At 71.7% G+C, this 56548-nt stretch carries 53 protein-coding genes and 1 tRNA gene (1 of these 54 cut by a window edge); 28 read left to right on the forward strand and 26 right to left on the reverse strand.

Translation table 11 applies throughout. The features are described 5' to 3' along the window. The 3 genes from MQP27_RS04960 to MQP27_RS04970 form a co-directional block, all read right to left on the reverse strand. Positions 1-739, reverse strand: a 739-nt coding sequence (locus tag MQP27_RS04960) for a dioxygenase family protein (RefSeq protein ID WP_242761446.1), incomplete at its 3' end; no start/stop codon positions are given. Positions 740-764: 25 nt separating this feature from the next. Beyond that, a complete protein-coding gene (locus MQP27_RS04965; RefSeq protein WP_242761453.1) occupies positions 765-1358 on the reverse strand; it encodes a hypothetical protein in 594 nt (197 codons plus the stop codon). A gap of 41 nt (positions 1359-1399) precedes the next feature. Then, complete coding sequence (locus MQP27_RS04970; RefSeq protein ID WP_242761492.1) at positions 1400-1912, reverse strand: hypothetical protein; 513 nt, start codon at positions 1910-1912, stop codon at positions 1400-1402. Positions 1913-2034: 122 nt separating this feature from the next. Between MQP27_RS04970 and MQP27_RS04975 the strand changes: the two genes are divergently transcribed. Then, positions 2035-2379: a cupin domain-containing protein gene (locus tag MQP27_RS04975; protein ID WP_242761495.1), complete on the forward strand. Its 345-nt coding sequence runs from the start codon at positions 2035-2037 to the stop codon at positions 2377-2379. Here the strand turns inward: MQP27_RS04975 and MQP27_RS04980 are convergent. Together MQP27_RS04980 and MQP27_RS04985 are read right to left on the reverse strand one after the other, a co-directional pair. Continuing rightward, on the reverse strand, positions 2369-2968 hold the full coding sequence (locus MQP27_RS04980; RefSeq protein ID WP_242761509.1) for a poly-gamma-glutamate hydrolase family protein: 600 nt from the start codon (positions 2966-2968) through the stop codon (positions 2369-2371). The genes MQP27_RS04975 and MQP27_RS04980 overlap by 11 nt on opposite strands. Next, entirely contained in the window at positions 2965-4011 is a 1047-nt protein-coding gene (locus tag MQP27_RS04985) for a LacI family DNA-binding transcriptional regulator (RefSeq protein ID WP_242761522.1), read from the reverse strand. The genes MQP27_RS04980 and MQP27_RS04985 overlap by 4 nt, the downstream gene beginning before the upstream one ends. Positions 4012-4139: 128 nt before the next feature. Here MQP27_RS04985 and MQP27_RS04990 point away from each other — a divergent pair, with 128 nt between their 5' ends. The 5 genes from MQP27_RS04990 (at position 4140) to MQP27_RS05010 (ending at position 9650) form a co-directional block, all read left to right on the forward strand. Continuing rightward, positions 4140-5303, forward strand: coding sequence for a phytanoyl-CoA dioxygenase family protein (locus tag MQP27_RS04990; RefSeq protein WP_242761525.1), 1164 nt, complete (start codon positions 4140-4142; stop codon positions 5301-5303). Positions 5304-5319: 16 nt separating this feature from the next. Beyond that, positions 5320-6096 (forward strand): SDR family oxidoreductase, encoded by a 777-nt coding sequence (locus MQP27_RS04995; protein ID WP_242761528.1) that lies wholly within the window; start codon positions 5320-5322, stop codon positions 6094-6096. 49 nt (positions 6097-6145) lie between these two features. Further along, positions 6146-7150, forward strand: a complete 1005-nt coding sequence (locus MQP27_RS05000; protein ID WP_242761531.1) for a Gfo/Idh/MocA family protein — start codon at positions 6146-6148, stop codon at positions 7148-7150. Positions 7151-7308: 158 nt separating this feature from the next. Beyond that, positions 7309-8604: a protoporphyrinogen/coproporphyrinogen oxidase gene (locus MQP27_RS05005; protein ID WP_242761534.1), complete on the forward strand. Its 1296-nt coding sequence runs from the start codon at positions 7309-7311 to the stop codon at positions 8602-8604. 23 nt (positions 8605-8627) lie between these two features. Then, positions 8628-9650, forward strand: a complete 1023-nt coding sequence (locus MQP27_RS05010) for a Gfo/Idh/MocA family protein (protein WP_242761537.1) — start codon at positions 8628-8630, stop codon at positions 9648-9650. Here MQP27_RS05010 and MQP27_RS05015 read toward each other — a convergent pair. The 6 genes from MQP27_RS05015 to MQP27_RS05040 form a co-directional block, all read right to left on the reverse strand. Next, the gene (locus tag MQP27_RS05015; RefSeq protein WP_242761539.1) at positions 9640-12060 is read right to left on the reverse strand and encodes a hypothetical protein; all 2421 of its coding nucleotides are present in this window, start codon (positions 12058-12060) and stop codon (positions 9640-9642) included. The two genes, MQP27_RS05010 and MQP27_RS05015, sit on opposite strands and share 11 nt — an antisense overlap. A gap of 72 nt (positions 12061-12132) precedes the next feature. Beyond that, positions 12133-13152: a Gfo/Idh/MocA family protein gene (locus MQP27_RS05020; RefSeq protein WP_242761542.1), complete on the reverse strand. Its 1020-nt coding sequence runs from the start codon at positions 13150-13152 to the stop codon at positions 12133-12135. A 19-nt stretch (positions 13153-13171) separates the two neighbouring features. Next, the gene (locus MQP27_RS05025; RefSeq protein ID WP_242761545.1) at positions 13172-14074 is read right to left on the reverse strand and encodes a sugar phosphate isomerase/epimerase family protein; all 903 of its coding nucleotides are present in this window, start codon (positions 14072-14074) and stop codon (positions 13172-13174) included. 1 nt (position 14075) lies between these two features. Further along, the gene (locus tag MQP27_RS05030; RefSeq protein WP_242761548.1) at positions 14076-14987 is read right to left on the reverse strand and encodes an ATP-binding cassette domain-containing protein; all 912 of its coding nucleotides are present in this window, start codon (positions 14985-14987) and stop codon (positions 14076-14078) included. A 4-nt stretch (positions 14988-14991) separates the two neighbouring features. Beyond that, a complete protein-coding gene (locus MQP27_RS05035; protein ID WP_242763560.1) occupies positions 14992-16068 on the reverse strand; it encodes an ABC transporter permease in 1077 nt (358 codons plus the stop codon). Continuing rightward, a complete protein-coding gene (locus tag MQP27_RS05040; protein WP_242761551.1) occupies positions 16068-17087 on the reverse strand; it encodes a sugar ABC transporter substrate-binding protein in 1020 nt (339 codons plus the stop codon). The genes MQP27_RS05035 and MQP27_RS05040 overlap by 1 nt, the downstream gene beginning before the upstream one ends. 241 nt (positions 17088-17328) lie before the next feature. Here MQP27_RS05040 and iolC point away from each other — a divergent pair, with 241 nt between their 5' ends. From iolC to galE, 6 genes are all read left to right on the forward strand, one after another. Further along, positions 17329-18291, forward strand: coding sequence for a 5-dehydro-2-deoxygluconokinase (iolC, locus tag MQP27_RS05045; protein WP_242761554.1), 963 nt, complete (start codon positions 17329-17331; stop codon positions 18289-18291). A gap of 14 nt (positions 18292-18305) precedes the next feature. Beyond that, the gene (locus tag MQP27_RS05050; RefSeq protein ID WP_242761558.1) at positions 18306-19184 is read left to right on the forward strand and encodes a Cgl0159 family (beta/alpha)8-fold protein; all 879 of its coding nucleotides are present in this window, start codon (positions 18306-18308) and stop codon (positions 19182-19184) included. A gap of 33 nt (positions 19185-19217) precedes the next feature. Next, positions 19218-20108 carry a 5-deoxy-glucuronate isomerase gene (gene iolB / locus MQP27_RS05055; protein ID WP_242761581.1) on the forward strand — a complete coding sequence of 297 codons (891 nt, stop codon included), beginning with the start codon at positions 19218-19220 and terminating at the stop codon, positions 20106-20108. Beyond that, positions 20108-21988: a 3D-(3,5/4)-trihydroxycyclohexane-1,2-dione acylhydrolase (decyclizing) gene (iolD, locus tag MQP27_RS05060; RefSeq protein WP_242761590.1), complete on the forward strand. Its 1881-nt coding sequence runs from the start codon at positions 20108-20110 to the stop codon at positions 21986-21988. The genes iolB and iolD overlap by 1 nt, the downstream gene beginning before the upstream one ends. Before the next feature lie 41 nt (positions 21989-22029). After that, entirely contained in the window at positions 22030-22815 is a 786-nt protein-coding gene (locus MQP27_RS05065; RefSeq protein WP_242761592.1) for a GntR family transcriptional regulator, read from the forward strand. Positions 22816-23046: 231 nt separating this feature from the next. Continuing rightward, positions 23047-24045: a UDP-glucose 4-epimerase GalE gene (gene galE, locus MQP27_RS05070; protein WP_242763561.1), complete on the forward strand. Its 999-nt coding sequence runs from the start codon at positions 23047-23049 to the stop codon at positions 24043-24045. Here galE and MQP27_RS05075 read toward each other — a convergent pair. Beyond that, positions 23987-25792, reverse strand: a complete 1806-nt coding sequence (locus tag MQP27_RS05075) for a glycoside hydrolase family 15 protein (RefSeq protein WP_242761594.1) — start codon at positions 25790-25792, stop codon at positions 23987-23989. The genes galE and MQP27_RS05075 overlap by 59 nt on opposite strands. A 211-nt stretch (positions 25793-26003) precedes the next feature. After that, on the reverse strand, positions 26004-27014 hold the full coding sequence (locus MQP27_RS05080) for an LCP family protein (RefSeq protein WP_242761596.1): 1011 nt from the start codon (positions 27012-27014) through the stop codon (positions 26004-26006). Between the two features lie 126 nt (positions 27015-27140). Here MQP27_RS05080 and MQP27_RS05085 point away from each other — a divergent pair, with 126 nt between their 5' ends. The 5 genes from MQP27_RS05085 to MQP27_RS05105 are packed head-to-tail and all read left to right on the forward strand — an operon-like array spanning position 27141 to position 34933. Then, positions 27141-28316: a cellulase family glycosylhydrolase gene (locus MQP27_RS05085; protein ID WP_242763562.1), complete on the forward strand. Its 1176-nt coding sequence runs from the start codon at positions 27141-27143 to the stop codon at positions 28314-28316. Then, a complete protein-coding gene (locus tag MQP27_RS05090) occupies positions 28313-29929 on the forward strand; it encodes a flippase (protein WP_242761598.1) in 1617 nt (538 codons plus the stop codon). Before MQP27_RS05085 ends, MQP27_RS05090 begins: the two co-directional genes overlap by 4 nt. Further along, positions 29926-32085, forward strand: a complete 2160-nt coding sequence (locus tag MQP27_RS05095) for a glycosyltransferase (protein ID WP_242761600.1) — start codon at positions 29926-29928, stop codon at positions 32083-32085. The genes MQP27_RS05090 and MQP27_RS05095 overlap by 4 nt, the downstream gene beginning before the upstream one ends. Beyond that, a complete protein-coding gene (locus MQP27_RS05100) occupies positions 32082-34178 on the forward strand; it encodes an O-antigen ligase family protein (protein ID WP_242761602.1) in 2097 nt (698 codons plus the stop codon). Before MQP27_RS05095 ends, MQP27_RS05100 begins: the two co-directional genes overlap by 4 nt. Continuing rightward, positions 34178-34933: a polysaccharide deacetylase family protein gene (locus MQP27_RS05105; protein WP_242761604.1), complete on the forward strand. Its 756-nt coding sequence runs from the start codon at positions 34178-34180 to the stop codon at positions 34931-34933. The genes MQP27_RS05100 and MQP27_RS05105 overlap by 1 nt, the downstream gene beginning before the upstream one ends. Here MQP27_RS05105 and MQP27_RS05110 read toward each other — a convergent pair. Continuing rightward, the gene (locus tag MQP27_RS05110; RefSeq protein ID WP_242761606.1) at positions 34904-36064 is read right to left on the reverse strand and encodes a glycosyltransferase; all 1161 of its coding nucleotides are present in this window, start codon (positions 36062-36064) and stop codon (positions 34904-34906) included. The two genes, MQP27_RS05105 and MQP27_RS05110, sit on opposite strands and share 30 nt — an antisense overlap. A gap of 141 nt (positions 36065-36205) precedes the next feature. On the opposite strand from MQP27_RS05110, the gene MQP27_RS05115 reads away from it, so the two are divergent. Both MQP27_RS05115 and MQP27_RS05120 read left to right on the forward strand, forming a co-directional pair. Continuing rightward, entirely contained in the window at positions 36206-37597 is a 1392-nt protein-coding gene (locus MQP27_RS05115; protein WP_242761614.1) for an exopolysaccharide biosynthesis polyprenyl glycosylphosphotransferase, read from the forward strand. A 19-nt stretch (positions 37598-37616) separates the two neighbouring features. Next, positions 37617-38828, forward strand: coding sequence for a carboxylate--amine ligase (locus MQP27_RS05120; RefSeq protein ID WP_242761616.1), 1212 nt, complete (start codon positions 37617-37619; stop codon positions 38826-38828). On the opposite strand, the gene MQP27_RS05125 is transcribed toward MQP27_RS05120, so the two are convergent. Then, a complete protein-coding gene (locus MQP27_RS05125; RefSeq protein ID WP_242761618.1) occupies positions 38794-40062 on the reverse strand; it encodes an NAD(P)-binding domain-containing protein in 1269 nt (422 codons plus the stop codon). The two genes, MQP27_RS05120 and MQP27_RS05125, sit on opposite strands and share 35 nt — an antisense overlap. 150 nt (positions 40063-40212) lie before the next feature. Here MQP27_RS05125 and MQP27_RS05130 point away from each other — a divergent pair, with 150 nt between their 5' ends. Next, positions 40213-40944, forward strand: coding sequence for a TetR/AcrR family transcriptional regulator (locus tag MQP27_RS05130; protein ID WP_242761626.1), 732 nt, complete (start codon positions 40213-40215; stop codon positions 40942-40944). A gap of 3 nt (positions 40945-40947) precedes the next feature. Here the strand turns inward: MQP27_RS05130 and MQP27_RS05135 are convergent, their stop codons facing one another. The 5 genes from MQP27_RS05135 to MQP27_RS05155 form a co-directional block, all read right to left on the reverse strand. Then, positions 40948-41439: an SHOCT domain-containing protein gene (locus MQP27_RS05135; protein WP_242761628.1), complete on the reverse strand. Its 492-nt coding sequence runs from the start codon at positions 41437-41439 to the stop codon at positions 40948-40950. Positions 41440-41518: 79 nt separating this feature from the next. Further along, positions 41519-42151: an HdeD family acid-resistance protein gene (locus MQP27_RS05140; protein ID WP_242761630.1), complete on the reverse strand. Its 633-nt coding sequence runs from the start codon at positions 42149-42151 to the stop codon at positions 41519-41521. A 65-nt stretch (positions 42152-42216) separates the two neighbouring features. Then, positions 42217-42747 (reverse strand): hypothetical protein, encoded by a 531-nt coding sequence (locus MQP27_RS05145; RefSeq protein ID WP_242761632.1) that lies wholly within the window; start codon positions 42745-42747, stop codon positions 42217-42219. Next, positions 42744-44564 (reverse strand): glycoside hydrolase family 15 protein, encoded by a 1821-nt coding sequence (locus tag MQP27_RS05150; RefSeq protein ID WP_242761634.1) that lies wholly within the window; start codon positions 44562-44564, stop codon positions 42744-42746. Before MQP27_RS05150 ends, MQP27_RS05145 begins: the two co-directional genes overlap by 4 nt. 593 nt (positions 44565-45157) lie before the next feature. Then, a tRNA-Pro gene (locus tag MQP27_RS05155) sits at positions 45158-45231 on the reverse strand. A gap of 384 nt (positions 45232-45615) precedes the next feature. Between MQP27_RS05155 and MQP27_RS05160 the strand changes: the two genes are divergently transcribed. From MQP27_RS05160 to MQP27_RS05170, 3 genes are all read left to right on the forward strand, one after another. Further along, complete coding sequence (locus MQP27_RS05160) at positions 45616-46161, forward strand: DUF309 domain-containing protein (RefSeq protein ID WP_242763564.1); 546 nt, start codon at positions 45616-45618, stop codon at positions 46159-46161. 351 nt (positions 46162-46512) lie between these two features. Continuing rightward, positions 46513-47295, forward strand: coding sequence for a precorrin-6A synthase (deacetylating) (gene cobF / locus MQP27_RS05165; protein ID WP_242761636.1), 783 nt, complete (start codon positions 46513-46515; stop codon positions 47293-47295). Positions 47296-47433: 138 nt separating this feature from the next. Continuing rightward, entirely contained in the window at positions 47434-49524 is a 2091-nt protein-coding gene (locus MQP27_RS05170; RefSeq protein WP_242761638.1) for an MDR family MFS transporter, read from the forward strand. On the opposite strand, the gene MQP27_RS05175 is transcribed toward MQP27_RS05170, so the two are convergent. Together MQP27_RS05175 and MQP27_RS05180 are read right to left on the reverse strand one after the other, a co-directional pair. After that, on the reverse strand, positions 49513-50226 hold the full coding sequence (locus MQP27_RS05175) for an Lsr2 family DNA-binding protein (RefSeq protein ID WP_242761640.1): 714 nt from the start codon (positions 50224-50226) through the stop codon (positions 49513-49515). The genes MQP27_RS05170 and MQP27_RS05175 overlap by 12 nt on opposite strands. 86 nt (positions 50227-50312) lie before the next feature. Then, positions 50313-51059 carry a cobalt-precorrin-6A reductase gene (locus tag MQP27_RS05180; protein ID WP_242761642.1) on the reverse strand — a complete coding sequence of 249 codons (747 nt, stop codon included), beginning with the start codon at positions 51057-51059 and terminating at the stop codon, positions 50313-50315. Between the two features lie 201 nt (positions 51060-51260). Between MQP27_RS05180 and MQP27_RS05185 the strand changes: the two genes are divergently transcribed. Further along, positions 51261-52727 (forward strand): hypothetical protein, encoded by a 1467-nt coding sequence (locus tag MQP27_RS05185; protein WP_372511133.1) that lies wholly within the window; start codon positions 51261-51263, stop codon positions 52725-52727. Between the two features lie 61 nt (positions 52728-52788). Here MQP27_RS05185 and ykgO read toward each other — a convergent pair whose 3' ends face one another. The 4 genes from ykgO to MQP27_RS05205 form a co-directional block, all read right to left on the reverse strand. Then, a complete protein-coding gene (ykgO, locus tag MQP27_RS05190) occupies positions 52789-52911 on the reverse strand; it encodes a type B 50S ribosomal protein L36 (protein WP_240858519.1) in 123 nt (40 codons plus the stop codon). A gap of 12 nt (positions 52912-52923) precedes the next feature. Further along, positions 52924-53181 carry a type B 50S ribosomal protein L31 gene (locus MQP27_RS05195; protein ID WP_242761657.1) on the reverse strand — a complete coding sequence of 86 codons (258 nt, stop codon included), beginning with the start codon at positions 53179-53181 and terminating at the stop codon, positions 52924-52926. Positions 53182-53220: 39 nt separating this feature from the next. Next, complete coding sequence (rpmG, locus tag MQP27_RS05200) at positions 53221-53385, reverse strand: 50S ribosomal protein L33 (RefSeq protein WP_242761659.1); 165 nt, start codon at positions 53383-53385, stop codon at positions 53221-53223. Positions 53386-53485: 100 nt separating this feature from the next. After that, positions 53486-54259 (reverse strand): sulfite exporter TauE/SafE family protein, encoded by a 774-nt coding sequence (locus tag MQP27_RS05205; protein ID WP_242761661.1) that lies wholly within the window; start codon positions 54257-54259, stop codon positions 53486-53488. A gap of 159 nt (positions 54260-54418) precedes the next feature. Here MQP27_RS05205 and MQP27_RS05210 point away from each other — a divergent pair, with 159 nt between their 5' ends. The 4 genes from MQP27_RS05210 to MQP27_RS05225 form a co-directional block, all read left to right on the forward strand. Then, positions 54419-55228: an alpha/beta hydrolase gene (locus tag MQP27_RS05210; protein ID WP_242761663.1), complete on the forward strand. Its 810-nt coding sequence runs from the start codon at positions 54419-54421 to the stop codon at positions 55226-55228. 88 nt (positions 55229-55316) lie between these two features. After that, positions 55317-55799, forward strand: a complete 483-nt coding sequence (locus MQP27_RS05215; RefSeq protein ID WP_242761665.1) for a Dps family protein — start codon at positions 55317-55319, stop codon at positions 55797-55799. A 74-nt stretch (positions 55800-55873) separates the two neighbouring features. Next, positions 55874-56206: a DUF3140 domain-containing protein gene (locus tag MQP27_RS05220; protein WP_242761674.1), complete on the forward strand. Its 333-nt coding sequence runs from the start codon at positions 55874-55876 to the stop codon at positions 56204-56206. After that, a protein-coding gene (locus MQP27_RS05225; protein WP_242761676.1) for an endonuclease crosses the window boundary here: on the forward strand, positions 56203-56548 show its 5' portion. 302 nt of this gene lie beyond the right edge of the window; the window shows 346 of its 648 coding nt (coding positions 1-346); it begins with the start codon at positions 56203-56205; its stop codon lies off the right edge, out of view. The genes MQP27_RS05220 and MQP27_RS05225 overlap by 4 nt, the downstream gene beginning before the upstream one ends.

Genomic DNA, 56548 nt, shown 5'->3' on the forward strand with positions numbered 1-56548 from the left:
AGTCGCTGCCCGCGACGAAGATGTGCGTGGTGACCGGGGCGTGTCCCTCGGCCGAGGCGATGAAGTGGATGTGGGCCGGGCGGTAGGGGTGACGACCGGTGGCCTTGAGCAGGTCGCCGACCGGGCCGTCCGTCGGGATGGGATACGGGCTCGGCACACAGGTCCGGAACCAGAAGCGGCCCTCCGCGTCGGCCGTGAACAGTCCGCGCCCGTTGCCCGGGGGCTGTACGTCGGGGCGCTGGACGTCGTAGAAGCCGTTGCCGTCGGCCTGCCAGACGTCGACCTCCGCGCCCGGCAAGGGAGTTCCGTCCCTGGAGAGGACCCGGCCGCTGACCACGCAGGGTTCGCCTCCGCCCACCAGGTCGATGTCCGCGCCGAGTTCCCGGACCGGGGACTCGGTCATGTGGAAGGGGCCGAGGACCGTCGACTCGGTGGCGCCGGGGGCCCGGTCGCCGTTGATCGTCTCGACGAGCATCGACAGGCCGAGCACGTCCGACAGGAGGATGAACTCCTGGCGGGTGTCCGTGCAGGTCTGCCCGGTCGCGGTGAGGAAGCCGACCGCCCGCTCCCACTCCCGCTGGGTGAGCCGGGTCTCGCGGGCGAAGGCGTGCAGATGGCGGATCAGGCCGGTGAGCAGCTCGCGCAGACGCGGGTCGGTGGTGCCGGCCAGGCTGCTCACGGCCTCGTCGGTGACCGTCGTGTCCATGGCGTCCATGGCGTCCGTGGCGTCCGTGGTCATGTCGGCTCCTTCCCGGGTTCGTCGGTCAACCGAACCAGACGAGGAGCCGTACGTGCTCGTCGCCGTGCCTGGCCGCCAGCTCCCGCATGGTTCGCCACACCTGTGCCCAGCATCCCTCGTCGGGCGGTGCGAGGAGCCGCGCCGTGGGCACCACGGGCCGGTAGACGGCGCCGTCCAGGTGGACCTCGCCGCCGGGTGGCCATTCGGGCGGGGCGAGCAGGAGGTCCCCGCCGAAGGTGGCGGCGGCGGCCTCGCGCAGGCCCGGTGTCACCCGTACGAGATCCTCGCCTTCCCGGTCTCTGCGCAGCGCGCGGTTCCAGGCGGGACCGGCGGCGAGCGGCTCGTCCCAGTCGACCGCGGCGACCTCGGGCCAGGTCGCGTACGTATGGCTGTGCTGCCAGTCGCCGACAGCCGCCTCCCGCGTCGCCTCCGAGATGTCCTGCGGCAGCCCGCGGGCGGCGAACAGCGGGCGCTGGACGTCGCCCGTTCCGCGCACGCCGAAGAGGCACTCCCAGGCGTCGTAGTCCCGCGGCGGCCGGAAGTCCAGCAGATCGGCCTCCAACTGCCAGTGTCCGTCGGCCGATCGGCACTCGATGACACCGTCGATGTCCGTCCCCACGGCGCATGACCCTACGGCAAGTCGGGCCGTCTCGGGACCGATCACTTGATGACCGCGTTCGCGACGACCACGACCACGCCGAGCAAGGCGTCCACCGCGCCGATGAGCAGGGCGGCCGGCCAGGGGCGGTGCGACCGGCGGGCGGTCACCAGGCCCAGTGCGAACAGCAGGACGATGTTCAGGACGAACGCCGCGTACTCCACGCCGTTGGGCGGCCACCAGCCCCAGCCCGCCCCCGCGAGCAGCAGCACGGTCGGCAGCACCGCCGTGACCAGGGGCCACTCGTCGACGAGGGTGTGCAGGGCGTCCCAGCGGCGGTGCGGCTCGCGCTCGGCGATGTAGTGGGCGTAGCCGTGCGCGAGGGCGGAGGCCAGAGCGGTCACCAGCAGCCACAGGGCGTCGTAGCGGCGGCTGGCCCGGGAGGTGTGGCCGTACTGGGTGAGCGCGGCGACCATGGAGCAGGCGAGTACGGAGCCGTAGACCCCGCCGAAGAGCACGGCCTCACGCGTGTCGTGCTGCCGTGGCTCGCGGGCGGCCGTGGTGGTCTGCGCCATGCCTTCCACGATCACCCGGCACCGGCCGGGCCGCCAGTCGCGACGGAGTGTCCTCCCACCTGCGCCGATACCGCACACAGTGTCGACGGCCGATCGCCTGTCGGGCTCGTTAGGGTCGGCGCATGACCCACAGCTTCGTAGTGCACATCCCCGACGCCGAGCTCGAACCCGAGCCGCTCGCCCCCGAGCAGATCGTCTCCGGCACGCCGGAGGTGACCGGGAAGGTCGTCTGGGAGTCGGCGGACGGGAAGCAGATCCGCGGCGTCTGGCAGATCACGCCGGGCGTCGTCACCGACACCGAGGCGGACGAGCTGTTCGTGGTGATCAGCGGGTCGGCGACGATCGAGGTCGAGGGCGGGCCGACCCTGACGGTCGGCCCCGGGGACATGGCGGTGCTGCGCGAGGGCGACCGTACGACGTGGACGGTGCACGAGACGCTGCGGAAGGCGTACGCCATCAATCTGTGAGCAGCCCGATGCCCTTGGTCAGGGCGTCGACGACGGACTGCGGCGGCTCGTCGGGGACGCCCGGTCGCCATCCTTGACGCCGGGTGCGGGCGGTGAGCGGGAGTTCCACCTGGACGCCGCCTCCGCGGGTCAGGTTCACCGGGTTCCTGGAGTGCAGGCCGCGCAGGTTGACGGGGATCTCCTCCAGGTCCGTGACCGTGTGGAACTCGGGGTGCAGGGCGGTCATGCCGGAGGCCAGCAGGTGCGCGGCGGGCCGGTTGGCGCCGCCGAGGAAGATGGCCCGGGGTGTCGCCCGGCGCATGTGGCCGTGCAGGGAGACCGTGACCGCCACGTGGGACAGGAAGACCCGCAGCAGTTCGCAGTGGGCCACGGCCATGCGCGGCGACGGGATGTGCACCGGCGCCGGCTTGCCCGGCTGGGTGAAGACCAGGCTGGTGGCGCCGCACCGCTCGGCCACGGAGCGCGCGAGTTCGGCCGTACCGCCCTCGTTGCTGCCGTGCAGGGCCAGCAGTCCGACCTCGCCGCCCGTGGTCAGGGTGGCGAGCAGGCGCACCCCCTCGATCTCCACCTCTTCGGTTCTCGTCGTCACTCGCCGTCCCATCGACTCGTCGCCTGCGGTGGCATGTTGTACGGCGTGACCACCTGGATCGCGGACGGCAGGGTGGGTCCGGCGGGCGGCAGGGCGCCGTGTGCGCGCATGACGATGTGGCAGGCCTCGCGCATGTCCTGGCGCAGGTCGTGGTGGAGGACGGCGGAGAGGCGGTGCTCGCGCAGCAGGCGGGTGTTGTCGTGGTCGAGGTCGTGCGCGACGAACACGGCGCACTCGCGGCCGAGTTCCTCGAAGGCGCGCAGGGTGGCGATGTTGCCGCCGCCGATCGAGTACACGGCCCGGATGGCGGGGTCGCGCCGCAGAGCGGCCCGGACGAGCTCGTACTGGGTGGCGTCCAGGCCCTGGCCCTCGGCTATCTCGACCAGGGTGCGCTCCGGGTGGAGGTGGCGCATGGCACTGCGGAAGCCCATCTCGCGCTCCTCCTCGTTGCGGAAGAAGCCGCTGCTGAGGCTGGTCAGCACGTTGCCGGGACGGTCGCCGAGCCACTGGCCCATGAGGTACGCGGCGGTCGCGCCGGCGGCCCGGTTGTCGATGCCGACATAGCCGAGCCGCGGGGTCGCGGGCAGGTCGGTGACGAGGGTGACGACCGGGATGCCCGCGTCGGTGAGGCGGCCGACGGCGGCCGCGACCTCGGGCACGTCCGGGGCCTTGAGGATCACGCCCTGGGAGCCGCGCCGCGCGATCCGGTCGAGCGTCCGGGTCAGCTCCGGCACCGGGCCAGTCTCCCGGAAGTGGAAGCGCGAGCGCACGACGGCCGGGTGCAGGGCCGGCAGCTCGGCCTCCAGGGCCGCCCGTACGGCGGTGGAGAACCGGTCGGGCGTCTGCATCACGATGTCGATCATGAACGTACGGCCCACCAGCCGGACCTGGGTGCGCTGCCGGTCGAGGTCGGCGATCGCCTGCTGGACCTCCCGCGCGGTGCTCTCGCGGACCCCGCCCCTGCCGTTGAGCACCCGGTCGACGGTCGCCTCGCTCAGACCTGCCTGACGTGCGATCTCCCGGATCGGGAAGGGGTGCCCCATGGGCCGGCTCCTTGAGGGGTTTTTGATGGCCGCCTGCTGGTTGTTCGACGGGTTTGTACTGACAAGAATGGCAGCGCGGCCCCGACCTGTCACCGGTGCCGCCGGTACCTCCCCCAGAAGGGACGACGATGTCCTCCACCTCCGTACGACGCCGTGCGTGGCTGTCCGAGCGGGACTGTGACCTCGCCGACTTCCGTGAACTCGTCGAGCGGACCACCGACCTCGCCGACTACCCGTACGCCTCCGCGGTGGAGGGCAACGCCCTGGTCTACGACAGCGAGCGGCTGCGCAAGGCGGAGCCGCGGGCGGTGCAGGCCGAGCTGGTGCAGGCCCTCGCGGACGGGCCCGGCATCGTGGTCTTCCGGGGCGCCTTCCCCGACCACCCGGTCGTCGACCGGCTCAGCGCCGTCTTCGACGCCCTGATCGCCGAGCAGCGGGCCTCGGGCGCCACCGCCGGTGACCACTTCGCCAGGCCGGGCGCCAACGACCGGGTGTGGAACGCGCTGGAGAAGGCCGCCCTGTACGACCCCGAGGCGTTCGCCGACTACTACGCCAACGACATCCTGGCGCTGGTCTCGGCGGCCTGGCTCGGCCCCGGCTACCAGGTCACCTCGCAGGTCAACGTGGTCAACCCGGGCGGACAGGCGCAGACCGTGCACCGCGACTACCACCTGGGCTTCCTCACCAACCCGGTCGCCGCCGCCTACCCGGCCCACGTCCACCTGCTCTCCCCCGTGCTCACCCTCCAGGGCGCGGTCGCCCACTGCGACATGCCCGTCGAGACGGGGCCGACGATGTACCTCCCGCACTCCCAGAAGTACGAGCCCGGCTATCTCGCCTGGCGACTGCCCGAATTCCAGGCCTACTTCGACGCCCACCACGTCCAGCTCCCCCTCGCCAAGGGTGACGCGGCCTTCTTCAACCCGGCGCTGTTCCACGCGGCCGGCACCAACCGCTCAGCGGACGTCCGGCGCATGGCCAACCTGCTCCAGGTGTCCTCCGCCTTCGGGCGGGCCATGGAGACGGTGGACCGCGAGGCCGTCGCCAACGCCGTCTTCCCCGCGCTCCTCAAGCGCAGGTCCGAGGGCGTCGGCGAGGACTGGCTGGAGCGTGTGATCGCCGCGAGCGCCGAGGGCTACCCCTTCCCCACCAATCTCGACAGCGACCCGCCGGTCGACGGACTCGCCCCGCCCTCCCAGGCGGACACGGTCCGGCGCGCGCTCGGCGAGAACTGGACTCCCGCGGCCCTCCGGGCCGAGTTGCGGGCCGGCGCCGAACGCCGGGAAAGCTGAAAGGACCCTCCACGTCATGGGACTTCTCGACGACAAGGTCGTGCTCGTCAACGGCGGCAGTCAGGGCGTCGGTGCCGCCATCGCGCGGGCCGCGGTCCGCGAGGGCGCGGTCGTGGCCGTGACCGGCCGGCGTCCGGGGCCGGGCGAGGACCTGGTGGCCGAGCTGACGGCGTCCGGCGGCAAGGCGATGTTCATCCGCGCCGACCTCGCCGACGCCGAGCAGGCGCGGACCGCCGTGGGTGACGTCGTCGCCGCGTACGGGCGGATCGACTGCCTGGTCAACTCCGCCGGGCTCACCTCGCGCGGCACGCTGCTCGACACCACGCCCGAGCTGTTCGACCAGCACATCGCGATCAACCTGAAGGCGCCGTTCTTCGCCATGCAGGCCGCGGTCGCGGACATGGTCTCCCGCAGATCGCCCGGCACGGTCGTCAACATCATCACCTCCTCGGCGCACGGCGGGCAGCCCTTCCTCGCCCCGTATGTCGCCGCGAAGGCCGGCCTGATGGGCCTGACCCGCAACGCCGCGCACGCCCACCGCTGGGACCGGGTGCGGATCAACGGCCTCAACATCGGCTGGACCGACACCGAGGGCGAGGACTCGACCCAGAAGACCTTCCACGACGCCGACGACGACTGGCGCGAGGAGGCCGCCGCGAAGCTGCCGATGGGCAAGCTCGGCCAGCCGGACGAGATCGCCGACTTCGTGGTCCTCCTGCTGTCGGAGCGCTCGGGCGTGGTGACGGGTTCGGTGATCGACTGGGACCAGAACGTACTCGGCGGACTCGACTAGGACAGGCCCTAGCCCCGCCGCTGCAACAACATCAAGGAGCTGCACCCTCATGCGTATCGGAATCCTCGGCCTCGGCCGCATCGGCGCCTTCCACGCCGAGACCCTCTCCGGACTCGACGCGGTCGAGTCGCTGGTGCTCACCGACCCGTTCGCGGACGCCGCCAAGTCGGCCGCGGAGCGGTTCGGCGGCGAGGTCGTGGACTCGCCCCAGGCCCTGCTGGCGGCCGGTGTCGACGGCATCGTGATCGCCGCCGCGACGGACGCCCACCCCGGCCTCATCCTGGCCGGCGTGGAGGCCGGCATCCCCGTCTTCTGCGAGAAGCCCGTCGCGAGGACGATGGCCGAGGGCGTGCAGGTGCTCAAGGCGGTCCAGGGCACGGACGTACCGATCCAGATCGGCTACAACCGCCGCTTCGACACCGGTTTCGTCAACGCCCGCGCGGCTGTGCAGAGCGGTGAGCTGGGCAAGCTGCACACCGTGCGCTCGACCACCCTGGACCCGGCTCCCCCGCCGGCCGCGTACATCGCCGCCTCCGGCGGCATCTTCCGCGACTGCTCCGTCCACGACTTCGACATCATCCGCTGGGTGACCCGCCGCGAGGTCGTCGAGGTGTACGCCGTCGGCGGCAACCGCGGCGCCGAGTACATCAAGGACGCGGGTGACGCCGACACCACCGGCGCGATCCTCACCCTCGACGACGGCACCATCGCCGTGGTCTCCAACTCCCGCCACAACGCCCGGGGTTACGACGTCCGCATGGAGATCCACGGCTTCGAGGACTCCATCGCCGTCGGCCTGGAGGACAAGCTCCCGCTGCGCTCGGTCGAGCCCGGCGTGACCTTCCCGGCCGGCACCCCGCACGACTTCTTCATGGACCGGTTCACCGCGGCCTACCGCGCCGAACTCACCGCGTTCACCGAGGTCGTGGCCGGGAGGAGCCCCTCGCCGTGCACGGTCGAGGACGCGCTGGAGGCCGGCTGGATCGCCGACGCGTGCACGCTGTCGCTGCACGAGCACCGGCCGGTGACCATCGCCGAGGTCCGCACCGCCTGACGGGTGCCCACAGTCCTCGTGTTCCGGGCACGGACCGGCCTCCGGTGCCCGGAACACGAGTGTGCGAACCATCACGTTGCTCTGGTCGGCCACGCCGACGGGATCTCCGGGTACGAGCATGGGACCCCGCCGACCGGATCTGCCGAGGAGCAACGCGCATGACCGAACAGCCCTTCACAGCAAGGGAGTCGAGCCCCCGCACGGTCGTCGTCATCGGCGCCGGCCCGAGCGGTCTGGCCGCCGCCCGGGAGCTGGAGCGGGCCGGACACCGGGTGACCGTCCTGGAAGAGCGGGACACGGTGGCCGGCAAGTGCGCGAGCGTGGACGTCGACGGGCGCGCCTACGACCTCGGCGGGCATATCTGCACCACCCGGTACGAACGGATCGCGGAGCTGCTGACCGAACTGGACGTGGAGACGGAGCGCACCAGCCGCTACCGCGTCCTCGACGTCGAGGGCCGCGCGGCGACCCGGCAGGCGATGTCGTTCCTGCGCGAGGAGTCCTTCCCGCGCTACCGGGCGCTGCGCGAACGGGAGTTCCCGCACATCGCCGAACCGGGCCTCGCCCACTCCGCGCGGGCACTGGCCGCCCCGGTCATCCAGTGGCTCGCCGAGCACGATCTCCGGTCCATGGCCGACTCCTTCGGCACCGGCTACACGGCGGCCGGATACGGCTACCTCGACGACGACGTGCCGGCGCTGTACTTCGTCAAGTACGCCGAGATGACCGGCCTGTTGGCCGGTCCTCCCGAACTGCTGGGCCACGCGGGCGCGTTCACCGTGGTGGGCGGGTTCGGCGCGCTGTGGCGGCGGGTCTCGGAGGAGCTGAAGGACGTGCGCTGCGGAGTGCGGGTGGCGTCGGTCGAGCGCCGCGCGGAAGGGGTACGGGTGCACACGGACGCCGGGCCGGTGGAGGCGGACGACGTCGTCCTCGCCGTCGCTCTCGACCGTGTCCTGCCGGCCCTGGACGCGGGCGCGGAGGAGCGCGACCTCGCCGCCCAGGTCCGCGCCAACGCCTACCACACCACCCTCGCCACCGCGTCCGGCCTCCCGGAGGATGCCTTCTACTTCCTCGGCGCCCACACCGCGAGCCGTGCGTCGAAGGGCCACTGCGTCTCGTACCACCACCGCTACCCGGGCAGCGACGTGCGGACCTTCTACTCCTACGGCCGCCCCGAGGAGGTCGGCGCGCTGCTGCGGGAGGACGTCGCCGGGCTCGGCGGGCGTCTGGAGCAGGTGCATCTGGAGCGCGCGTGGGCGTTCATGCCGCACTTCGGGAGCGCCGACCTCGCGGACGGCGCCCTGGACCGGCTGGAGGCCCTGCAGGGCCGTGACCGCACCTACTACGTGGGCGGGCTGCCCGCCTTCGAGCTGATCGAGTGCGCCGTCGCCCACGCCCAGGACCTCGTCCGCCGCCACTTCCCGCCGACGGGCGGCACACTGACACTGCCGTAACGGATCAAGGAGGGACCGACGTCATGAGCGAGACGAGCCGGGAACCACTGCGCATCGGAGTACTGGGCGCCGCGCGGATCACCGAGCGTGCCCTTATCGACCCGGCGCGGACCACCGGGCACCGCGTCGTCGCGGTGGCCGCCCGCGACCGGTCCCGCGCGGAGGCCTTCGCCGCCGAGCACGGCGTGGAGCGGGTCGCCGGTTCGTACGCCGAACTGCTCGCCGATCCCGAGGTCGAGGTCGTCTACAACCCCCTGGCGAACGGCCTGCACGGCCCGTGGAACCTCGCCGCGCTCGCGGCCGGCAAGCACGTCCTGTCGGAGAAGCCGTCGGCGAGCAACGCCGAGGAGGCGGCCGAGGTACGGGAGGCGGTGGCCAAGGCCGGCACGGTCTTCATGGAGGGCTTCCACTACCTCTTCCACCCCGTCACCCGGCGTCTGCACGAGATCCTCGCCGACGGCGAACTGGGCGACCTGCGAAGGGTGGAGACGACGGTCGCGATCCCGCCGCCCGCGGACACCGACCCGCGCTGGTCCCTGCCGCTCGCCGGCGGCTCCATGATGGACCTGGGCTGTTACGGCCTGCACGCCATGCGGATGCTGGCTCCTTGGGCGGGCGGCGCACCGCGGCTGCAGTCCGCGGAGGGCGAGGACAGGGAAGGAGCGCCGGGGGTCGACGAGTGGCTGGAGGCCGTCCTGTCCTTCCCCGACGGCGCCCAGGGTTCCGCCTGTTGCCACATGTCGTACGACAAGCTGGAGATGAGCTGCCTCATCGTGGGCACGAGAGGCGAGGCCCTCGCCCCGAACTTCGTCCTCCCCCACCTCGACGACCGGCTCGTGGTCCGTACGGCGGAGGGCGAGCGGACGGAACGGCTCGGCACCCGGTCCTCGTACACCTACCAGCTGGAGGCGTTCGCGGCGCGGGTCCGCGAGGGCGCGCCGCTTTCCCTGGACGCGGACGACGCGCTGGCGACGATGAGGCTGATCGACGAGTGCTACCGGGCCGCGGGCTTCGAGCCGCGGCCCCGGACGACGATCAGGCGTTGAACGGCTGGATCTTCGCGGCGAGTCGGCGAACGAGGGCGTCGAAGGCCGGGTCCGCGTAGTAGGCGCTGTGGCCGAGCATCGGGGTGGCGGGGGCGTTGTCGGAGGGTACGACGGTTCGTGGGTCGCGGAGTTGGTGTTCGGGGCCCAGTTGGCGCCACCAAGGCTCCGCCTCCGGGGTCGGATTGGGATCGGCTTCGACCGGATGTCCGTCGATCGTCCGCCAAGCGGTGACGGGCAGCACGGGGTCGACCTTTCCCGAGGCGGGATACGCGAGGGCCGGCCCGCCGATGGGGTCGGTCCAGCGGTGCAGGTTGTACCAGCGGTCCTTGAGCTTGTCCGCGTACAGGTCTTTGAGGGTGTCGTGGCCGACGTAGGCCGGGAACAACCTGGAGTACGCCCACATGAGTTGGGAGCCGTAGGTGAGCAGCGCGAGCCGCTTGCGGGCCTCGTCCGGTGTGGCGAGGACCGCCGCCGCGCAGATCAGGCTGCCCTGGCTGTGTCCGGAGAGCACGACCGTGTCTCCGGCCGCGGTCCTGTCCTCCACTCGCTTGACGAGCCCCAGCACCGCGCGGCCTCCGTACGGCGGTGGCACGATCGGGTGGGTCAAGCGGGGCCAGAACGCGAGCAGGTCCCAGATGATGCCGACGGTGCGCCGCCAGGTGGGGTTGCGGAAGGCGCGCATGCCGAGGAAGGCGAGGCCGGCGGCGAGGGCGGTGAGGGTCCAGGTGCCGAGGACCTCGTCGACGAAGGTGAAGAAGAGGCGGGGGTTGCGTCCGGTGTAGACGTGGTCCTTCAGCCACCCGGGCACGGGGTCCGGTCCGGGCGGCACCGCCAGGGCGCCGAGCACTCCTTGCGCGACGGCGGCGACCCATCCGGCAACTCCGATGGCACACAGCCAGGTCGGCAGCCGGTACTTGAGACGGGCCCGTTGCCATGCCTTGCGGATGAGGGTGACGGTGCGGTCCTCCGGCTGTGCCTTGTTCGGGTACTCCTGCACGATCCGATCCGGGAAGGTCACGCCGTTCGGCCACCGCGGGTGGATCGCACGCCAGAAGAGGCAGCCGGCGGCGACGGCTACGAGGGGCACGATGAGCAACCCCCACAGCAGGGTCGTCACATGGAACAGGTCCGGCAGGTCCAGGGGCTGCCGGATGTCCCTGAGCCGGTCGCGGTGGCCGAACAGACGCGCCGTCTGGAGGATGAGGCCCGAGGTGAAGCCGGTCGCCAGCAGTACGGCGAAGCCGGTCAGGACGGTGCAGGTCATGCCCCGCCACAGCCGCCGGTACGGCTCCGGCACATCGGCGGGCTCGTATCCGCGGACCAGGAACAGGTTCGCCAGCGCGAGCGCCACCAACAGCAGGGCCGCACAGGCGTAGTACACCTGGAAGGCCCAGTCGAAGCCGGTCAGCCACACGGGTAGCCGCCCCCGGCTGCCACCGGCGTGCCCGCCACCGACCAGGGCGGCGGCCGCGAAGACCGCCCAGGCCACGCCGTAGACCACACGGTAGAAGCTCGGCACGGCATTGGGGTCGGTCACCGCGTCCACCTTGTCCAGACCCGGCGTCCGTCCGGCCGCGGTGACCACCAGGCACAGGACGGCGATCGCGCAGGCGATCCAGAACAGGACCCACAGCACGGGCCGGGGCCAGCCCCGCGCGGCCTGGAGACCGGACACGTAGTGCGTGGAGAGATGGGCGACGAGCATCGTCACCACGGCCAGGGAGGCGGTCAGGTGCAGTCGGCGCAGCAGCGCGGTGCGCGGCTTCGGCATCCAGAAGTCCCTGTCCCCCAGTCGGGGGCGGGTCTCGCCGGACTGCTCCCGCTTGGACAGGACGGGAGGGTACAGGTACACCTTCGAGCTGATGCGGTCGAGGACCAGCACCATCGCCGCGGGCACCAGCGCCGCACACGCCAGCCGAAAGTGCCAGCCGTAGTGCTGATCGGTCAGGAACAGCAGCTTCTTCGAGCAGTTCGGATCCGCGCCGCACTGCCACGCGGCCTGATCGACCGCCACGAAGGTCACGGCGGTGACCAGCAGCAGAGTCATGACCAGGCCCAGCAGCCGCAACAATGCCTCGGCCACCCCGAGGACACGGTCCTGCGCCTTCTTCCCGGCAGGGTCGGGCAGCGTGAACCCGGCCAGGTTGATCACCCCGAGCGGAGCCATCAGCAGCCATACGGCCTTGGACACCGAGCCCGAGGTCATGGCGCCCCAGCGGAACGCCTCGCAGCGGACGTCCGACTCGGGCCGGGTGTCGGGAAGTCGGTAGAACCCCGCCAGGTCGTCACCGTCGACCTGGCGGACGTCGCTGATCTCCAGCAGGCTCTCCACGGGCGTCCCGCTGACGCCGTGCACGCGGATCTCCACGGTCTCCGCGGATACCGCCGCGGCCGGAGCGGTTTCGGTCACGGCGACAGCGTGACGCGGCGAAGGAGGCCGGTCCATCACGCAATCGGGCGATATTTCAACGCCGTTGGGCCGTCAGCGGTACAGCGCCGGCCGCTCCGCCAGCTCCACCTCCACCCGGCCGCCCTCCGTCAGCGCCCGCACCCCCGCCTCGCACACCGCGGCCACCGCGTAGCCGTCCCACACGCTCGGGCCGGTGACCTCGCCCCGGCGGGTGGCGTCGACCCAGGCCTGCACCTCGCGGTCGTAGGCGTCGGCGAAGCGTTCCACGAAGTCCTGGGCGATGGTGCCGCCCCACCGCCCGGCCATGTTGGTGACCATTGCGTGCCCGTCGCCGATGCGGGCGGTGCCGCGTTCGCAGACCACCTCCGCCTGGACCTGGTAGCCGAAGCCGCAGTTGACGAAGATCTCGACGTCGACGACCGCGCCGCCGTCGGTCTCGAAGACGACGAACTGAGGGTCCTGCACCCCGTCCGGGGCGTTCGCGGACGGCGTCGGGCGCAGCACCGTGACCGCGGTGATCTCCTGCCCGAGCAGCCACCGGGTCACGTCCATCTCGTGCACCACGGAGTCGTTGATCAGCATCTCGCTGTGCCAGCCGGGCGGCGAGGCGACGTTGCGGTGCCGGTTGTGCAGCATGAGCGGCCGGCCCAACTGCCCTGTCTCCAAGAGGGCCTTGAGCCTCATGTACTCGGCGTCGTAGCGCCGCATGAAGCCGACCTGGACCCGGCGCCGGCCGAGCCGCTGCTCGGCCTCCATGACGCGCAGGGCGGACGCCGCGTCCGGGGTGAGCGGCTTCTCGCACAGCACGGGCAGGTCGTGCTCGAACGCCGCCAGCAGGGCCGCCTCGTGGGCGGGCCCCGGGGAGGCGATCAGCACGGCGTCGACGTCGGCCGCCGCCATCGCGGCGGTCGGGTCGGTGTAGGCGGTGCAGCCGTCGACGCGGTCCGCGACGGCCTTGGCGCGTTCCGCGTCGACGTCCACGACAGCGGTCACCGTGGCCCCGCTGACGACTTCCTGGATACGGCGGACATGGTCGGCGCCCATCTTTCCGGTGCCGACGACGGCGACTTGCAGCGTTCCCGGCTGAGCCATGGTCGTCCCCCTCGCTTCGTCAGGCGCCGCAGGACCTCAGGAACTTGCGGGTGCGCACCGCGATCGGCAGCGGCTTGTCCGGCTCGCAGGGGTACATGTCCTGCTCGACGATGGCGAACAGCTCCACGCCGAGCCGCTGCGCCGCCTCCAGGACCGGCCCCAACTCCGGTACGCCCGCGGGCGGTTCGCACATGACGCCCCGCGCCACGGCGGGCCCGAACGGTGTGCCCTTGGCCTGTACGTCGGCCAGGATCGCCGGGTCCACCTGCTTGAGGTGCAGATAGCCGATCCGTTCGCCGTACGCCTCGATCAGCTTGACGCTGTCGCCGCCGCAGTAGGCGTAGTGGCCGGTGTCCAGGCACAGGTTGACGAGCTCGGTGTCGGTCGAGTCCAGGAAGCGCTCGACGTGGTCCTCGGTGTCGATGTGCGTGTCCGCGTGCGGGTGCACGACGAGTTCGAGGCCGTACGTCTCCTTCACCTCGTGCCCGAGGCGTTCCATGCCCTTGGTGAGGTGGGCCCACTGCTCGCCGGTCAGCTCGGCCGGCTCCAGGATCTCGGCCGTCTTGTCGTCCCGCCAGAAGGACGGGATGACGACGAGGTGCCGCGCGCCCATCGCCTGGGTGAGCGCGGCCACCTGGCTGACGTGCTCCCAGGTGGACTCCCAGACCGACGGACCGCGGTGCAGGCCGGTGAAGACCGTGCCGGCCGACACCTTCAGATCGCGCTTGGCGATCTCGTCGGTCAACCGAGCGGGGTCGGTGGGCAGATAGCCGTACGGACCCAACTCGATCCACGAGTAGCCGGCCTCGGAGACCTCGTCCAGGAAGCGTTCCCAGGGCACCTGCCGGGGGTCGTTCGGGAACCAGACGCCCCAGGAGTCGGGGGCCGAGCCGACCCGGATGCGGTCGAGGGCGTTCACCATGTCAGGCGGCTCCTTCCGAGGAGGCGACGGGTGCGGTGAGGTCCTCCTCCTCGGGGAGTTCCTCGACGTCGACGCCGCGGACCTGGGCCAACTCGTGCTTGAGGGCCGCGAGTTCGGCGCCGCCGGCCATGTGGTTGGTGAGTTCTTCCAGGCTGACCTCGCTGCGGGAGGCGGACAGCTCCATGGTGCCCAGGCGCAGCACGCTGAAGTGGTCGCCGACCATGTAGGCGTGGTGCGGGTTGTGGGTGATGAAGATGACGCCCAGGCCGCGGTCGCGGGCGGCGGCGATGTACTTCAGCACGACCCCGGACTGCTTGACGCCGAGGGCGGCGGTGGGCTCGTCCAGGATGAGGACGCGGGCGCCGAAGTAGACGGCGCGGGCGATGGCCACGCACTGGCGCTGGCCGCCGGACAGCGTGCCGATGGGCTGTTCCAGGTTGTCCAGGACGATGCCCATGTTGCGCAGTTCCTGATCCGCGGTCTGCTTCATCTTCTCGATGTCGAGACGGCGCAGGGGCCAGGGGCCCTTGGTCATCTCGGAGCCGAGGAAGAAGTTGCGCCACACCGGCATCAGCGGGACGACGGCGAGGTCCTGATAGACCGTGGCGATGCCCTTGTCCAGGGCGTCGCGCGGGGTGGAGAAGCGCACCGGGGTGCCATCGACGAGGAATTCGCCCTCGGTGTGCTGGTGCAACCCCGAGATGATCTTGATCAGGGTCGACTTGCCGGCGCCGTTGTCGCCCAGCACGCAGGTGACCTGGCTGGGGAACACCTTCAGGCTGACCCCGTGCAGGGCGCGGATGTTGCCGTACGCCTTGCCCGCGTTGCGCAGTTCGACGATCGGGCCGTCCTCGCCCTCGGGCGCGACGTCGGGGAGGATGGCTCCGTGGGTTCCGGATTCGTTCGTGGTCATCGGGTCACCTCCTGGTCGCCGACTGGCGGACCCACAGATTGATCAGGACGGCGCCCAGCAGCATGACGCCCAGAAAGGCCTTGAACCAGTCCGGGTTCCAGCCCGCGAAGACGATGCCCTGGTTGACCATGCCGAACATGAAGGCACCGAAGACCGGACCGATCGCCGAGCCGTAGCCGCCGGTCAGCAGACACCCGCCGATCACGGCCGCCGCGATGTAGATCAGCTCCTGGCCCACCCCCTCACCCGACTGCACGGTGTTGAAGGTGAAGAGCTGGTGCATGCCCACGAACCAGGCGCCCAGGCCGACCAGCATGAACAGGGAGATCTTGGTGAACGTCACGGGCACGCCGACCGCCCGCGCCGACTCCTTGTTGCCGCCGACCGCGAAGATCCAGTTGCCGTACTTGGTGCGCAGCAGCACCCAGGTGGCGATGGCCGCGAAGACCAGCCAGTAGAAGACCGTGATCTTCACCTGGACCCCGCCGATGTCGAAGGACGAGGCGAAGACCTTGCGGGCCTGCTCGAAGCCGTCCATGTTGCTGATGTCGTCGGTGGCGACGTTGGTGGTGACCAGCTTGGTCACCGCGAGGTTGGCGCCCTGCAGGATCAGGAAGGTGCCCAGGGTGACCAGGAAGCTGGGCAGCCCGGTCTTGACGACCATCCAGCCGTTGAAGAAACCGACCGCCAGCGAGACCAGCAGGGCGACGAACACTCCCGCCCACACGTTCAGCGTGAGCTGGTAGCTCAGCATGCTCGCGGTGAGCGCCGAGGTGATCACCGCGACGCCGGACGACAGGTCGAACTCGCCGCCGATCATCAGCAGCGCCACCGGCAGGGCCATGATGCCGATGGTCGAGGACTGGTACAGCACCGTGGCCATCGCGCTGCCGTCGCGCACCGGCGGGGCGGCGATCAGGAAGAACACGTAGACGGCGGCGGCACCGAGGAACACGCCCACCTCGGGGCGGGCCAACAGCCGCAGGGCCAGGGGCCGTTCGGCGGTCCGCCCGTCGGTCTCCTTCGGGCCGGGGGCCGGCGGTGTGGTCACCGCCGGCTCGGCATGCTGGGTCATGCTGATCACCGAGTGCCCTTCGCGGCGAACTTCGCGACCGCCTCGACGTTCGACTTGTCGACGAAGGCCGGGCCGGTCAGCACGGGCTGCTCACCGCCGCCGCTGTAGTTGCCGTTGTTCTTGTAGAGCCACAGCGAGTCCACCGCGAGGTAGCCCTGGAGGTACGGCTGCTGGTCCACCGCGAACTGGATCGTGCCCTTGCTGATGGCGGTCGTGAGGTCCTTGTTGAGGTCGAAGGTCGCGACCTTCGCCTTGCTGCCCGCGTCGGACACCGACTGCACGGCCGTGAGCGCGAACGGGGCGCCCAGCGTGGCGACGTAGTCGATCGACGAGTCCTGCTTGAGCTTGGCGGTGATCGTCGACTTCACGGACGGCATGTCGGTGCCGTTGACGTTGAGCACCTCGGTCTTGCCCGAGAACGTGCTCTTGAGGCCGTCGCAGCGCTGGGTGAGGCCGACGTTGCCCTGCTCCTGCACGACACAGACGGCGTGCTTGGCGCCGAGGGAGTTCAGCTTCTTGCCGAACGCCTCGCCCGCCACCGTCTCGTCCTGCCCGAAGAACTCCATCAGGCCGAGCTTCTTCCAGTCGCTCACGCCGGAGTTGAGGCCCACGACGGGGATGTTGGCCGACTTCGCCTTGCCGATGACCGTCTTCATGGCGTCCGGCTTTGCGAGCGTGACGGCGATGCCGTCGACCTTCTGGTCGATCGCGTTCTGCACCAGGGTGGCCTGGTTGCCCGCGTTCGGGTCGGCGGAGTAGATCAGCTTGATGTTGTCCTTGGCGGCTGCGGCCTCGGCACCCTTGCGGACGATGTCCCAGAAGGTGTCGCCGGGCGACTGGTGGGTGACCAGCGCGACGGTCATCCGGGGCGTGGTGGCCTTGCCGGCGGAGGCGTTGGCCCCGCCTTCCTCGGACTTCTTGCCCCCGGAACTGCTGGAGCAGCCTGCGAGGGTCAGGGCGGCAACCGCGGCCACCGCGACTACGGGGGCGAGTCTGCGGGAGCGGGGCTTTGAAGAGCGGTCCATCTTTCCTGGCACCTCACTGTGCTTTGCGGGGGAAAGGGAGAAGGGGATCACGAAGATCCAGGGCCCGGGATCTTGGCATGTCCGGGTCGTCTGCCGCAAATGCGGCGGTTGCGCTGGGACGGGATCCAATCCTCTGGCGCGCCCGCTGTCAATACTTTGTTAAGACATCATTTCACAAGCAGGTCCGAATGTAAGTACAAACTATTGACAGCGCTGGTCCTCGAGGCCTACACCTGGGGACATGACCGAGCAGGCGCAGTCCCTCGACTTGATCACTATGGGCCGTATCGGAGTGGACATCTACCCTCTGCAGTCCGGCGTTCCTCTGTCGCAGGTCGAGACCTTCGGCAAGTTCCTCGGCGGTTCGGCGGCGAACGTCGCCGTGGCGGCGGCCCGCCTCGGCCGGTCCACCGCGGTGATCACCCGCACCGGGGACGACCCCTTCGGCGCCTATCTCCATCAGGCACTGAAGGAGATAGGCGTGGACGACCGCTGGGTCACACCCGTGGCCGCCCATCCGACGCCGGTGACCTTCTGCGAGATCTTCCCGCCGGACGACTTCCCTCTGTACTTCTACCGGCAGCCTAAGGCTCCTGACCTGGAGATTCACACCGAGGAGCTGGACTACTTCGCCATTCGGGCGACCAGGGTCTTCTGGATCACCGGCACCGGCCTAAGCGAGGAGCCCAGCCGCTCGGCCACGCTCGCCGCTCTCAAGGCGCGCGACAAGGCGGGCATCACGGTCTTCGACCTCGACTGGCGGCCCATGTTCTGGCGCGATCCGGAGGAGGCCCGCCCGTACTACGCGGAGGCCCTGCGGCATGCCACGGTCGCCGTCGGCAACCTCGACGAGTGCGAGGTCGCCACCGGGGTCCGCGAGCCGCAGGCCTGCGCCGAGGCGCTGCTGGCGGCGGGCGTGGAGCTGGCGGTCGTCAAGCAGGGCCCCAAGGGCGTGCTCGCGGTGCACCGGGACGGCAGCAGCGCGGAGGTCCCGCCGGTGCCGGTCGAGGTGGCGAACGGGCTGGGCGCGGGCGACGCCTTCGGCGGTTCCCTCGTGCACGGGCTGCTTTCCGGCTGGGATTTGGCCGAAACCATGCGGTACGCCAATGCGGCCGGCGCCCTCGTCGCCTCCCGTCTCGCCTGCTCCTCCGCGATGCCCACCCCGGCCGAGGTCTACGACCTCCTCGCGCGCGCGACTCCCTGAAACGGAGCTTCCACTTGTCCCTCAGCATCCCCGACCTCGTCTCGGTCCGGGCCCGGCACCCGGAGGCCGTGGCCGAGGCGGCCGCCCGGCGCGCCCGCAGGCCCCTCCTGGGCGACCGTGGCCGACTGATGATCGTGGCCGCCGACCACCCGGCCCGCGGCGCGCTCGGCGTCGGCGGCCGCAGGCTCGCCATGGCCAACCGGGCCGACCTGCTGGAACGTCTCTGCATCGCGCTGTCGCGGCCCGGCGTCGACGGGGTGCTGGCCACGGCCGACATCCTGGAGGACCTGCTCCTGCTCGGGGTGCTGGAGAACAAGGTGGTGATGGGCTCCATGAACCGCGGGGGCCTGGCGGGCGCCCGCTTCGAGATGGACGACCGCTTCACCGGCCACCGCGCCGAGGACATCGCCCGGCTCCGCTTCGACGCGGGCAAGCTGCTGCTCCGTATCGACTACGAGGACCCGGGTTCGCTGACCACCCTGGAGTCCACGGCCCGCGCGATCGACGACATGGCGGCGCATCGACTCCCGCTGTTCGTCGAGCCGTTCCTCTCCCGTCGGATCGGCGGGAAGGTCACGAACGACCTGTCCGCCGAGGCCGTCACCAAGTCCATCGCCATCGCCTCCGGGCTCGGCGGCACCTCCGCCCACACCTGGCTGAAGCTGCCGGTGACCGAGAACCCGGACGACATGGCCGAGGTCATGGAGACGTCCACGCTGCCCGCCGTGCTGCTGGGCGGGGAGGTCGGGGACGATCAGGACGGGGCGTACGAGAAGTGGCGCAAGGCGCTGCGGCTGCCCACCGTCCTGGGCATGGTCGTCGGCCGGTCGCTGCTGTATCCGGCCGTGGGCAGTGTGGAGACGGCGGTCGACACGGCCGTCGGGCTGCTGTGACGTGCCTGTCATGACACGGACGAGGAGTGCCATATGACATACCACCTTCCCGCCGGAAAGGCCCTCGGCGGCCCCTACGTCGTCGACGTGACCCCGGAGAAGGCCGGCTGGGGCTACTCCAGCCTGCGTGTCCTGGAGCTCCCGCCGGGCGGCACGCACACCTTCGACACCGGCGAGAGCGAGTGGATCGTGCTGCCGCTGAGCGGCGGCTGCACGGTGTCGGCCGCCGACGACTTCGGCCACGACACCTTCGAACTCACCGGCCGCGACGGCGTGTTCAGCGCGGTCAGCGACTTCGCGTACGTACCGCGCGACGCCCGTACGACGGTGTCGTCCGCGGGCGGCGGTCGGTTCGCGCTGACCGGCGCCCGCTGCACCCGCCGGCTGCCCGCCCGCTACGGCCCGGCCTCCTCGGTGCCGGTGGAGCTGCGCGGCACCGGGAACTGCTCCCGGCAGGTCAACAACTTCGGTGCGGCGAGCGTCTTCGAGTGCGACAGGCTGATCGCGGTCGAGGTGATCACGCCGGGCGGCAACTGGTCGTCCTTCCCGCCGCACAAGCACGACGAGCACCGGCCCGGCGAGGAGTCCGTCCTCGAAGAGGTCTACTACTTCGAGTTCGCCGACCACGACGGCGTCCCCGGCCTCGGCTACCAGCGCGTCTCGCCCTCCGGCCAGGGCCGCAACACCGACGTACTCGCCGAAGTGCGCGGCGGGGACGTCGTGCTGATCCCCGACGGCTGGCACGGGCCCTCGATGGCGGTGCCCGGCCACCACATGTACTACCTGAACGTCATGGCGGGCCCCGAGCCCGAGCGCGCCTGGCTGATCTGCGACCACCCGGACCACGCCTGGGTCCGCTCCACCTGGCCGGACCAGCCCGTCGACCCCCGACTGCCCCTCTACACGGCCCCGGAGAAGTCCTGATGAGCACCGCCCCCACCCGCCGCCTCACCGTCGCCCAGGCACTCGTGCGGTTCCTGTCCGTCCAGTACACGGAGCGCGACGGCGTCCGGCGGCGGCTGATCGCCGGCACCTGGGGCATCTTCGGCCATGGCAACGTCGCCGGGCTCGGGCAGGCCCTCCTGGAGGCGGGCGAGGACACCATGCCGTTCCACCAGGGCCGCAACGAGCAGGCCATGGTGCACGCGGCCGTCGGCCACGCCCGCCAGCTCGACCGGCTCTCCGCGCAGGCGGTCACCACCTCCATCGGCCCCGGCGCGACGAACCTCGTCACCGGCGCCGCCCTCGCCACCATCAACCGCCTCCCGGTCCTGCTCCTGCCCGGCGACTACTTCGCGACCCGCGTCGCCGACCCGCTCCTCCAGCAACTGGAGCACCCGGTGGAGGCGGACCTGTCGGTGAACGACACCCTCCGCCCGGTGTCCCGCTACTTCGACCGCGTCACCCGCCCCGAGACCCTGATCCCCTCCGCGCTCAACGCCATGCGCGTCCTCGCCGACCCCGCCGAGACCGGCGCGGTCACCCTGGCCCTCCCCCAGGACGTGCAGGCGGAGGCGTACGACTGGCCGGAGGAGTTCTTCGCCGAGCGGGTGTGGCACGTACGGCGTCCCGCTCCCGACCCCCAGGAGCTGGCGGAGGCGGTGGCGGCGATCCGGGCCGCCGAGCGACCGCTGATCGTGGCGGGCGGCGGCATCCACCACAGCGCGGCCGAGGAGGCGCTGAAGGCGCTGGTGGACGCCACCGGCATCCCGGTCTCCTCGACCCAGGCCGGCAAGGGCTCGCTCCGCCACGACCACCCCGCCGACCTCGGCGGCATCGGCCACACCGGCACGGCGGTCTGCGACGACATCGCGCGCACGGCGGACCTGGTCATCGGCGTCGGGACGCGCTACACGGACTTCACGACCGCCTCCAACACCCTCTTCCAGAAGCCGGACGTCCGCTTCGTCAACCTCAACATCGCGGCCTTCGACGCTCACAAGCTGGCGGCGCGCACCCTCGTGTGCGACGCGCGCGCGGGGCTCACGGCGTTGACGGAGGGTCTGGCCGGGCATCGTGTGAACGCGGCTTACGAGGCCGAGTACCGGGCGGGCAAGGAACGCTGGGAAGGGGTGGTCGACGCCGCTTTCACCGCCGCCGACGAGAACGCCGTACCCACCCAGACCCAGGTGCTGGGCGCCCTGGACGCGGTCGTGGGCGACGAGGACGTGGTGATCAACGCGGCCGGCTCGCTCCCCGGCGACCTGCACAAGCTGTGGCGGGCCCGCAGCCGGCGCCAGTACCACCTGGAGTACGGCTACTCCTGCATGGGCTACGAGATCCCGGCCGGCATCGGCGTCCAGCAGGCCGCCCCCGGCACCCCGGTCTGGTCGCTGGTCGGCGACGGCACCTACCTGATGATGCCGACCGAGATCGTCACCGCAGTCCAGGAGGGCCTGCCGGTCAACCTGGTCTTGATCCAGAACCACGGCTACGCCTCCATCGGCGGCCTGTCCGAGTCGGTCGGCGGCGAGCGCTTCGGCACCGCCTACCGCTACCGGGCCGCCGACGGCACCTTCTCCGGCGCCCCGCTCCCCGTCGACCTGGCCGCCAACGCGGGCAGCCTCGGCATGGACGTACTGCGGGCCAAGACGGTCCGCGAACTGCGTGAGGCGCTCGCCGCGGCCCGCGCCTCCGACCGCCCCACCTGCGTGTACGTCGAGACCGACACGGCGACCCCGACGGCTCCCCCGGCCGAGGCCTGGTGGGACGTGCCGGTGGCCGAGACCGCCTCCCGCGAGGCCGCCGTACGGGCCCGCGAGGAGTACGACCGACAGGTCGCCGGGCAGCGCCGCCACCTGTGAACCACTGTTTCCCGGAGAACTCAACGGAGGGAGGTACGTCCATGGCGAAGACCCGTGGCGCGACCCGTGCCGCGAACGCCCCCGCGCTCGACTCCCTGGACTTCGCCCTGGACCGGGGCAGTCCGGTACCGCTCTACTACCAGCTCGCCCAGCAGCTGGAGGCGGCGATCGAGCACGGGGCACTCGCCCCGGGAAACCTCCTGGGCAACGAGATCGACCTCTCGACCCGCCTCGGCCTGTCCAGACCCACCGTCCGCCAGGCCATCCAGTCCCTGGTCGACAAGGGCCTGCTGGTGCGGCGCCGGGGCGTGGGCACGCAGGTGGTGCACAGCCAGGTCAAACGCCCCCTGGAGCTGAGCAGTCTCTACGACGACCTGGAGGCGGCCGGCCAGGGCCCGACCACCCAGGTGGTGCGCAACGAGCGCGAGGCGGCGTCCGCCGATGTCGCCGCCGCGCTCGGCATCGCCGAGGGCGGCGAGGTGATCGCCCTGGAGCGCCTGCGCCTCACCCACGGCCAGCCGGTCGCACTGCTGTGCAACTACCTCCCCGCGACCCTCCTCGACCTGGATTCGTCCCGTCTGGAGGCGACCGGCCTGTACCGGATGATGCGCACGGCCGGCATCACCCTGCACAGCGCCCGCCAGACCATCGGCGCCCGCTCCGCCACCCCCGAGGAGGCGGCCCGGCTGGACGAGCAGCCGGGCGCCGCCCTGCTGACCATGCAGCGCACGGCGTACGACGACACGGGCCGCCCGGTCGAGTACGGAACCCACATCTACCGGGCCTCCCGCTACGCCTTCGACTTCCAGCTGCTCGTCCGGCCCTGACCCGGCGCCCGCGCCCCTGTCCCCTTGACTCGGGAGGGACGAGGGGCGCAGAGTCGTACATATACGTCGTAAACATACGGCGTTACGTCACGACGTCCACCCCGCGAGGGCCGGTGAGGCACCGTGGATCAGGAGCGGCGAGCACGGGCGCGCCAGGGGGCGGGTTCGCCGTGGGCTCCGTCCACCGTCCTGGTCACCGGGGGCGCCGGCTTCATCGGCAGCCATGCCTGCGTGGAGCTCCTCGACCACGGCTACGAGGTGATCGTGGTCGACGACTACACCAACAGCACGCCCCAGGTCTTCGCGCGGGTCGAGCGGATCGCGGGCCGTTTCGTGGGGGCCGTGTACGAGCTCGACATCCGCGACCGGCGCGCCCTGTCGGCGGTCTTCGACCGCCACCCGGTGGACGCGGTCATGCACTTCGCCGCGCTCAAGTCGGCGAGCCGCTCGACCGGGACGCCGATCGAGTACTACGACACCAACGTCGGCGGCACCACCGCCCTGCTCCGCACGATGCACGAGCACGGTGTGCACCGGCTGGTCTTCTCCTCCTCCGGCTCGGTCTACGGCGACGCGGGCGGCGGGCTCCTCGACGAGACCACCCCGGCCAGGCCGGCCAACCCGTACGCGGCCTCCAAGTGGCTGTGCGAGCAGATCCTGGCCGACGTGTGCCGCCGCTGCCCCGAGTACACGGTGCTGTGCCTGCGCTACTTCAACCCGACCGGCGCTCACGCCAGCGGACTGCTCGGCGAGGACCCGCTGGGCGTGCCCGAGAACCTCATGCCGAACGTCGCCCGGGTGGCCGACGGCCGCAGGGAGCGGCTGCGGGTCTTCGGCGGCGACTATCCAACCCCGGACGGCACCGCGATCCGCGACTACATCCACGTGATGGACACCGTCGAGGCCCACCGGGTGGCCCTCGACCACCTGGTCGACGCACCGGGCATGCGGGTCTTCAACCTGGGCCTGGGGCAGGGCAGTTCGGTCCTGGACGTGGTCGCCGTGTTCGCCGAGACCGTCGGCCGCCCGGTTCCGTACGAGATCGGCCCGCGCCGGCCCGGCGACGTGGCCGCGCTGGTCTCCGACGCGAGTGCCGTGACGCGGGCGTGGGGCTGGCGTCCGACCCGGGACCTGGCGGACATGTGCCGGGACGCCTGGCGGTTCCAGCAGCTCAACCCGCACGGGTACGCCGGGGCCGCGCGCCGCCCGAACTCCGAGCATCCAGAGTGAAGGCGGTCTCCACCAGGGCGAGGTGGCTGAACGCCTGTGGTGCGTTGCCCAGTTGGCGTCCGGCGTCCGGATCCCACTGCTGGGCGAGCAGCCCGACATCGTTGCGGACGCCCAGCACGCGCTCGAAGGCCTCGCGGGCCTCGGCGAGCCGGCCGGTGGCGGCGAGGGCGTCGGCGTACCAGAGGGAACAGGAGACGAAGACGCCCTCCGAGCCGAACTCGCCCCGGCCGTCGGGGGCGTAGCGCCTCATGAACCCGCCGTGCCGCAGCCGCCGCATGGCGCGGACGGTGCCGCGCACCCGCTCGTCGCGGGCCGGCAGGAAGCCGAGCCGTGGCATCAGCAGCGCGGAGGCGTCGAGGGCGCGGGAGCCGTAGGACTGGACGAAGGACCGCTGTCCGGCGTCCCAGCCCTCCCGGCACACCTCGCGGTGCACCGCGTCCCGCATGGCCCGCCATTCGCCGGTGGAGCCGTTGCGGCCGAGCAGTGCGCCCATCTCCAGCGCGCGGTCGGCGGCCACCCAGGCCATCACCTTGGAGTGGACGAACTGCCGTCCCGGTCCGCGTACTTGCCACAGTCCCTGGTCGGGTTCCCGCCAGTGCCGCAGCAGATGGCCCATCATCGCCTCGACCAGGTCCCAGACGTGGGCGGGCATCGGGATCCCGGCCCGCAGCGACAGGCAGAAGGCGTCGAGGACTTCGCCGTACACGTCCAACTGGAACTGTTTCACCGCCGAGTTGCCGAACCGCACGGGCCGGGACCCCTCGTAGCCGGAGAGCCAGGGCGCCTCGGTCTCCGGCAGCAGCCGCTGCCCGCCGACGCCGTAGACGGCCTGGAGATCGGCGGGGTCGCCGGCGATGGCCCGCACCAGCCAGTCCAGCCAGGCGGTCGCCTCCTCGCGGTAGCCGCTGCGCAGCAGGCAGGACAGGGTCAGGGTGGAGTCGCGCAGCCAGCAGTAGCGGTGGTCCCAGTTGCGCTCGCCGCCCACGCGCTCGGGCAGCGAGGTGGTGGGCGCGGCGACGATGCCGCCGGTGGGGGCGTAGGTGAGGGCCTTGAGCGTGATGAGCGACCGCACCACGGCATCCCGCCAGGGGCCGTCGTAACGGCACTGTCCGGCCCACCGCCGCCAGAAGTCGGCGGTCTCCTTCAGCAGCGTCTCGGCCGGGACGGCGAGCGGTGCGGGCGGTTCGGGCAGATGGGAGGGCGACCAGACGAGGGTGAGGGCGAGGCGCCGTCCGGCGGCGACGGTGAAGTCGTGGACGGTGCCCTGCCCGCCACTCGCCCCCTCGACGGGCCCGTCGGCCCCCAGCCAGACGGCGTCCGGCCCGGCGACCGCCACCGCGCACCGGTCGACGGCCCGGATCCAGGGCACGACCCGGCCCTGATGGAAGCGCAGCCGCAGCTCGCTGCGCATGGCCACCTCGCCCGCGAGCCCCTCGACGATCCGGACGAGACACGGCAGTCCGCCGCGGGGCGGCATGAAGTCGACGACCCGCACCGCGCCGGTGGCCGTCTCCCACCGCGACTCCAGCACCAGCGTGTCGGGCCGGTAGGCCCGCCGGTCACAGCCCCCGCCCCCGCGGGGCGCGACCCGCCAGAACCCGTTCCGCTCGTTCCCCACGAGCGCGGCCATGCAGGCGGGCGAGTCGAACCGCGGCAGACACAGCCAGTCGACGGACCCGTCCCGGCCGACCATGGCGGCGGTCTCCAGGTCGCTGAGGAGGGCGTAGGTCTCTATGGGTGCGCTCATGGCCGGAGGCGGTCCCTGCGCCCCGGTGCGGTGGACCGGAGGTGGGGCGCCGACGGTGGCGGCAGCTCCACCGTCGGCGCCATCTGCGGGGACATCCGATTCCGCATCACCCGTCACCACTGCGAGAGAAACGTACCTTCAACCGTACGTTTACGACGTATACACACATCTTCGCCCGATGGCCTCCCGGGGTCAACCGCACGGGCCCGGATCAACCCGCCTCCACCGCGTGCCACCGGGCCCGCAGCCGCTCCCGGTCGAGGATCAGCGCGGACTGCCCGCCGATCGTCCGCGAGCCGGCGACCGGCGCGGTGGAGAAGTGCGCGTCCGCGGCGTCGAGGTGGCGCAGGCCGAACACGAGGTCGCGCAGGTCGCCGTTGGACATCCGGTCGTCCACGCTCACCGTGCGGGTGATGGCGTCCAGCATCCGCGCGGTGCCTAGGGGGTCGGTGAGGCCGACCCGGCCGCGGATCTCGCCGACCAGGCCGCGCAGGAACTGCTGCTGGTGCTCGATCCGGTCCAGGTCGCCACGCGGCAGGCCGTGGCGCTGACCGACGTACGCGAGCGCGTCGGCGCCGTGCAGGACATGGGTGCCGGCCGTCCAGTGCCGGTGCCGCGCCGAGTCGTACGAGTTCTCGTGGACGGTGACGGTCACGCCGCCGACGGCGTCGGTCAGGGCGCGGAAGCCGTTCCAGTCGATGACCGCGAAATGGTCGACGCGGCTGCCGGTCAGCCGCTCCACCGTCTGGATCATGAGAGGCGGTCCGCCCCAGGAGAACGCGGCATTGATCTTCGCCGAGCCATGCCCCGGGATCGGCACCCAGCTGTCCCTGGGGATGGACATCACGTGGACCGCGCGCCGGTCGCCGCTCAGACGCACCAGCATCAGCGTGTCGCTGCGCTGTGCTCCGTACGTCCACAAGCGCGCGGTGGCGGCGCTGCCCGTGGTCGGGCGCTCGGAGCGGCTGTCGACGCCGGCGAGCAGGAAGGTCGTACCGCCGTCGTGCGCGGTGGACCCGGGCGGACGCGGGCCGGAGGGGAAGGCGTCGGGGATGCGGGCGACCTGGTCGCCGTAGTGGTCGGTACCCCACCAGACGGCACCGGCGCCCAGGCCGAGCACGGCGAGCACGGTGGCGAGGCCCAGCACCAGCAGCACGCGCAGGAGGCGGTGGCGCCGGTGGGTCCGGCGCCTGGGTTCCCACTGCGTCCATCGGGTCGCCATGCGCGTCACGCCCGGAAGAAGTAGATTTACAACGTATACATACACTTTCGACGCATGCGGGTGTGGAGTCAACACCCGCGCAATTCACCCCATTCATCGCCGAGTTCGAGGCTGGTGCGCGTGGTGATGTACCTCCATGGACGCCGCCCTCGGATCGCCCGGACCGCACTGGTCCTGCTGGTGGCCGGGGCGCTCCTGGCCGCCGGCTGCACCCCACGGGCCTCCTCGCACACCTCCTTGCGCCTGGGCATCGCCTACGGTGACCGGCTCGTCTGGATGTCCGACAGGGATCTCGCGGCCTCGCTCGACGACGCCGTCGCGGTGGGCGCACGGTGGGTACGGGCGGATCTGTCCTGGCAGGACGTCCAGGCCGACGGGCCCGACCGGTATCGATGGGGTCTGTTCGACCGGGTCGTCACGGCGGCCGAGGCGCGCGGCCTGACCGTGCTGCCCGTACTTGCCTACACCCCGGCGTGGGCGCGGGCCGGGCGCTGCGCCGACAGCAAGTGCGGGCCTGCCGACCCCGAGGCCTTCGCCGCCTTCGCCGGTGCCGCGGCCGCCCGGTACACGCGGCGAGGCATCGGCACATGGGAAATCTGGAACGAGCCCAACATCCCGGCTTTCTGGCACCCGGCGCCCGACGCGACCGCGTACGCGACGCTGTTGCGGGCGACGAGCCGGGCCCTGCGCCGTGTGGACCCGTCGGCCAAGGTCGTCCTCGGTGGGCTCTCCGCGGCCGGTACCGAGGGCGCCGTATCGGCACCGGACTTTCTCGCGGCCGTACTGGCGCATGGCGGCAAGGGGCTCTTCGACGCTGTGGGCTATCACCCCTACACCTACTCCCGGCTGGCGAGCGCGAGAGTTCCTCCGGGCACGGAATGGGACGGCATCAACCGCGCACACCCCAGCCTGCACGGCGTGCTGGCGGCGCACGCCATGCCCGACACTCCTGTGTGGATCACCGAGTTCGGCGCGCCGACGAACGGGCCGGGCCATGTGACCGAGCAGCGGCAGGCCCTGATCGCGGCGGACGTGGTCCGCACGGCGGTCGACACTCCCCATGTGGGGGCCTTGATCTGGTACACCGACCGGGATCCGGGGACCGACACGTCCACGGTGGAGAACTTCTTCGGCCTGCGCCGCGCCGACGGGCGGGCGAAACCCGCCTTCGACGCGCTCCGTCGCGCCGTGACCGCGCTCCGCCACCGGGCCCGCGGGGCCACCGCTGGCAGCGTCGTGGCCGATGAGCAACCATTGATCCATACGTACTCGGGAGACCGAGGCCAAGGTCGACGACGGTGAACCATCTGCGGTGGAGCTGCTGCACCCAGACCGCCACGGGGCTGGGACGGGTGCCCGCTCCCGCTGCATCAGCGGCCTGCCAGGGCACACCGTGGCTCGGACTGATGTGGTCCCGCCGACCGCCCCGTCACGACACCGGAGACGGACATCCCACCCCCGTCGGCCACCGGCTCCCACACGACAGACCGGTCCACACCGCGCGCACGGCCCTGACTCTGGGTATCGCCGAGATCATCGGCAAGCTGTCCATGCTGATCCTCACGGTGGGTGCCGCCCGGCTGCTGGGCGTAGCCGACTTCGGCGTGTTCTCCTACGCTCTGGCCATCGGCACGCTCGCCGCGGTGGTGCCGCAGTGGGGGTACGACATCGTCGTGATCCAGCGGGCCAGTGCCGACCCGTCGCGCCTGCGGGAGCTGCTCGCCGAACTCCTGGCGATGCGCACGCTCCTCGTCGTCCTGGTCTTCGCGGTCATCGGCGGACTCTCCGGGTTCACCTCACTGTCCGGAGAACAGGGGACCGCCACGGGGCTGCTCATCGTCGCCGCCGTGTTGATGGACACGTACACGGAGGCCTACCGCTCCGCTGCCGCCGCGCTGCAGCGGCAGAGCATGATGGCCGCCGTCCACCTGGCTCAGCGGCTGCTGACCGCGGGCGCGGCGCTGCTGGCGCTGTTCGCCGACACCGGACTGACCGGGCTCGCGGTGGCCTTTCTCGCCGGGACCGTCGTCGGGCCGGTGACGGCGGCAGTGCTCATGCGCCGCACGGGCTACGGACCCCGCTGGCGGGAGATGTCCCTTGCGGGTCTGGTGGACCTGAACCGGGGTACGTGGGTGATCGGCGTCGCTTCTCTCGCGCTGATGGTGCTGTTCCGGATCGACACGGTGATGATCGGCTGGTTCGCGGGCCCGAGCGAGGTCGGCATCTACGCCGCCACCTACCGGCTGCTGGAGACCACGCTGTTCGTCAGTTTCGTGGCCGCCCGCACGATCTTCCCCCTGATGGCGAGCAGTCCCGAACCGGAGCGGATCCGGCACTTCAGCGAACAGGGCATCAGCATGATGGCCGCCGTGTTCGTGCCGTACGCGGTACTCCTGTGGTGCCGCGGGCACACGGTACTGGACGTTCTGTACGGCCACCAGTTCGCCGACGCGGGCACCGGAATGCTGGCCTGGCTGGCCCCGGCCCCCTTTCTCTACGGCGTGTCCTACCTCGCCTCGTACGCCATCGTCGCCGCGGGTCCGACCCTGCGGGCCCTCACCAGCTCCCTGATCGCGCTGGCGGTGAACACGGGCCTGAACCTCGCCCTCATCCCGTCCTACGGCGGGATCGCCGCCGCGTTCACGACCTCGCTGTCGTACGGGGTCTATGCGGCCGCCCTGATCCTGCTGGGACGCGCCAGGGCGGGTACGCCCAGGCTGCCACGAGCCATGCTGGCCTCCGTGACGGCCTCCGCCCTCGCCTGCGGACCACTGCTGGCGCCGTGGCCGTTCGTGCCCGCCGTGTTCGCCGCGGCCGTCGTGTACGTGCCGGCCTGGCTGTTCGTCACCCAGCGCGTCGATCCGAAGCAGGTGCAGGTCCTGCGCAGAATGCTCCGGCGCGGGAGGATCGCATGAACCGTCCGCTGCGCGTCGCCGTCGTGGCGCCGTACGGGGTCATCGGAGGCGCCGAACTCTGGCTGCTCTCCCTGCTGGACGTCACCGACCGGCTCGACGTCAACGTCGTGATGCTGGCCGACGGGCCACTGCGCGACGAATTCGCCGGCCGCGGCATTCCGTATGTCCTGCGCCCCACCGGTCGATCCGTCCGCGCTCTCGCAGGCACCGCCTCCTGGCTGGCACGCCGGCTGCGCGCGGACGCACCCGACGTGATCCTCGCCAATGGCGTCAAGGCCGCCACGGTGGCCGCCCCCGCCGCCCGGCTCACCGGAGTTCCCTGTGTCTGGGCCAAGCACGACCACTCCTACGACGGCTTCCTCACCCGGGTCCTGGCGACCGTCACCGACGCCTGCATCGGCACCGAGCCGGGACTGATCGCCGCCTCCCACCACCCCCGAGCGGCGCTGGTGCCGGTGCCCGCGCCGAGCGGAAGCGCGCTGCCGCGCACGGCCGCCCGCGCGGAGCTGTCCCGGCGCGGCGCTCGGCTCGACGGCGACGAGCGGCTGCTGCTCACCATCAGCCGGCTGGTCTCGTACAAGGGCGTGGACGACGCGATCGCGGCCCTCGCCCTTCCCGGTGGCGCGCGGTGGCGGCTGGCCGTGGTGGGCCCTGCGGACCCGAGCGATCCGGGTGAACGCGAACGGCTCACCGCCCTGGCCGGGAAGCTGGGCGTGGCGGACCGAGTGGACTTCGCCGGCTGGGTGCAGGACGCGTGGCGGATCATCCCCGCGGCCGACTCCGTCGCCGTTCTGACCAAGCCCGACGGAACGGGTCCCGGCCAGGAGGCGTTCGGCGGAACCGCCATCGAGGCCATGCTCAACGGCGTGCCGGTGATCACCACCGGGCCCGGCTCCGTGGCCGACCGGGTGGCCGGTCCGTCCGCGGCGCCTCCTGGTGGGATCGCGGTGCCCCCCGCCGAGCCCGCCAGAGTCGCCGACGCCCTGTTCCGGCTCTCGGACGCGGACACCCGGGCGGCCATGGGGCGTGCGGGGCGACGCCGGACGGCGGACAATCCCGGTCCGGCCCGGTGCGCGGCCCTGCTGGCGCAGACGCTGTCCCGGGCCGCGGGACTGACGGGTGCCGGACTGACGGGAACGACACCGGTGTCGGTGGTGGTCACGGTGCTGGACGAGGGTCCGAGGATCGACGGGCTCCTGGAGCGGATTCTGCTCCAACTCACCGTCGACGGCGACGAGATCGTGGTGGTGGATCGTGGCTCCGTCGACCGCACGGCTCAGCGGGTGGCCGCCTGGGCCTCCCGGGATGCTCGGGTCCGGCTGGTGCCGTGTCCCGGCACGAGCCCTGGGGCCGGGTACGACACGGGTGTCCGGGCAGCGGCCAACACCCTGATCCTCTGTGCCGACGCCGAATGCGTGCCCGCGCCGGACTGGCTGGACCGGATGCGGGCGGCGGCCTCGGAGCCGGAGCCGGCCGAACTGCTGGTCGGTGTCTGCCGGGTGACCGGCCATGGGCCCCTCGCCCAAGCCATGGCCACGGTGTATCCCCTGCCGGAGGAGGTTCGGCGCCCTCCGGGACCCTGGTCGCTCACGCGCCGCGTGCTCTTCGGCGGCGGGTTCGGCGCGACCGGCCCCGCCGGGGGTTCGTCGGCCTTCACGTTCCGGGCTTGGCAGGACGTCGGCGGTTTCCGTGAGCAGAACGTGCCGGGCATGGGTGTGCTGTTCGGGCGAGCGGCGGCGCGGGCGGGCCACCGGGTGGCCGTCGTGGGCTCGGCCGAGGTCGGCCGCGAGCAGCCGGCGCCGCTGCCCGTGGCCGTGCAAACGGCGTTGCGGCTGGGTGAGGAGCTCGGACTCCAGGCTGATGGCGGCCAGTTGGCCGGTGCCATGGTCCGGGCGGCCGTGTACGGGGGCGTCCTGGGGGCGGCGCTGAGGCGTCCTCGACTGCGGCCGGCGGCAGCCGGGGTGGTCGGTGTCTGGCTCGCGGCACCGGTCAGCAGGGCTGTCCGGCGCGGGAACTGGGGCGCTCTACCGCTCGTTCCGCCGGTCGTCGGCGGCCTCTCGGCCGCGCGGGCGGCGGGTTTCGCTCGAGGGCTGGCCGGGCGTGTCCGAACAGCCCGGCAGGCGGTGGACGACGCGCGACGGGGCCCGGTCCGATGACAGCGACGAGGGCACTCGAACGAAGCTTTCCGCCGGTCGTCGGCTGCGGCGTCGTGCTCGCCTCGGCGGCTGTCTGGGTCTCCGGGCGAAGTGCTCCGCTCGGTCTCGGTGTCCTCGTCCTGGTGCCGCTGATGATTCTGTTCACGGTCGCCGCCCTGCGCCGACCGGTGCTGGCCGTGGCCGCCTTCGCCGTGCTGCTTCCGGCCGGGAGCATCGGGTTGCCCCTGTCGACGAACGCCGCACAGGTGCTGGCCGTGTGGGCGGCCCTGGTGGTGCTCGCGGCGCGCATCGGGGGTCGGGGCCGAAGCCTCGGACGGTCGCCGGTGCTCGCGGCGTCGGCACTGCTGGTCGTATCGGCGCTGCTGTCCACGCTCACGAGCGTCGCCCCGCGCATCTCACTGTTGCAGACCATGAACTACGTGGCCGGACTGGCCCTCGCGGCGGCCGTCGTGGCGGCGACGGCCCGGCGCGGCGACCTTCTCGTGTCGGCGATGGCGGTGGTCGTCGGCGGGGCGGTGCTGTGCGGCAGCGTGCTCGTCGACCTTCCGAATCTGCAAGCCCGATTCGACTCGACGATCGTCGGGAACCGGCCGACGGGAATCTTCGCCCAGCCCAACGAACTCGGGCTGTGTACCGCCATGATGCTGTGCTTCAGCCTTGCCATGGCCGTTGTCGCCCTGCGCCGGGGGTACAGGGCACTGGTCGTGCTGTGCGGGACCGCTTCGGTTCTGGCGCTGACGGCTCTGGTGCTCAGCCTCTCCCGAGGAGGCTGGATCGGCGCATTCGCCGGTCTGGTCGTCCTGGTGGCGTTGCTTCGCGGGGCCCGTCGGCCGCTGCTGATCTGTTTTCTGACGGTGGGCGTGGTCGTCCTGGCCCTGCTGGTGGCCGAGCCGGCGACATCGGGCTCCTCTGTCTTCGTCGACCGCTTCGCCACCATCTTCACCGGCGAACGCAGTCCCTTCGACGAGCGGCCCGCGGCATGGGCCGGTGCGCTGCGGCAGATGGCCCAGAGCCCGGTGCTCGGCAGTGGCCCCGCCGCCTTTCCGACAGCGGCAGCACAGGGGTTGGCCCAGTTCACCGACGTACGACAGGTCGTGCATGCGCACGTGCTGTACCTCACCGTGGGCGCGGAGCAGGGCGTCCTGGGGGTGGCGGCCTTGGTCGTCGCGATCGGTTTCGGCGTGCGGGAAGCCCTGCGCAACCGTCCCGCGCCCACGCACTTCCCGCGCGGTCCCCGTGCGACCGCTTCTCCCCCGGCGTACCCGGTGGAGGCCGGCGTGTCGGCGGCGGCCGCCGCCGCGCTGACCGCCGTGGTCGCCGAGGGAGTTGTCGACTATCCCCTCCGCAACCCCGTGCTGGGAGCGATGACGTGGCTGGTCATCGGCCTGCTCGCGGCGTGTGCCCGGACCCGGTCGGCGATGCCGAGCGGCGACGATCCGAAGGTGGCCGAAATGAAGAGACTGACAGCGTCGGCGACGCCCGGCTCCCCGTCCCGGCCGCAGAGCGACGATCAGGGCGGGAGAACCCATCGGGCCGTCCGTCCGACGACCCGCGCGATCCTGGCCGGGCTGCTGGCGGGACTGGTCGTGCTCGGCGCCGGATTGATCGTGATCGCAGAACAGCCGACCCGCTACGCGGCCACCAGCACGGTGTCCCTCGCACCGCGCTCGCTGCCCAACGTCAGCGCCGACATCGTCCGGCTGGCGGCCACCAAGTACGCCGTCGTGGCCGGCTCGACGGCGAATCTGGAACTGGCGGCCCGCCGGAGCGACATGACGACGTCGGAGCTCCGGGACGATCTGTCGGTGGCGGTGCAGCAGGAGACGGCCAACGTGGACATCACGGTGACGGGCAGGAACGCCGATCAGGCCGCCAACGCCGCCAACTCGATCGCCTCCGCGGTCGCCACGGCCACCGACCACGACCGGCTGATCACGGGGGAGGTGACCGCTCCCGCCGATCCGGACGCCGCGGACCGCAAGCCTTCCCGCCCGCTGCTGCTGACCATCGCGATCGCCGCCGCCGTCTTGATCGCCGCCTGGGTCACCGTGGGTGTCCGCTATGCCGCCCGCCGGGCCGCCGGGGAGGACTGATGGGAGAGACACGGGTCTTGATGTATCACGCGGTCGGCACCCGTACGGCGGCACACGACCCGCACAACCTCTTCGTCCCGCCCGACACCCTCCGCAGACAGCTCTCCGCCCTGCTCGACCGCGGCTGGACACCGCTCACGCTCGACGCCTACCTCCGAAATGACACTCCGCGGCGAAGCGTGCTGCTCACCTTCGACGACGGTTACCAGGCCTTCCTCGACGAAGGGCTGCCCGTACTGCGGGAGTTGGGCGTGCCCGCCACGGTGTTCGTGCTCACCGGCCTGCTCGGCGGCAGGTCGGAGTGGATGCCCGAGATGCCCGACGAGGCACTGGTGGACGTCGACGGTGTGCGGGAGCTGGCCGCGGCGGGCCTGGACGTCGAGTGCCACGGGTGGGACCACAGCCATCTGTCCGGTGCCGATCCCGGGACGCTGGCCCGCAATGTCACGGACGCCGCCCGGACGCTGGCCGAGCTCACGGGCCGCAAGCCCCGCGCGTACGCCTACCCGTACGGGGACCACGACCTCGCGGCGCGCCGGGCCGTGGCCGAGGCGGGCTTCGAGCTGGCCTTCAGCGTGCACGAGGGAGCGGGGCGGTTCGCCGTCCCCCGTGTCGACATCACGTCCATCGACACCGATACGACCTTCCGGATGAAGACCTGGCGGGCCTACCCCGCGCTGCGCCGACTGTCCGGCCGCGCCCCAGCGCTGCGCTCGACCCTGCACTCAATGATCGGCCGCGCGCCCCGGCCGTGAACGACCGCGACGCCAATCCCGGTGAGCCGCCTCATAGACGGCGTCCATCCGCTCCACCACCCGCTGCACGCCGTGCTGTTCGCAGACATGAGCCCGCGCCAGCTTGCCCAGTGACCGGCAGCCCTCGCGGTCGGCCAGCAGCGCCGCGACGGCGTCGGCCAGCGCCCTCGTGTCCCCGGGCGGCACCAGGCCGGTCGGGGCGTACCCGGGCGGGAGGGACTCCCTGGCTCCCGGTACGTCGCTCACGATCACCGGGCAGGAGCACGCCATGGCCTCCAGCGGAGCGAGTGCCATCCCCTCCCACCGCGACGGCAGCACCACCAGATCGGCCGCGAGGTACCAGTCCCGCGGGTCGGCGACATCGCCGGCGAAGCGGACCGTGGCGGGCGCCCGTTGCTCCAGCGGCGCGCGGGCGGGTCCGTCCCCGACCAGGGCGAGCCGGGCCCCTGGCACCCGTCGCTCGATGTCCGGCCAGGCGGTCAGCAGCAGATCCTGGCCCTTCTGGCGGTGCAGCCGGCCGACGCACACCGCGAGCGGCGTCGACTCGTCCACGCCGAGCCCGGCCCGCGCCGCATGCCGCTCGGCGTCCCGGGCGGCGCCGAAGTGCGCGAGATCCACGCCGTTGGGTACGACCGTGTAGCGGGCCCGGACTCCCACGGCCTCGCCGTCCGCGCGCTCGGCCTCGCTGACGCACACCAGCCGGTGCGCCCACCGGGACCCGGCCCGCTCCCAGCGCACCGAGGCCCAGTGCAGCGGGCTGCCGCGTTCGGCGGCGAAGAAGGACCAGGCATGGGGCTGGAACACCGTCGGAAGACGCCCCCGCAGCGCGAGCCGACCCGCCAGACCCGCCTTTGAGCTGTGCAGGTGCACGAGGTCGGGACGGACCGCGGCGACGATCCGCCGTACTCCTGCCACTTCGGCCGGGGTCGAGCGCCCGGGCGCGCTCACGGCTCGCCACGGGACGACCTCGACCCCGGCCCGGGCGGCCGACGCGGCCAGCCGGCTGCCCGGGACACAGGCGACGACCACGCGGTCACCCCTGGCCCGCTGCCCGCCGGCCAGGTCGGCGACCACGGTGGCGACGCCACCCTCGCTCGACTGCGCGATGTGCAGGACGGTACGGCCGCGCATGTCACGACCTCCCAGGCGTCGATTTCGCACATCTAATGCGTATACGTACATCGTCACCCTCGCGCTCTCGACCGGTCAAGAGTGTATATTTACGTCGTATACGTACAGGTCTGGCCACTCGGTTCCAAGGGGTGCTTCCAGATGGCGACGCTGAGCACGACCCGAGAAGACACGCCGCGAGCGCAGCGAGGCCTCGACGGCACACCGCGTCGAAGCAGCGGCTGCCATGTGCCGGTGGTCCCGTTCCTGGCCATGGACGCGCTTGCCGCCCTCACGGCATCCCTTGCCGTCCTCGTGCTCTTCGACCGGTGGCCGGTGCCCGCCGTCCTTCCCGCCGCTTGGCTGCTGTCCCTGGCGACACAGCGGGCGTACGAGCAGCACTGTCTGCGGGCCGGGACGGACGAGTTTCATCGCGTGCTCAGTGCCGCCGGGCTCGTCGCCGTGGCCGCGAGCGTGGCGTGGTGGTTCTCGCCCGGAGCCGAACTGCTGCACGACACGCTGTTCGCGCTGCCCATCGCGGTGACGGTCGCTCTGGTGCTGCGCGGGCTGCGGCAGTCGAGGATCCGGGCGGGGTGGCGCCGCGGCCTGCGTCTGGAGCGTGCCCTAGTGGTCGGACCTGACGGCGCCGTGGCCGTGTTCACGGCCCTGCTGCGAGACGGAGGCACCTGTGAGCTCGAAGCCGTCGGCGCCTGTGGAGCGGAGGACACCCTCGAAGCGGTACGGCGCACCGGCTGCGACGCTGTCGTGGTGCTGCCCGGGCCCTGGCTGGACGCCGACCTGCTGCGGAGGCTGTCCTGGGAGCTCCAGGGCGAGGGCGTCGAGCTCCTGCTCGCGCCGGTGCTGGCGGACGTGGCGGCGGCCCGGCTGGCCGTGACACCGGTCGCCGGGCTCCCCCTGATGGCACTGCACGGACCCACGCTCTCCCGGCTCCCCCGCATCCCCAAGGAACTGACGGACCGTCTACTCGCCGCAGTCGGCCTGCTCCTCCTGTCACCGCTGCTGCTGCTCATCGCCCTGGTCGTACGGCTCGACAGCCCGGGTCCGGCACTGTTCAGGCACAGCCGGGTGGGACTGCACGGCCGGGAGTTCACCCTGCTGAAGTTCCGCACGATGTGCCGGGACGCCGAGCAGCGCAAGGCCGGACTCGCCGGACTCAACCAGTACGGCGACGGAGCGTTCTTCAAGATCACCGACGATCCGAGGATCACCCGGGTCGGCGCCTTTCTGCGCCACTGGTCGCTGGACGAACTCCCGCAGCTGCTGAACGTGGTGGCGGGCCGGATGTCGCTCGTCGGACCGCGCCCGCTGCCACCCGACGAGGTGGTCGGCCTGCCGGAGGAGTTCCGACGACACCGGATGCTGGTGAAACCGGGGCTGAGCGGGTTGTGGCAGGTGAGCGGCCGCTCCGACCTCCCGCCGGACGAGCGGATGCGGCTCGACACGAGCTATGTGGAGAACTGGTCGACCGCACTCGACCTGCGGATCCTGGCGCGTACCCCCGGGGCGGTGGTCCGCGGGACCGGTGCCTACTGACGAACGGACCGAGGCCGCCATGGATCACGATGTGCCCGCCCTGCTGGTGAAAGTGGGCCGCTCCCCGCAGAACCACGGCTGTCTCGGGGCGTTGCGGAGCCTGGGCAGGGCCGGCGTCCCCGTCTACGCCCTGGTCGAGGACCGGTTCACCCCCTGTGCCGTCTCCCGTCATCTCACCGGCCGGTTCGTCGTGCCGACGACGGGCCTGGAGGACCCGGAGGCCCTCGCCTCGACACTGGCCGGCATCGGCCGCGAGATCGGACGCAGGGCCGTCGCCGTGCCGACCGACGACGAGTCGGCCGTACTGCTGGCCGAGCATGCCGAACGCCTCGCGGAGTGGTTCCTGCTGCCTCCGGTGCCGCCCGGCCTGCCCCGCAGGCTGGCGAGCAAGGAGGGCATGCGCCGGATCTGCATCGAGCACGGCGTGCCGACACCGCGTGCCCACGCTCCCGCCGACCGGGCACAACTGGTCGCCTTCGCCCGCGAGTTGCGCTATCCCGTGGTGCTGAAGAACCTGGAGGCCTACACCAGGGTGCGCTCCCCCGTGGTGGGACACACCACCGTGGTCCACGACGAGGACGAACTGCTAACCCTGATCGGATCCTGCGAGGCGCCGTCGGTCCTGATGCAGGAGTACATTCCGCCGTCCGAGGCCGAGGACTGGATCACCCACCTCTACTGCGGGGCGCACGGCACGCCCGAGGCCGTGTTCACCGGGTACAAGGTCCGCTCCTGGCCGGTGCGCAGCGGGGCCACCACCAGGGCCTGGGCCTGGGCCAACCCGCCTCTCGCCCGGCTGGCCGCGGACCTGTGCCGGCGAATCGGGTACAGCGGCGTGGCCGATCTCGACTGGCGCTACGACCGGCGGGACGGCCGGTACAAGCTCGTCGACTTCAATCCACGCGTCGGTGCGCAGTTCCGGCTCTTCGAGGACGCGCACGGCGTGGACGTGGTCCGGGCGATGTACCTGGACCTGACCGGCTGCCGGATCCCCCACGCGCATCAGTCGTACGGCCGGATGTTCGTCGTGGGCCAGCTGGACGTGCTGTCCGCCGCCATCGGCGCCTGGCAGGAGCGCCGGCTCCCATCGGCGGTGCTGCCCCGGCGCGGAACCGAGCGGGCCTGGCTGAGCTGGGACGACCCCTGGCCGGCGGTCGCCGAGTCGGTGCGCTTCGGCGGCACGGTCGCGCGGCGGGTCACCAGGCCGCTGCGCCCCCGGCAACCCGCGTGAGGACGCCCGCTCCGCCGCCCCTTTCGCTCACCGCCGCGCTGATGCGCCGGGCGGCGAACCCGGCTCCGGAGACGAACCGCAGCAGGGGGCCGAACGTCGGGGCGGCGGCCAGCCCGGTGAAGTACAGACCGGGGACCGAGGCCTCGAAGTCCGCCGAGAGCCGAGGGGCACCGGCGGTCCTGGCCACCTCACGCCGCAGCCCGGGACTCAGCAGCTCCAGCCGGTCGAGGTCCACCCGGTAGCCGGTACCGGCGATCACATGGTCGGCCCGCAGCGTCAGGGCGTCACCCGCCGGGCCCTCCAGTTGAAGCCGCACACCGCCGCCCGCCTCGGGTACCGCCGAGCGGATGCGGCAGCCGCGCCGCACGGAGAACCGTCCGTCGACCCGGTCCCGTAGCCACCAGGCCCCGTAGGGACCGAGGACGGTACGCAGGAAGTGGGCCCGGACGGGACCGGGAAGGTGGCGGTAGAGGGCCGGACCCCTGCTGCAGGCCACGAGCGGCCAGCCGTCTCCCAGAAGGGAGTTCGGGTACATCAGCCGTTCCCGCAGCGAACGCTCGACCGGCCGGTCCACGGGCGGTGGCGAGCCGAAGACCACCGAGCCGGCACGCGCGACGACAGTCGGCAGCGCACCGGCCTCGTGCAGCAGCGCGGCGCTCTCCAGCGCCGACTGCCCGGCCCCGACCACCACCACGTCCTGTCCCTCGAACCGCGACAGATCCACATGGTCCGCCGTATGGGACACGAGTCCGCCCTCCCGCAGACGCGCGAGGACGGGCGGCACATGGGCGAACTCGACGATGCCCGTGGCCACCACGACCGCGCGGCTGCCGAACTCCTCACCGGAGTCCAGGACCACCCGGAATCCTCCGCCGGGAGCCTTCTCGATACGGCGCACCGCCACCCGTTCGAGCTCGGGTACGCAGTGCTGCTGGAACCAGAGCCCGTACCGGATGAACTCGGCAATGGGCACCGGGGCCCGCTCGCCTCTGGGTGGCCGTCCCTCCGAGACGCAGAAGTCCGCGAGCCCCCACCCTGGTTCCGGCGCGGAGATGGAGGACGAGAAGGGGGACGACTTGAGGTACATGCCCTCCGGCATATGTGATCGCCAGCCGTCCATCGGCTCGCCGAAGACACGCAGCGGGACCTTGCGGGACTTGAGGTGAGCAGCCGCGGCCAGGCCGTACGGCCCGGCACCGACGACCGTGACGAGTTCTTCCTGTTCTGGGCTCACGACGTGCTCCCAGCTCGCTTCTATTCCGTCAATTGTACCAATTATCAAGGTATATGGCCGTTTGGGAGCACACCTCGGATGCTTCGTCACGCTACGCTTACCATGCATGTTTACTTCGTATACGGGCATCGCATCCCCGAGGGGCATGGCATGGCGAAGGAAAAGAAACCGGCGCCCGGCAGGCGGGCCGGGGACCAGGGGCGGTACGGCCGGCTGAGCCGGGAGCGGGTGCTGGCCACGGCTCTGGAGCTGGTCGACCGCGAGGGCCTCTCGGCGCTGAGCATGCGCAAGGTGGGTGCCGAGCTGGGCGTGGAGGCCATGGCGCTGTACCGGTACGCGGACGGCAAGGACGGACTGCTGGACGGCCTGGTCGAGGCCCTCTACACCGAGCTGGAGGAGCGTCTGGCGGCCGGCCCCGGTGACGCCGGGTCGGGCCGCCGTCGCCGAGGCCCCGCGTGGCGCGCCGAGCTGCACCGGATCGCCGAGGCCACCTATCAGGTGGCCCTGGCGCACCCCCAGGCGGTGCCGCTGCTGGCGACCCGGATGCTGGCGGTGCCGATGGCCCGGCGGCCGTTGGCCGTTCTCCGCGACCACGAACGGATCCTGGGCCTGCTCGAAGCGGCCGGATTCGAGGAGGAGCAGGCCGTCGCGGTCTTCCGGGCCTGCACCAGCTGGGTTCTGGGCTACGTCTTCGTGGAGCTGCGCGCCATGGTGGACAACCCCGAGGAGACCGATCCCGCGTTCCGGCTGGGGCTGCACCGCATGCCGGTGCAGGAGCTGCCGAGGCTCCGCGAGGCGGCCCCGGCGCTCGCCGAGCACGGCGGCCCCGCGGAGCTGGCCGCCGGTCTCGACGCCCTGCTCGACCGCTTCACGGCGCGGTAGGCCTCACTGCCGGGCCGCCCCCGTCGTCGACCCGGCCGTCGCGGTCGGGCGCTGCCCCGGTCCCACCGGCCCGTAGTCCGTCAGGACCAGGTCCTTCGCCCTGCGGAACTCGTCGTCCGTGATGTCGCCGCGGGTGCGCATCTCGGAGAGTTTCGCCAGTTCGTCGGCGCTGCTGTGGCGGGGCTCCGTGCTCTGGGCGGTGCGGCGGATGTAGTCGTCGAAGGCCTGCTGCTGCCCGCGCGCCTGCGCCGCCTCCCGGCGGCCCATGTTCTTGCCGCGCGCGATGACGTAGACGAAGACGCCCAGGAAGGGCAGGAGGAGGACGAAGACCAGCCAGCCGGCCTTGGCCCAGCCGCTCATGGCGTCGTCGCGGAAGACGTCCACGACGATCCGGAAGAGCAGGATGAACCACATGATCCACAGGAAGAACCAGAGCATGGTCCAGAAGACGTTCAACAGCGGATAGTCGTAAGCGAGGTACATCGGCGCACTCACAGCCTCTCCTCGTCCAGGCCGCACACGCGGCACCGGTTCCTGCCGTCATCACCGTGCCCACGCCAAGGCGCCCTCGGCCTCACTCGGAGCGGGTGAGCCTGGCCCGCCAGGCGAGGGCCAGCACCAGTTCGGCCAGCCCGAGCAGCACGAGCCACAGTCCGACCAAGCGGGTCAGGGCGCGGGCCGACTCGGCGGGCATCGCCAGGACCACCACGCCCGCGACGATCGCGAGCACGGCCACCCCGAAGAGGAAGCCGCGGTGCGGCAGGCCCTTGGCGGCGATGGCCGTGTAGAGCGTGAGGATGCCGGACGCCAGCCACACGATCCCGACGATCAGGGAGAGCGTGGCGATGGTCTGCAGCGGGTTGCGCAGACACAGGACGCCGGCGAGGACGTACAGCATCGACACCAGCAGGCCGGTGAGGCGTTCGCCGTGGTCCTCGCGGGCGAAGGACGCCACGAAACGGAAGGCGCCGATCACCAGCAGGTAGAGGCCGATGAGGACGGCCAGCACGTGCAGGGTCTCGTCCGGCCAGACCAGCACCAGGACACCTGGTACGAGCGTGGCGAGCGCGGAGCCCAGGAGCCAGAGCCACGACCCGCCGAGGCCGGCCAGGACCTCGGACGGGTCACCCGCGGGGGCTGCGGGGGGCGACGGATCGGGCAACGGTTCCGGTCCGGTACGGGCTTCAGGACGATGTGACGCCGTCATGACTTCTCTCCTCACCCATGACTCCTCCTCGGTGCGTACGCGTCGGTGCGTGGGCGCGCAGTCGGTCAATGCGTCAGGAAGATCTTCAGTACGATGATCAGCAGGCCCAGCAGCAGGTTCACCGAGGCGGTGACCGTCACCAGGCGCCAGGAGGCACCGGCGCTGCGGGCCGCGGCCGCCGACCAGCCGACCTGCCCCGCCACCGCGACGGAGAGGGCCAGCCAGAGGGCGCCCTGCAGTTCGAGGCCGAGCAGGGGGCTCACCGCCACAGCGGCGGCCGGCGGAACGGCCGCCTTGACGATCGGCCACTCGTCCCGGCACACCTCCAGCACCGCCTTCCGGTCCAGGCTGCGCTGGGCCATCCGCGCCCCGAACAGCTGGGCGTGCACATGACCCAGCCAGAACGCCAGCCCGGTGCACAACAGCAGCAGCACCAGCCGAAGGCGCGGGAACGACTCCACGGCGCCCGCGCCCACGACCACGGAGGCGGCGAGCATCGAGCCGTAGACACCGCCGGTGTAGTCGGCGTGCGCCCTGTGTTCGGCGCGGTGCGACCCGGTGGTGGCCGGGTCGCAGCGAGCCTGTCCGGTACTCAAGCGACCTGGTCCATCGCGTGGTCGAGGGAGAGCGCGGCCGTGATCAGCGCCAGGTGCGTGAAGGCCTGCGGGAAGTTGCCGAGCTGCTCTCCCGTGGGGCCGATCTCCTCGGCGAAGAGGCCGACGTGGTTGGCGTACGTGAGCATCTTGTCGAACGCGTACCGGGCCGGCCCCAGCCTGCCCGCCCGCGCGAGCGCGTCGACGTACAGGAAACTGCACAGCGAGAAGGTGCCCTCGCTGCCGCGCAGGCCGTCCGGGGAGGCCTGGGGATCGTAGCGGTGGACGAGGCTGTCGGAAACGAGTTCCTGCTCCATCGCCTCCAGGGTGGACAGCCAGCGCGGGTCGGTCGGTGCGATGAAGCCGACGGAGGGCATGAGGAGGAGGGCGGCGTCGAGGGTGGTGTCCTGGTAGTGCTGGACGAAGGCCTGGCGGCTGGTGCTCCAGCCGCGCTCCATCACCTGGCGCAGGATGTCGTCTCGGGCCGCGCTCCACTCGACGATGTTGCCGGGGCGGGCGAAGTCGCGGGCCATGCGGATGCCCCGGTCGAAGGCGGCCCAGCACATCAGCCTGCTGTAGGTGAAGTCCTTCTGGCCGCCGCGGGTCTCCCAGATCCCCTCGTCGGGCCGGTCCCACGCCTTCACCAGCCAGTCCAGCACCCCGCTCAGCGCCTGCCAGCCGTCGTACGGCGGCACCTCGCCGGCGTCCCGCACGGCCTCGGACAGCGCGAGCGCCGCCTCGCCGTAGATGTCGAGCTGGAGCTGGCCGGCGGCCCCGTTGCCCACCCGCACGGGGGCGGAGCCCTGGTAGCCCTCCAGGTGGTCGAGGACCTCCTCGGACAGCTCCGGGTCGCCGTCGACGCGGTACATGATCTGCAGGGGGTCGCCGCTGACGGTCCGCCCGGCCCGGATCCGGTCACCGAGCCAGGTGCGGAAGGCGTACGCCTCCTCGACGTGGCCGATCCCCAGCAGCGCGCCCACCGACATCGAGCCGTCGCGCACCCAGGTGTAGCGGTAGTCCCAGTTGCGGCCGCCGCCGATCTGCTCGGGCAGTCCCATGGTGGGCGCGGCGACCGGTGCGCCGGTGGGGGCGTAGGTGAGCAGTTTCAGGGTGATGGCCGCCCTGTTGACCATGTCCTGCCGGCGCCCGCGGTAGCGGCTGCGGCGGCTCCACGCGTGCCAGTAGTCGCGGGTGCGCTCGTACAGCGCCATCACGTCGGCCTGGGTGCGCGAGGGCAGCGGCCCGATGCGCTCGGCTCCCACGGTCAGTACGACGGCGGCGAACTCCCCCTGTTTCAGCACCACTTCGCCGGTCACGTCATCTCCGTCCCGGGTCCACCGGACGGGACCGTTCGTCTGCAGTACGGCGTGGCCGCCGGTGCCGTCGAAGTGGAGGGCGTCCTCGGTCTGCTCGACGCGGTGCGTGGCGCGGCCGTAGTCGAAGCGGGGGCGGCAGGCGAGCGTGAAGCGGACGCGGCCGCGCGTCACCCGCAGGATCCTGACGAGCCGGTGCCGGTCCGCCGCCTGCTCGGGCCGCTCGACCGGCATGAAGTCGACGACCTCGCCGACGCCCTCGGTGGCCAGGAATCGGGTCACCAGGATCGCGGTGTCCTGCAGGTAGAGCTGGACCGGGGGGCGTTCGGTGTCGGCGGAGACGGTGAAGTGACCGCCGCGGTCGTGGTCGAGGAGCGAGGCGAACACGCTCGGCGAGTCGAACCTCGGTGCGCAGAACCAGTCGACCGTGCCGTCCGAGGAGACGAGTGCGGCGGTCTGGAGATCGCCGATGAGGCCGTGGTCCGCGATGGGGGGATAACGTCGCATGATCGAAGCTCCCTTCGGGGCCGACACCCCGCCCGCCCAGAACATCACCGGGCGGACCGATGCCGTCTTCGCCCGCCGCGGGTGAATTGGGGGCGGCGGGGGGAGGGGGACGGTGGCCTCGGGGGGAGGAGGCGGGGAGGGGGAGAGTCGCCTCGGGGGCAGGAGGCGCGGGGACGGGAGAGTGGCCTCGCAGGGCCGGAGGCGAGGAGGGGAGAGTCGCCTCGGGGGCAGGAGGCGCGGGGACGGGAGAGTGGCCTCGCAGGGCCGGAGGCGAGGAGGGGGAGTGGCCTCGCGGGGCAGGAGGCGCGGGGACGGGAGGGTGGTTTCGCGGGGCACGAGGCGCGGGGCTCGGACGCAGGCCTCGGGCATGCGGCCTGCGGGCTCGGGCTGGGTGCTCAGGCTTGGGGCTCGGCGCTTGTGGATTGGGGCGCGTGGCTTGGGGTGCCTGGATTGAGCGCGCGGATTGAGGTGGGCTGATTGAGGTGTGCCGCGGTTTGGGGCTCGGTGGACCCCTGTGACGCGGTTCGGCGGCTCGGGAGTGGCCCACGCGAAAGGGCCCCGCAGGCTCTCGCCTGCGAAGACCCTTCGCACCGTCGGGACGACAGGATTTGAACCTGCGACCCCTTGACCCCCAGTCAAGTGCGCTACCAAGCTGCGCCACGTCCCGGTGCGCTGCCCGCGGTGAACCGCGTGATCGCGCGGACAGCACTTTACCCCACGTCGGGGGCCCGGCCGAAAGCGGGGCGCCGGGGCGCGGGACAATCGGTGCATGGCCAGCACATCGTCAGGACGAACGCCGGGTGCACGGGGACGGGACGAGGGGGGCGGGGCGCGCGCCGCGCGGGGGCGGGGCGAGGGCCTCGCGGGCACCGCCGCGGGGCGGAACGATGAGGGTCTGGCTCGCGGGGTGCGGGACGGGGAGGGCGGGGACGAGACGCGCGACTCCTGGGAGCGCGGCAACGAGGGCAAGACGCGTGATGTACGGGACCGGGAGGGCGAGGAAGAGACGCGCGCTGTGCAGGATCGGGACCGCGACCGGCCGGCGCGCGGGGTGCGGGACGGGGGCGATCAGAGCCTCGTGCGGGATGCGCGGGATCGGGACAGTGAGGGGCGGGCTCGTAACGCGCGGCCGCGGGACGGGCTCGGGCGGCCGTTGCCCTACGGCGCGCAGGGGGTCTCCCGGCAGCCCGAGGGGGTCGTACGGGCGCCCGAGCAGACCGTGGCCGAGGCGCAGGAGCTGCTCGATGCCGGGAAACCCTTCCATGCGCACGAGGTGTTCGAGGACGCCTGGAAGTCGGGGCCGGAGCGGGAACGGGAGCTGTGGCGCGGGATGGCTCAGCTGGCGGTGGGGCTCACGCACTCCGCCCGCGGGAATGTGACCGGGGGTGCGCGGTTGCTGCGGCGGGGGGCCGGGGCGGTCGAGCGGTGGGTGGAGGATTCGGGGGAACGCGCGCCTTACGGGATGGATCTTCCCGGGGTCGTCGCGTGGGCGCGGGCGCTGGCGGACGAGGTTGAGCGGGGTGGCGGGGAGGGCGGGGACTGCGGGCTTGTGGATGCCGGGGCGCGGGCGCCCAGGCTCAGGGGGGCGGGGACGTGACAGGGTCGCGTCGCGGAGGGCGGTAGGGGCGCCGACACGGCGCCGACATCTCGGGGCGGCGCGGCACGCCTCGACGCCCCCGGCACGTCGCCCACTCACCCCACTCACGCCCACCCTCGCAATCCCGCCGACGACACACTCGCTCCCTGGTCCCCGTTCCCCGCTCCCGATCCCCGCCGCCCCTTGAGCTTGCCCCCCTCTGACCCTCGGTGCGTCCCATGCTCCGCGCTCCCCTCCCCCACACCACCCGACGTCCTCCCCCTCCCCCCGCCGCCATCGCGAAAGACCAAGCCCCCCCACCAGCCCCGACGCGGTGTCCCCGTTGTCAGTGGCGTGCGGCAGACTCGGGGGGTGCGAAAGATTCATGTCATCGGTATCGGTGCGGGCGACCCCGAGCAGCTCACGTTGCAGGCGGTCAAGGCGTTGCGGAGTACGGACGTGTTCTTCATCCTCGAGAAGGGCGAGGTGAAGAGCGATCTCACGCGGCTCCGCCGGGACATGCTGGACGCGCATATACCGGAGGGGCAGCCGTACCGGGTGGTGGAGGCCACCGACCCGGAGCGGGACCGGAAGGCGGGCGGGGCCGACTACTCCCCCGCCGTCGGGGACTGGCGCAGTGCCCGGGCCGGGATCTACGAGCGGTTGATCGCAGAGGAGTTGGGGGACGGGGAGAGCGGCGCGTTCCTCGTGTGGGGGGATCCGGCGCTCTACGACAGCACGATCGGGATTCTCGAGGAGGTCCGGGAGCGTGGCGGTGTCGAGTTCGAGTACGTCGTCGTGCCCGGCATCAGCAGCGTCTCCGCGCTCGTCGCCCGGCACCGGACAGGGCTGAACCGCGTCGCCCGCCCCGTGCAGATCACCACCGGGCGGCGGCTCGCGGAGGGGTTCCCTGAGGGGGTGGACGACGTCGTGGTGATGCTGGACGCGCACCAGACCTTCCGGCAGTACGCCGACCAAGACATCGACATCTACTGGGGCGCCTACATAGGCACCCCGGACGAGATCCTCGCCTCCGGCCCGATCGCCGAGGCCGCCCCACGGATCGAGCGGCTGCGGGCGGAGGCCCGTGAGCGCAAGGGCTGGATCATGGACACGTATCTGCTGCGCAGACATCCCGAGGATCTGGAGCGGTAAGCCAACCCGGCAGCCCCTGGCCGGCCCCTGGCCAGCCGTCGGTCGGCCGTCGGTCGGCCGTCAGTCGGCCGTCGGCGCCCGCCACCCGAGCGGCCCGCCCCGCATGCACCGCCCCGCAGCCGGTGTGATCGTGACCTCGTGACAGTGACCGAGGACACCGCGCCGTCCGTCGCCGCGCAGCCCCCCGTGCTGGACTCGCGGCGCCGCAACGTCGTCTTCGTGACGATCATGCTGGGCATGCTGCTCGCGGCCCTGGATCAGACGATCGTGGGCACCGCGCTGCCCACGATCGTGTCGGACCTGGGCGGCGCCGCGCACATGTCGTGGGTGGTGACGTCGTACCTGCTCGCGGAGACCGTCTCGACCGTGCTGGTCGGCAAGTTCGGCGACCTGTTCGGCCGCAAGGTGGTCTTCCAGGTGTCGGCGATCGTGTTCATCACCGGCTCGTTCCTGTGCGGCCTGGCCACCAACATGTCGCTACTGATCGCCTGGCGGGCGATGCAGGGCGTCGGCGCGGGCGGGCTGATGGTGACGGCGATGGCGCTGATCGCCGACGTCATCCCGCTGCGGGAGCGCGGCAAGTACCAGGGCGCGATCGGCGCGGTGTTCGGCGTGGCGACGGTCATCGGGCCGCTGCTCGGCGGGCTGTTCACCGACCACCTGTCCTGGCGCTGGGCGTTCTACGTCAACGTGCCGATCGCGATCGTCGTTGTCATCGCGGCCGCCCGCACCATCCCCGTGGTGAAGTCGGCGTCCCGGCCCGTCATCGACTACCTGGGCATCGCGCTGGTCGCGGTCGGGGCAAGCGCGCTCATCCTGGCGACGAGTTGGGGCGGCAACGAGTACGCGTGGGGTTCCGGCGTCATCATCGGCCTGTTCGTCGGCGGTGCGATCGCGCTGGGCCTGTTCTGCTGGGCCGAGACCCGGGCGCGCGAACCGATGCTGCCGATGCGGCTGTTCGGCAATCCGGTGTTCACGGTCTGCTCGATCCTCAGCTTCATCGTCGGCTTCGCGATGCTCGGCGCGATGACGTATCTGCCGAGCTATCTCCAGTACGTCGACGGCGACTCGGCCACGATCTCCGGCGTGCGGACGCTGCCGATGGTGATCGGGCTGCTCATCGCGTCGGTGTTCAGCGGCAACGTGGTCAGCAAGACCGGCCAGTACCGGGTCTTCCCGATCGTCGGCTCCCTGGTGATGGGCGTCGGCCTGTATCTGATGTCGCTGATGGGGCCGGGCACCGGGGCCTGGCTGGAGTCGCTGTACATGTTCGTGCTGGGTACCGGTATCGGCCTGTGCATGCAGGTGCTGACGATCGCCGTGCAGAACACCGTCGACTACGCCGACCTCGGCACCGCGACCTCCGGCGTCACCTTCTTCCGTACGCTGGGCAGTTCGTTCGGCACCGCGGTGTTCGGCACGATCTACACCAACTCACTGAAGCCGAACCTCACCGACGGCATCGCCGCCGCCGCGAAGACCGGCGCCGCGGCCCCAGCCGTGATCGCCAAGGCGGCGACCAGCCCGGAAGGGCTGCACAGGCTGCCGTCCGCGGCCGCCACGCCGATCATCGACGCCTATGCCGACACCATCCAGACCGTCTTCCTGTGGACGGTGCCGGTCGCGGCCGTGAGCTTCGTGGTCTCCCTCTTCCTCAAGCAGGTCGAGTTGCGCGACAGCGCCCGCAAGGGCTCCACCGACATGGGCGAGGGCTTCGCCTCCCCGCACGGCGGCGACTCGCAGCGGCTGCTCGAAGCGGCCGTCGGGAAGATCATCGGCAGTACCGGCCTGGACACCGCGCGCCGGATCATCGCGGAGTCCGACACCCGTCTCGACATCGCCGGTGCCTGGGCCGTGATGCAGGTCGAGCTGTTCACGCGGATGGTCGGGCACGCCAGCCTCGGCCTGATCGCCGCACGTCGGCACATGCCGCCGGAGGTGCTGCTCCCGGTCTTCGACCGCATGGTCGAGGAGGGCTATCTCACCCGCGACGGCTATCTGCTCTCCCACACAGAGGCGGGAAGGCGGGAGGCCGCCGTCATCGGCAAGGCCTGGGGCACATGGCTGGAGGAGCGGGTGCGGCAGGACATCGGCCGTCCCTCGGGCACCGATCTGCGCGCCGCGGTGGACACGATCGCCAAGCGCCTGCTGGTCGAGGACCTGAGCAACGGTCTCCCGGAGCGCCGACAGCCGGAACTGGCCGGCGCCCACCAGGCCTCACCTCTGTGACATCTCGTAGGCCTCGCGGATGTGCGCGGGGATTCGCCCGCGATCGTTCACGGGATAGCCGTTGGCGCGTGCCCAGAGGCGTATCGGCTCGTCTTCCGGACGGGGCGCGGGTTCACGGGGTTCAGCGGGCCGGCCGGGGCCTCTCCAGTCGCCCGAGGACACCCCTTCCAGTCGGTCCGCCGTCTCCTGGAAGAAGGCGAACAGCGAGGCGTACACGCCCTCCTCGGGACCGGACGCCTCGTCCCAGAATCCAATGGTTCCGTTGCGCGTGTCCAGAAACGTCCCGTAGAGACCGTCGCGCTCCGCGGCAATGGGCACCCACTCACGACGCCAGAACGGATGGGCGGGGTCCGCGGACGGTTCCGCCTCCTCCAGGCCCAACCGGCTGAGGTACACCCGCTGGATGTCCGTCAGGCCGAGCAGGAGATGACCGCCGGGGATGTCCATCTCACACCCCAGCGCCACCAGACAGGCCTGACCGTCGGGTCGCCTGCCGGCATCGATGTCGTTCACCAGCAGCCATTGCCGCAGCTCCCCCGGCAGGTCCAGTCCCATGCGCAGTTCGGCTTCCCTGATGGCCGCATGGTTTCCCGGGCCCCCGAGGGCGGCAAGGGTTTCAGGGTCGTTGCGTTCCAGCCACGCGGTGACCCGACCCCACGCCTCTCGCACGTCCCCTGTCCCGTGCGTCGGGCTTCCGCTCATGTGTGATCCCCACTCCGCCAAGAGGTCCATGCGTTTCTCCCCGGACGACCACGGTCACGGACGACCAGCGTCACGGACGACGCCGGTCACGGACGACCCGGGTCAAGCCACCACAGGGCCCCCGCCACGTCCGACACCACCCGCGCGCCTTCCGGCAACGACGGCCTTCGTACGACCACGGCCGGCACCCCCAGCCCGCGCGCGGCCGTCAGTTTGGCCGCCGTGGCCGCTCCCCCGCTGTCCTTCGTCACGACGACGTCGACCAGGTACTCGCGCAACAGCGCCGTCTCGTCGTCGACCGTGAACGGGCCGCGCCCGAGCAGCACTTCGGTGTGCGGGGGCAGCGGCGGCTCGGGGGGCTCAACGGAACGTACGACGAAGTGGCGGTCCGTGAGGTGGGCGAAGGCCGACAGGCCCATGCGGCCCGTGGTCAGGAACACGCGCGGGCCGAAGCGGGGCAGCGCGTCGGCCGCGGCGGACAGGGACGCGACCATGTGCCAGCGGTCCTCGGGGCCGGGCCGCCAGCCGGGGCGGCGCAGTACGACCGCCGGCACGCCGGTTGCGGCGGCGGCCCGCGCCGCGTTCGCCGTGATCGCCTCGGCGAAGGGATGGGTGGCGTCGACCAGGGCGTCCACCTGTTCCGCGCGCAGCCAGTCCGCCAGCCCGTCCGCCCCGCCGAAGCCGCCGACCCGGACCTCGCCCGCCAGCGCGCCCGGCCGGGACACCCGCCCGGCGAGGGAGGTGGTGACGCGCACGTCCGGGCGGGCCGCGAGGGCGGCGGCCAGTTCACGGGCCTCGGTGGTGCCGCCGAGGATCAGGACGTGCTGAGGCATACGAGGAGCCTACGAGGTGCGACACACGGCCCCGACGCCGAGCCCCGGCACGACGGCCGAGGCCGACACCCGGCCGCGGCACGCCGCCGCGAGCGAACAGTATGAACACAACGATCACGGGCATGGTCCCGGCTCACAGCCCGCTCCTAGCATCGCCGCCGACGGCGCGACGAAGCGTCGACGAGGACGAGGAGCAGCGTCTTGGACAGGTCGGGAACGCGTGCACGGATCCGCAGAACCAGCCGCCGGATCCGCAGAACGAGCCGCCGTACGGGGGTGATCGCCGCGCTGGCCGCGGTGGTCGCCGCGCTCACCGGCGGCCCTCCGGCCCAGGCGGCCGAACCGCCGCCGGCCGCCGTCGACTGCCCGGCGGAGCTCGCCGCGAAGGCCACCTGCTACACCGGCAAGGACGCCAACGGCGCCTACTACGCCATCGCCGTGCCGAAGTCCTGGAACGGCTCCCTCGTCGTGCACGCCCACGGCGGCCCCGACCTCGGCGCCGGTTCGGATCCGCAGCGCAGCCTCGACGATCTGGCGCGCTGGTCGGTGATGGTGGACGAGGGGTACGCCTGGGCGGGGTCCTCCTACCGGCGCGGCGGCTACGGCACCCGGATGGCGGCCGAGGACACCGAGAACGTACGCCGGTTGTTCGTCGGGGAGTTCGGCAAGCCGCGCCGGACGTACGTGCACGGGCAGTCGTGGGGCGGGGACGTCGCCGCCAAGGTCGTGGAGACGTACGGCCGCGAACACGGGCCGTACGACGGCGCGTTGCTCACCAGCGGGGTGCTCGCGGGCGGGTCGCGGGGATACGACTACCGCGTCGACCTGCGGGTCGTGTACCAGTACTACTGCCGCAACCATCCGCGTCCCACCGAGCCGCAGTACCCGCTGTGGCAGGGGCTGCGGGCCGACTCGACGATGACGGCCGCCGGGCTGCGGGCGCGGCTCCAGGAGTGCACCGGGTACGCCTCACCGCCGCAGGAGCGGACCGCCTCGCAGCAGCGCAACCTCGACGACATCCTCGCCGTCACCGGCATCCCCGAACGCACCCTGGAGTCGCATCTGCGGTTCGCGACCTTCACCTTCCGCGACATCGTGCACGACCGGCTCGGCGGGCGAAATCCCTTCTCCAACCAGGGAGTCCGGTACACGGGCTCGCACGACGACGACGCGCTCAACGCGGGCGTCGAGCGGTTCACCGCCGACCCCACCGCCGTACGCGACCTGTCCTACGACAGCGATCTCACCGGCAAGGTGTCGATCCCCGTGCTCACGCTGCACGCCATCGACGACCCGACGGCGTTCGTGGAGCACGAGGCCGCCTACCGGGCGACGCTTCAAGGGGCCCACCGGGAGCGGTACTTGGTGCAGACGTTCACCCGGGAGACCGAGCACAGCGAGCTCAGTGACGCCGAGTACGCCAACTCCATCGCCGCGCTGGACAGTTGGGTGCGGAGCGGGAAGAGGCCGACTCCGGGCTCGGTCGCCGCGTCGTGCGCCGGCTTCGACCGGTCGTACGGCACAGGCTGCTTCTACGACACCGGCTTCCACCCCTCCCCGTACGCCTCCCGGGTCCGGCCGCGGCCGGGCGGGCTGCGCTGGCCGGCCATGACGGCGGCGCGGGAGAAGGAGTGGAGCAGGATCGACGGGGTCGGGATCGCGCCCTGACGCACGCGGGCACAGGAAAGGGCGGCCCCATGAGTGGGGCCGCCCTGCATCCGTGCCTTCGTCAGCCCTGGCGGGCCTTGAAGCGGGGGTCCTTCTTGTTGATCACGTAGACCACGCCGCGCCTGCGCACCACCTGGGCGCCGGGCCTGGCCTTCAGTGAGCGCAAGGACTTGCGCACCTTCATGGTTCTGCTCTCCTAGTCACGCGCACCGGCGCGGCCGTAGCGGCGCTCGAAGCGCTCCACTCGGCCCGCGGTGTCCACGACCCGCGAGTTGCCGGTGTAGAAGGGGTGGGACGCCGAGGAGATCTCGACGTCGATCACGGGGTATGTGCGGCCGTCCTCCCACTCGATCGTCTTCGACGAGTCGGCGGTGGAGCGGGTCAGGAACGCGGTGTCCGCGGCCCGGTCGCGGAAGACGACGAGCCGGGTCTCGGGATGGATGCGGGGCTTCACGGGGTTTCCCTCCTCGGGGACGGGGCGTTACGGCGATGTTCAGCGGGTCTCGCGGAACTCGACGTGGGCCGCGGCCACCGGGTCGTACTTGCGCAGGACCAGCCGGTCGGGGTGGTTCTGACGGTTCTTGCGGGTCACGTAGGTGACGCCGGTTCCGGCCGTCGACCTCAGCGTGACGACGGGGCGCGCCTTGCTGCGTGCCATCGCGTCCTCCCTTCGCCCACGCCACGGAATCCTGATCCGGGCATGTCAATCACAGCCGGTTCAACACGGGGTCCCCTCGGTTCATTCCCGGCTGCCGGTCTCAGCGGAGCAGCAGCTGGAGGCCGCCGACGATCGTCGCCGCGATCACGAGCTGCTCGAAGAGACGCTGGTTGATCCGGTTCACGGCCCATTTGCCGAACAGCGCGCCGGGTACGACGAAGACCGCGAGGGCGGCGTCGAGGAGCAGGGAACGGCCGTCGATGAGGCCGAGGCCCGCGCTGAACGGCACCTTCGACACGTTCACGATCAGGAAGAAGAAGGCCGAGGTGCCCAGGAAGCCGAGCTTGCGGAAGCCGGCGGACAGCAGGTACATCGACATCACCGGGCCGCCGGCGTTCGCCACCATGGTCGTGAAGCCGCCGAGGACGCCGTACGAGCGGGCCTTGATCCGGCCGGAGCGGGTGGTCACCGAGTCCGGTTCCTCGTCGGCGTCCGTCCTGCGCCGGCGCCACACCGTCACTCCCGCCATCAGCAGCAGGATCGCGCCGATCGACGTCCGTACGACCGCGTCGTCCGCCCACACCAGGAAGAGGGTGCCGACGACCACGCCCGCCGCGACGGCCGGGAACAGCCGCCACAGGGTGGGCCAGTGGGCGTGGCGGCGGTAGGTGATGACGGCGAGGATGTCGCCGGCGATCAGGACCGGCAGGAGGACGCCGGTGGAGGCGCGGGCGGGCAGGACCGCCGCGAAGACGGCGAGGCTCACGGTGTTGGCCCCGCTCACGGCGGTCTTGGAGAAGCCGACGAGGAGGGCCGCGAAGGCGAGGGCGGCGAATTCCCAGCCGGTTATGTGCCAGAGCGTCATCGTGTTCATGCGGGGACCGATGCTATGTGCAGGCAACCGGGTGTGTAAGTACCGTCTCGCTGGTTGGCACCCGGCAGGGCTCCTCACCGGCACGACGCTTTGTGAGACTGGGTGACAGTGGCCGGGGCTGTTTGGATCCGGTTGACCGCCGACGCACTTGGAGGACAGATGCCGGACGTCCGCGAGCACGTCCTGAACGGGAGCCGCGGCGCGGTCGTCGTGCGCGAGTGGCCGTCGCGGGAGCCCCGGTACGTGGCTCTCGTCGTGCACGGTTACGGCGAGCACGTCGGCCGGTACGAGGAGGTCGCCGGCGTCCTCGTGGAGCACGGCGCGGTCGTCTTCGGGCCCGATCACATGGGGCACGGGAAGTCGGACGGCGAGCGGGTGCTGATCGAGGACTTCGAGGAGGTCGTCGACGATGTGCGTGCCGTGGCCGAGCTGGCCCGGTCCGCGCATCCGGGGCTGCCCGTCGTCCTCGTCGGTCACTCCATGGGGGGCCTGATCTCCGCGCGGTACGCCCAGCGGTACGGCGACGAGCTCGCCGCGCTGGTGCTGTCCGGGCCGGTGATCGGGGCCTGGGAGCTGCCGGAGCGGCTGCTCGCGCTGGACGAGATCCCGGACACGCCCATCAGTCCGGCCTCGCTGTCCCGGGATCCCGCGGTCGGGGCGGCGTACGCGGCGGATCCACTCGTCTGGCACGGGCCGATGAAGCGGCCGACGGTCGAGGCGTTCGCGCGGACCCTGGAGACGGTGGCCAAGGGCGGTGACATCGGGCCGCTGCCGCTGCTGTGGCTGCACGGGGACGACGACCGGCTGGTCCCGCTCGCCGGCAGCCGGGTCGGCGTCGAGCAGCTCAGGGGCCGCCGGCTCACCGAGCGGATCTACGCCGGTGCCCGGCACGAGGTCTTCCACGAGACGAACAAGGCGGAGGTCTTCGCTCACCTCGTCCGCTTCCTGGACGACCGGCTCAGGGACTGAGACGGCGGCGCGAACCGGCAGGCCACCACGTTTGCCCTCCTTTCGCCCTGGGCACCCGCGCCCGCACGGACGAAAGGAGAGGCACCTCATGACCGTGGTGAAGAGCACGCTTCCCGAGCCGGCCCGCAAGGTCGCCGGGGAGGCTCTGCAGAGCACTCTCGTGGATCTTCTCGGGCTGTCGCTGATCGCCAAGCAGGCGCACTGGAACATCGTGGGCCCGCGCTTCCGCTCGATCCATCTGCAGCTCGACGAGGTGGTGGCCACGGCACGCACATACGCCGACACGGTGGCGGAGCGTTCCGCGGCGCTGGGTCTGCCGCCGGACGGCCGACCCGAGACCGTGGCCGCCGACTGCACCCTGCCGGGCCCGAAGGACGGCTGGCTGCGGGACACCGAGGTCGTCCAGCTGATGGTGGACGCGCTGGAGGCGGCGATCGGGCGGCTGCGGGAGCGGATCGCCGCGACCGACGAGCCGGATCCGGTCACCCAGGACCTGCTGATCTCGCTCACCGCCGAGCTGGAGAAGGAGCGGTGGATGTTCGACGCGGAGAACTGGCCGCGGGAGAACTGACCGACAGCACCAGCCCGTTACGCACGAGGCCCGTTACGCACGGAGTCTCGTTACGCACGCAGAAGGGGACGCGAATGACCGACGCCCTCGAACTCGACGCGCTGTGGGAGGACTTCCACCGCGTGGTGAACATGACCTCGCAGGAGCTGGCCGCCTGGCTGCGGGTCAGCGACGCCGACGAGACCACGGAGCCGCTGCCGGAGCACGCCGGCACGCCGACCGGGCAGCACGTCCTGGCGATCCTGCAGAAGCGCCGCACCGACCTCACCGACGAGGACATCGAGGTGATGTACGAGGTGGTGGACGAGGTGACGGCTCAGACGGACGTGGAGAACGAGCCGGAGGCGGAGGAGACGCGCCGCCGGCACCGGCTGATGACCGTCGGCCACGACCCGCTCAAGCCGTGACCGACGACAGGCGTGTCGTGCGGGAGCTCGTCGGCGCGCACGGGCGGACCTTCGCCGAGGATGCGGGCATCACGCTCAGGGACACCCCGCAGCCGCTGTACCGGCTGCTGGTGCTCGCCCTGCTGCTCAGTGCCCGCATCCGCGGGTCCATCGCCGTCGACACGGCCCGCGAGCTGTACCGGGCCGGGCTGCGGGACCCGCGCCGGATGGCTCAGGCCGACTGGCAGGCGCGGGTGGACGCGCTCGGCCGAGGCGGATACCGGCGTTACGACGAACGCACCGCCACCCAACTCGGCGACGGAGCCGAGCTGTTGAGCGAGCGGTGGGGCGGTGATCTGCGCC

The sequence above is a fragment of the Streptomyces cylindrosporus genome, from assembly GCF_022698165.1.
GTDB classification, from domain to species: Bacteria; Actinomycetota; Actinomycetes; order Streptomycetales; family Streptomycetaceae; genus Streptomyces; species Streptomyces cylindrosporus.

What these genes read in the sequence shown, in the direction of transcription:
- MQP27_RS05065 (WP_242761592.1), top strand. Translation starts at nt 22,030, where the DNA reads ATGGCGAAGACCCGTGGCGCGACCCGTGCCGCGAACGCCCCCGCGCTC.
- MQP27_RS04995 (WP_242761528.1), top strand. Translation starts at nt 5,320, where the DNA reads ATGGGACTTCTCGACGACAAGGTCGTGCTCGTCAACGGCGGCAGTCAG.
- MQP27_RS05220 (WP_242761674.1), top strand. Translation starts at nt 55,874, where the DNA reads ATGACCGACGCCCTCGAACTCGACGCGCTGTGGGAGGACTTCCACCGC.
- MQP27_RS05110 (WP_242761606.1), bottom strand. Translation starts at nt 36,064, where the DNA reads ATGCGCGGCCGTACCGTCCTGCACATCGCGCAGTCGAGCGAGGGTGGC.
- MQP27_RS05020 (WP_242761542.1), bottom strand. Translation starts at nt 13,152, where the DNA reads ATGGCTCAGCCGGGAACGCTGCAAGTCGCCGTCGTCGGCACCGGAAAG.
- MQP27_RS04975 (WP_242761495.1), top strand. Translation starts at nt 2,035, where the DNA reads ATGACCCACAGCTTCGTAGTGCACATCCCCGACGCCGAGCTCGAACCC.
- MQP27_RS05100 (WP_242761602.1), top strand. Translation starts at nt 32,082, where the DNA reads ATGACAGCGACGAGGGCACTCGAACGAAGCTTTCCGCCGGTCGTCGGC.
- MQP27_RS05175 (WP_242761640.1), bottom strand. Translation starts at nt 50,226, where the DNA reads ATGAGCGGAAGCCCGACGCACGGGACAGGGGACGTGCGAGAGGCGTGG.
- MQP27_RS04985 (WP_242761522.1), bottom strand. Translation starts at nt 4,011, where the DNA reads ATGGGGCACCCCTTCCCGATCCGGGAGATCGCACGTCAGGCAGGTCTG.
- iolB (WP_242761581.1), top strand. Translation starts at nt 19,218, where the DNA reads ATGACATACCACCTTCCCGCCGGAAAGGCCCTCGGCGGCCCCTACGTC.
- rpmG (WP_242761659.1), bottom strand. Translation starts at nt 53,385, where the DNA reads ATGGCACGCAGCAAGGCGCGCCCCGTCGTCACGCTGAGGTCGACGGCC.
- MQP27_RS05205 (WP_242761661.1), bottom strand. Translation starts at nt 54,259, where the DNA reads ATGAACACGATGACGCTCTGGCACATAACCGGCTGGGAATTCGCCGCC.
- MQP27_RS04970 (WP_242761492.1), bottom strand. Translation starts at nt 1,912, where the DNA reads ATGGCGCAGACCACCACGGCCGCCCGCGAGCCACGGCAGCACGACACG.
- iolD (WP_242761590.1), top strand. Translation starts at nt 20,108, where the DNA reads ATGAGCACCGCCCCCACCCGCCGCCTCACCGTCGCCCAGGCACTCGTG.
- MQP27_RS05075 (WP_242761594.1), bottom strand. Translation starts at nt 25,792, where the DNA reads ATGAGCGCACCCATAGAGACCTACGCCCTCCTCAGCGACCTGGAGACC.
- MQP27_RS05130 (WP_242761626.1), top strand. Translation starts at nt 40,213, where the DNA reads ATGGCGAAGGAAAAGAAACCGGCGCCCGGCAGGCGGGCCGGGGACCAG.
- MQP27_RS05030 (WP_242761548.1), bottom strand. Translation starts at nt 14,987, where the DNA reads ATGACCACGAACGAATCCGGAACCCACGGAGCCATCCTCCCCGACGTC.
- MQP27_RS05025 (WP_242761545.1), bottom strand. Translation starts at nt 14,074, where the DNA reads ATGGTGAACGCCCTCGACCGCATCCGGGTCGGCTCGGCCCCCGACTCC.
- MQP27_RS05140 (WP_242761630.1), bottom strand. Translation starts at nt 42,151, where the DNA reads ATGACGGCGTCACATCGTCCTGAAGCCCGTACCGGACCGGAACCGTTG.
- MQP27_RS05000 (WP_242761531.1), top strand. Translation starts at nt 6,146, where the DNA reads ATGCGTATCGGAATCCTCGGCCTCGGCCGCATCGGCGCCTTCCACGCC.
- MQP27_RS05180 (WP_242761642.1), bottom strand. Translation starts at nt 51,059, where the DNA reads ATGCCTCAGCACGTCCTGATCCTCGGCGGCACCACCGAGGCCCGTGAA.
- MQP27_RS05115 (WP_242761614.1), top strand. Translation starts at nt 36,206, where the DNA reads ATGGCGACGCTGAGCACGACCCGAGAAGACACGCCGCGAGCGCAGCGA.
- MQP27_RS05215 (WP_242761665.1), top strand. Translation starts at nt 55,317, where the DNA reads ATGACCGTGGTGAAGAGCACGCTTCCCGAGCCGGCCCGCAAGGTCGCC.
- MQP27_RS05010 (WP_242761537.1), top strand. Translation starts at nt 8,628, where the DNA reads ATGAGCGAGACGAGCCGGGAACCACTGCGCATCGGAGTACTGGGCGCC.
- MQP27_RS05040 (WP_242761551.1), bottom strand. Translation starts at nt 17,087, where the DNA reads ATGGACCGCTCTTCAAAGCCCCGCTCCCGCAGACTCGCCCCCGTAGTC.
- ykgO (WP_240858519.1), bottom strand. Translation starts at nt 52,911, where the DNA reads ATGAAGGTGCGCAAGTCCTTGCGCTCACTGAAGGCCAGGCCCGGCGCC.
- MQP27_RS05105 (WP_242761604.1), top strand. Translation starts at nt 34,178, where the DNA reads ATGGGAGAGACACGGGTCTTGATGTATCACGCGGTCGGCACCCGTACG.
- MQP27_RS04990 (WP_242761525.1), top strand. Translation starts at nt 4,140, where the DNA reads ATGTCCTCCACCTCCGTACGACGCCGTGCGTGGCTGTCCGAGCGGGAC.
- iolC (WP_242761554.1), top strand. Translation starts at nt 17,329, where the DNA reads ATGACCGAGCAGGCGCAGTCCCTCGACTTGATCACTATGGGCCGTATC.
- MQP27_RS05080 (WP_242761596.1), bottom strand. Translation starts at nt 27,014, where the DNA reads ATGGCGACCCGATGGACGCAGTGGGAACCCAGGCGCCGGACCCACCGG.
- MQP27_RS05005 (WP_242761534.1), top strand. Translation starts at nt 7,309, where the DNA reads ATGACCGAACAGCCCTTCACAGCAAGGGAGTCGAGCCCCCGCACGGTC.
- MQP27_RS05095 (WP_242761600.1), top strand. Translation starts at nt 29,926, where the DNA reads ATGAACCGTCCGCTGCGCGTCGCCGTCGTGGCGCCGTACGGGGTCATC.
- MQP27_RS05085 (WP_242763562.1), top strand. Translation starts at nt 27,141, where the DNA reads ATGTACCTCCATGGACGCCGCCCTCGGATCGCCCGGACCGCACTGGTC.
- MQP27_RS05120 (WP_242761616.1), top strand. Translation starts at nt 37,617, where the DNA reads ATGGATCACGATGTGCCCGCCCTGCTGGTGAAAGTGGGCCGCTCCCCG.
- MQP27_RS05210 (WP_242761663.1), top strand. Translation starts at nt 54,419, where the DNA reads ATGCCGGACGTCCGCGAGCACGTCCTGAACGGGAGCCGCGGCGCGGTC.
- MQP27_RS05150 (WP_242761634.1), bottom strand. Translation starts at nt 44,564, where the DNA reads ATGCGACGTTATCCCCCCATCGCGGACCACGGCCTCATCGGCGATCTC.